The organism is Pseudomonas sp. Leaf59, assembly GCF_920984685.1.
GTDB lineage: Bacteria > Pseudomonadota > Gammaproteobacteria > Pseudomonadales > Pseudomonadaceae > Aquipseudomonas.
The window spans coordinates 55,845-113,148 of the sequence record NZ_CAKLBR010000015.1 but is presented as its reverse complement, the minus strand read 5'-3'; the positions used below and the strand labels follow the sequence as shown (position 1 = coordinate 113,148).

Sequence of the window (57,304 nt, the reverse complement as noted above, 5' to 3'; positions counted from 1 at the left end):
TTGTGGCAGATGTTTCGCTAAGCCGGCAGATCCGATGTGGGCGTGAGATATTTCAGCCAATCCCATTCCTGTGGCGAGCGGGCTTGCCCTAATGCCGTTCAGTTAAGGAAAATGTGTGGGCTTATTGTGGCGAGCGGGCTTGCCCCGCGTTGGGGTGCGATGCGCCCCCAATCGAGCAAAACGCGGTGTACCTGATACGGCTCAGCGCCTGGCTTTGGGGCTGCTGCGCAGCCCAACGCAGGACAAGCCTGCTCGCCACAGGGAGTCTGCGCTTAACTGAACGGCATTAGGGCAAGTCCGCTTGCTACAACGGACCGGCTCTACGCCTCACTTGGCGAACGCATACTCGCCACCTTGCTCCACTGCCTTGCGATACGCCGGCCGCGCCTGGAAGCGCTGCACCCACGCCGCCAGGTTGGGGTAAGCCTGCAACTTGCCCTGGGCCTTGGCGATTTCGCCGATAAAACTCATCTGGATATCCGCGCCGCTCAACTCATCCCCCAGCAGGTAGGGCGAGTTTGCCAAGGCGTTATCCAGATACCCCAGGTAATTGGCCACTTCCGACTCGATACGCGGATGCAGCGGCGCGCCCGCTTCACCCAGGCGGCCCACATACAAATTAAGCATCAGCGGCAACATGGCCGAACCTTCGGCAAAGTGCAGCCATTGCACGTACTGATCGTAGCTGGCACTGCCGGCGTCCGGTTGCAGGCGGCCGGCGCCGTGGCGGCGGATGAGGTAGTCGACAATGGCGCCGGACTCGATCACCACGTTGCCACCGTCCTCGATCACCGGCGACTTGCCCAGCGCATTGATTGCCTTGAGTTCCGGCGGCGCCAGGTTGGTTTTCGGGTCGCGCTGGTAACGCTTGATCTCGTACGGCAGGCCAAGCTCTTCCAGCAGCCACAGGATGCGCTGGGAACGTGAATTGTTGAGGTGATGGACGGTGATCATGGACGGCTCCAGAGTAGGGGGGTGTGCAGGAATGGACTGTCACAGGGCCGCAGAGTGCCCCGGGATCGCCCAGGGCGTTTACAACTGTTAACTTTTTTAAGCGGCCATTCGCTTTAGGCTATGCGCGTGCCCCCAATCTGTGAAGAACCCGCCACCATGAAACTGCACGCCGTTGTCGCCACCTTCCTTGCCTTCGCCGCCTTCCAGGCGTACGCCGCCGCGCCGATCACCCATGTCGCCATCTACCGGGGCCCGGCAGGGTGCGATGACTGCTCGGAAAATGTGAAAAGAGCCCTGCTGCGTCTCAACCCCGGCTACCAGGTCGACTTCGTCGGCGCGGACGAGGACATCGACATCACCGCGCAAACCCTCGCACGTTACGACCTCTACGTGCAGCCAGGCGGCGGCCAGGACATTCCCGGCGCGCTCGACAGCCTGGGCGACGAGCGCGCCGAGGCTATCCGCAACTATGTGGCCAAGGGCGGCCGCTACCTGGGCCTGTGCATGGGCGCCTATCTGGCGGACGACAACAACCTCGGCCTGATCCCCGACGCCATCGACACCGAAGCCGGTCGTCCGGGCTTTGAAGTCAGCGGCATCGACGACGCAGCGGTGCGCGTCACCTGGGCCGGCAAGCCGGACTACGTGTTCTATCAGGACGGGCCGTACTTCCCCACATCCACCGCAGCCACGCCTTACCAGACCCTCGCGACCTACCACAATGGCGACGTCGCGGCCGCGCGCTACACCTATAAAAAGGGCGTGGTGGTACTCAGTGGCCCGCACCCGGAAGCCGGGCGCGAGTGGTTCGAGAACGCCGATATCCCGCTGGACAAAATGCCCCGTGGCGACCTGTTCGGTGCGTTGATCCGCAGCGTTCAGGAGTAACGCCGCCAGCGTCACGGGCGGCCTGCGTTTTTGTGCATGTCGACATCAGGCACGATCGTGACGTACTCAGGCCTTTTCGCCTGGCTCTGCGCCCGTATGGTGGTGCGCAATTGGGTCGCAGAGCACAACAAAAACAATGATTAACCTCAACTCCAAGGATTCCAGCGGTCAGTTGGCGCAGGGCTTCAAGCCACGCCATGTGACCATGCTGTCGATTGCCGGCATCATCGGCGCCGGGCTGTTTGTCGGTTCCGGGCATGCCATCGCGGCCGCCGGGCCCGCGGTGTTGCTGGCGTACCTGGCCTCCGGGTTGCTGGTGGTGCTGGTGATGCGCATGCTCGGCGAAATGGCGGTGGCGCGGCCTGACACGGGCTCGTTCTCCACCTATGCCGACCAGGCTATAGGCCCCTGGGCCGGGTTCACCATCGGCTGGTTGTACTGGTGGTTCTGGGTGCTGGTGATCCCGATTGAAGCGCTGGCCGCCGGGCATGTGCTCAACCAGTGGTTCCCGCAGGTGGACGCCTGGCTGTTCGCGCTGCTGTCGATCATCCTGCTGGTGATCACCAACCTGTTCAGTGTGGCCAAGTACGGCGAGTTCGAATTCTGGTTCGCCATGGCCAAGGTGATCGCCATCGTCGGCTTTATCGGCCTGGGCTTCAGCGTGCTGATGGGCTGGATTCCGCACCGCGAAGCCAGCGGCCTGAGCCGCCTGATGCAGGAACACGGCGGTTTTGCGCCCAATGGCCTGTCGGCGGTGGTGGGTGCGTTTATCACCATCATGTTCAGCTTTATCGGTACGGAAGCGGTGACCATCGCCGCCGCCGAATCGAGCAATCCGGCGCAGAACATCGCCAAGGCCACGCGCTCGGTGATCTGGCGCATTGGCGTGTTCTATCTGCTGTCGATCTCCATCGTGATCTCGGTGGTGCCGTGGAACGATCCGCTGCTGGCCTCCGTGGGCTCTTATCAGCGTGCGCTGGAGTTGATGAATATCCCCAACGCCAAATTCATGGTCGACCTGGTGGTGCTGATCGCCGTGGCCAGTTGCATGAACTCCTCGATTTACATCTCTTCTCGCATGCTGTTCTCCCTGGGCAAACGCGGCGATGCGCCACGTGCGCTCAAAGCCACCTCGGCGGCGGGCGTGCCCCGGGCAGCGGTGATCGCGAGCACCATCATCGGCGCGGGCATCACGCTGCTGAGCTATTTCATGCCGGCCGGGCTGTTCCAGTTTCTGCTGGCAAGCTCCGGCGCCATCGCGCTGCTGGTGTACCTGGTGATCGCGGTTTCGCAATTGCGCATGCGCCGTTTGCTGCTGCGGCAGAACGTTGAGCTGACCTTTCGCATGTGGCTGTTTCCCTGGCTTACCTACCTGGTGATTGTGTTCATCTGCCTGGCGCTGGGGGTGATGATGGTGACGCCGGACCACCGCCTGGAAGTGTCGTCGACCATTGGCCTGGCGCTGGTGATTTCGTTTATCGGCCTGATCACCGCGCGCCAGCACGGGTCGGCGGTCACGCCGGTGGCGCTGGAGCAGTCCTGATCAGCCGCTGGGGAGTGACTGCCATGGCACCTGATGCGCCGGCCTGCCAGACCATCGGCTTTTTGCTGCTGGACCAGTTCACCCTGATTTCCCTGTCCTGCGCGGTCGAGCCGTTGCGCATGGCCAATCAACTGGCCGGCGAGGAGCTGTACCGCTGGCAGACCCTGAGCCTCAACGGCCAGCCGGTGTGGGCCAGCGATGGCGTGGCGGTCACGCCGGATGCGTCCACCCGCGACCCGCTCAGCCTCGACGCGGTGGTGGTGTGCGGCGGCATCGGCATTCAACAGGCCGTGACCGCCGAGCATATCGCCTGGCTGCGCAACCAGGCGCGTCTGCATTGCCGGCGATTGGGCGCGGTGTGCACCGGCAGTTGGGCGCTGGCCCTGGCGGGGCTGCTCGACGGCTTCCAGTGCAGCGTGCATTGGGAGCTGATGGCCTCGATGCAGGAAGCCTTTGCCCGCGTCACGGTGAGCACCAGCGTGTTCAGCCTTGATGGCAACCGTTTCACCAGCTCCGGCGGCACCGCGCCGCTGGACATGATGCTGCACCTGATCAGTCGCGATCATGGCCATGAACTCTCGGCGGCGATCTCGCAGATGTTCGTGTACGAGCGCATTCGTAATGAACGCGACCAGCAGCGCGTGCCCCTCAAACACCTGCTCGGTACGCAGCAGCCGAAGCTGCAGGAGGTGGTCGCGCTGATGGAAGCCAACCTGGAAGAACCCATCGAACTGGACGACCTGGCGGCCTACGTGCAGGTCTCGCGGCGCCAATTGGAGCGCATGTTTCAGCGTTATCTGTTTTGCACGCCGTCGCGATACTACCTCAAACTGCGCCTGACCCGCGCGCGGCAACTGCTGATGCAGACATCCCTGTCGATTGTCGAACTGGGGGTGATCTGCGGCTTCGTGTCGACGCCGCATTTTTCCAAGTGCTACCGCGATTTTTTCGGCGTTGCCCCCAGCGACGAACGCGCCGACATGCGCCTGCACCCGCCACTCGCCTCACCGCCGCCGCTGCATGCTCCCGCGCCGGCAACCCCCAGAAGCACCCTGGAACAGGCACGCGACGAACCGACCTTCGCCAGCGTGCGCATTCAACGGCGCTGATGATCACCACGCTGGAATCTGCGTGGCTAGCGAGCTGGTTGTGGCGAGCGGGCCTGCCCTGATGCCGTTCAGTTAAGCGCAGATTCCCTGTGGCGAGCAGGCTCGTCCTGCGTTGGGCTGCGCAGCAGCCCCAAAACCAGGCGCTGAGCCGTATCAGATACGCCGCGTTTTGCTTGATTGGGGGCGCTGCGCACCCCAACGCGGGGCAAGCCCTAATGCCGTTCAGTTAAGCGCAGATTCCCTGTGGCGAGCAGGCTTGTCCTGCGTTGGGCTGCGCAGCAGCCCCAAAACCAGACGCTGAGCCGTATCAGGTACACCGCGTTTTGCTTGATTGGGGGCGCTGCGCACCCCAACGCGGGGCAAGCCCGCTCGCCACAAGACCGACCCCAATCAAATGTGGGAGCTGTCGAGCCCCAGGGAGGCTGCGATGGGATCGCTGCGGTGAACCTGCCGGACCGAGTCGCCTGCATCGCAGCCTCGCTGAAGCTTGACCGCTCCCACCCGAGATCGGCTGCGTCCATGGGTTTATGGCAGGCGCATGCCCATCTCGAAAGCCCGCGTTTCAAAGCCGAACTCTGTGTATAGGCGGGCGGCGCGGGCGTTGAATGGCCACACCGTCAATCGCAGGTCCTGAGCATTCTGTTCGATAGCCCACTGTTTGACGCGCTGCATCAGGCTACGCCCAATCCCTCGGCCCCAGAACGACTCGGCCACACATACCGAACCGATCCGCACCACATTCATCGGTTGCATCAGCGGCCCGGCGCTTGCCGATACGCTCGCGGTGATGAACGCCACGGGTTTGTCACCGGCTTCGGCAATGAACACCACATGCCCCGGTTTTTCGAAAAGGCCCGACCAGTGCGGTAAATCGCGGGAAAAGTGCTGGGTGGGCGGTGCATAAATATCCGGCCGCGCGGTGTGGTGCACGTCGTTAAGCAACTGGCCCAGCTCGCACATGCTCATCGCGTCATCCACGCTTGCGCGTCGGCAAGTAATGGCTTCGTCCATGATGGGTAATACCTCGTTCAGTCTGAAGCAATCACCGTACACGCGTCCTGCTCTGCACCGCCAGATCCAGCGCTTTCTGCATGTCCAGCCGCGCCGAGTGCCCTACATCCTTGTCGGTGCGTTGGTAGTTGCGCTCCGACGGCAGGATGGGGGCGGTCAGGTCCTGGGCGTCGCTGCGTTCAAAGTCGTTTTTCTCGCCGATGGCCATTGAGCTGCGGCGCAGCAGCATGCGCAGTTGCTCGGGTTGCAGTTGCGGGTTGATCGACAGCATGGCCGCCAGCAGCCCTGCAACCATCGGCGTGGCATAGGAGGTGCCGCAGTGCACCGCGCCCTCCTGGCCAACATCGCGGGTGGAGGCGTGGGTGCAGGCGGCGGCGGTGATGTCTACGCGCATGTCCACATTCGAGGAGCTGCGCGTCACCGCATACGCCGGGTCTTCAACCGCCAGCCCGCTGCGCTCGCCACGCTGATGCCCGCCCACCACCAGCAATTGCTCGGTGATAAACGAGGAGGGCAGGCGATAGTCATCCGTGCCTGAGAACGCCGAGCCATTGCCGGCGGAGTTCACCACGATCACATCGGGATGCTCCTTGCGCAGCCAGAGGAAAAACTCCTCGAGCAATTCTTCATAGCCGCTCATGGCGATGCCCGAGCGCAGCAGGGAATCGACGTCGTCCCCGTTGACGTCCTTGGCGCCGACGCGATGGATGCCCCAGCTCCAGTTGAGCACGCGCACGCCGTCCTCCACCAGGTTGACCGATGCGGCGATATTGGCCGTGATGCCTGCATCGGAGTCACGGTCGACGATCACCTCGAAGCCGCCGCTGGCCTTGTCCAGCCCGCGCAGGAAACCACTGTTGCCGCCGTCATCCCAGCGCGCCGCGAGGATGCCCGCGACCGTGGTGCCATGGCCGTCCGGCGTGTTCGTATCGCGCGCATACACGCACGTGCGCCTGGCCGCGCAGGCGCCGAGATAATCGGCAAAGTCGGCGGTGTCGAAATCCACCCCGCGCTCGATCACCCCCACCCGCACCGGTTGCGGCAGGATCGGCGAATGCCGGCCCGGCAGGCGGCTCTGGTAATAAGTCACGGCATCGAGAAAGCGATTGGCCGCCCACTCGTCGGAGTCCGCCGAGGGTTTGTCGGGCTTCTCACGCGGCGCAGCGGCCTCGGTCTCTTCGGCGGCCGACTCCTCGACCACCACCGCATCGACGCTGGTCTCGCTGCCCAGACGCAACACCAGCGCGTCGCGCTGCACCAGGTCCCTGGCGGGCAGGCGCAGTTGAAACAGGTTCAGCGGCGCGATGCTGCCGACCACCGTCGCCCCATACTTACGGGCCAGCCGCTCGGCTTCCTGGCGGCCATCATGGTCTTCCTCGATCAGCACACTGACCAGGTCGACGTAGGTGGTCAGGCCGTCCATGTTCTTTGCCACTTCGCTGGGCTTTGCCGCCACCACATGGCTGTTGCGCAGGCTCAGCCAGGCAGCGTTGCTGACGCGGGCGCCGTCCTCAAGCCACAAGGGTCCGCTTTGGTAGTGGCTGCCGTCCAGATGCACACGAAGGGTGTTGCCGTCACGCTGCACCGCGCTCGCCGGCAGGGCGGTGGCGCCCAGTTTGAGTGTCGGCGTGGCGTCACCCAGGCCGCGTGCGGTCAGGCACCAGGCTTGCTGACGGTTTTCCAGCAGGTCGCCGCAACGCTGCAGGTTCTGCAGGCGCAACGGCTCCTGGGCGGCGGCCGTGCTGGCCGCCATTGAGAGGAGGGACGCGAGGGCTGCGGTTTTCAGAGGCATGAGCCAGGTTCTTTGCCGGAAAGGATATTTCTCCGACTGCAACGGGGCGGGCTTCGTTCAGCGTGCGCCGAGCTCAGCCCCGCAGCCTGTGGGTTACAACTGGAACTTGCTCACTTCATGCTGAAGGCTGGTGGCCAGGTTCTTCAGGCCGCCGCTGGTTTTGAGCAACTCCTGCACCGACACGTTGTTCATTTCTGCCATCTGCGCCGAGCGCTCAACGTTGCGCGCAACGTCCTGGCTGGCCATGGTCTGCTCACGCAAGGCGAAGGAGATCTGATCGACCACCTGCAGCACTTTCTCCGAGCTTTCGCGAATTTCGACGATGGCCGCACCGGCGGTACCCGCCGTTTCCACGCCCTGGCTCACTTCGAGCACACCGCCGCGCATGCTTTCGACGGTTTCGCGCACGCCGGCCTGGATTTTCTCGATCATGATCGCGATTTCCTTGGTCGACTTGCCGGTGTTCTGCGCCAGCAGGCGCACCTCATCGGCCACCACGGCAAACCCGCGCCCTTGCTCGCCGGCCCGGGCCGCTTCGATGGCGGCGTTGAGCGCCAGCAGGTTGGTCTGGTCGGCAATGCCCTGAATCACGCTGATGATCGAGGAAATCTGTTCGGAGTGCTGGCCCAACCCTGCCACCTGAGTGGAGGAGTGCTGCACGGTTTTGGCAATGCCGTTCATGCTCGCCAGCGTATTTTCGATGACCCGCGCGCCGTCCTTGGATTGCTCGCCCGAACGGCTGGCAAGCTGGTGCGCCTCGTCGGCGTTTTCCGAGACGTGATGGATGCTCACGGTCAGTTCTTCAATGGTGGCGGCCATCATCGAGGCCGAGGTCGACTGCTCCTGAATCGCACCGGACAGTTGCTCCGACGCGCCGGAAATCTGCTGCACCGACACCACCAACTGGTTGGCCGCTTCGCTGATCTGTTGAATCATTTCCCGCAGGCGTTTCTGCATGCGGTCGAAGGCTTTGGGCAACTCGTCATGGCTGCTGGTGTCGATCACCGTATCCAGCTTGCCGTTGGCAATTGCGGTAGCGGCATCAATCGCCAGTTGCAGGCGCCGAGTGGTGCTGCGGCCCAGGGAGGTGGCGAGGATCAACGACAACGCAGCCGACAAGATGCCGCCCACGATCAGGATCATCAGCGCCATGTGCTTGGCATCGATCATTTCCTGGCTTCTTTGCGCCAGCAGGGCGGTTTCGGTGGCGGTGATTTCAGCCAGGGTCGCACGCATGCTGTCCATCTTGGCCTTGTCTGCGCCGGCGGTGATGCGCGCGTCCAGTTCGTCATCGGGCAGTTTGCTTGCGGTGAGGCTTCTGCGCAGGGCGATGATCGGGTCGATGTCTTCGGCAAGCCAGCGCTTTTGCGTGTCGCCCAGACTGGCCAGGCGTTGCTGCTGCGCCGGGTTATCCGCCGTCAGGCGTTTGAGCAACTCCAGCTTCTCTAAAAAGCGTTTTTCACCGGCTACCAACGGTTCCAGAAAGTTGTCCTTGGACGCGATGACGAAACCGCGCATACCGGTTTCGATGTTGATCAACTGTTCCAGCGCCAATTGTGCGGCGCTTAATACTTCATAAGTGTGCACGTTACTATTTGTAGCATCTTCTACAGTTTCGAAGCCTCTATACGCGCTCCCCACCAATAAACCGATCAGTACAACGACTGCCGTAAAACTTGCATAAAGTTTTTGCGAAATGCTTAGTTTGCTGAACATGATGTTCGGTCCTGAAACGAGCCTATCCATGGCATATATAGTGGGATTGTTGTGTTTTTCGGGCAGGGATTAAGCGCTCCGTAATTAACTATCGGCCGTGCTGTTGTTAACTTTAGAGGCGGCCTGCAAAGGGGGGGATAGTTCGCTACTTTTTTGCTTTTTTTACGTCTTGTTCATTGATTCAACAAGCGCCTCTCGCCGCAGCGGGAGAGGCGCCTGAAATGGGCGATTTACCGAGCAATCATCCCGGCCGCCTGTTCGGTGGCTTCAGTGGTGCGCGTTGCCAGCTTGCGCACCTCGTCGGCCACCACTGCGAAACCACGCCCGGCCTCGCCGGCACGCGCCGCCTCAATCGCGGCATTCAGTGCCAGCAGGTTGGTCTGGCTGGCGATGCTCTGGATCGTCCCGACAATCTGCGACAACTGCGCAATGTTGGTTTCCAGCGTGCGCTGGTGCTCGCCCTCCGCCGCGCGCAACGCTTGCTGTTCATGCTGCAAGTGCACATCCACCAGCGCGCCCACCACCCGCAGTGGCGCACCCTGCGGATCGCGGCGCGTCTGGCCGCGCGCGCGGAACCAGCGGTATTCGCCAGTTTTCATCTTCAACCGGTATTCGATATCAAACGGCGTTTGCCCGGACTTGTCATTCAAGTGCGCGCCAAACGCATTCAGGCTGCGCTCCTTGTCATCCGGGTGCAGCCGGGAGGCCCAGCTGTCCAGCACATCGGGAAACTCCTGCACCGTTTCAAAACCCAGCAGGCGTCGAAACTGAGGCGACCACCAGAAGGGATTCTTCGGGTTCACCGGGTCGCCGGCAATCACTTCCATGTCCCACAAACCGTCGGAAAGCATCTCCCGGGCCAGCTCGAAGCGGGTGATGATCACGTCGTGTTCCTGATCGCGCTGCAGCTGATCATGAATATCGCGCAACGCACCGGCCACGCGGACCGGCGTGCCGCGCTCATCGCGCAGCGTTTCACCCTGGGCGTGAAACCAGCGGTAGGAGCCGTCCTTCATCGCCAACCGATTGTTCACGTTGTACGGCGTGTTTCCCGACTTGTCGTTCAGATGCCGCGCAAAGGCGTCGAGCGTCGCCTGCTTGTCCTGCGGATGCAGGCGATCGGCCCAACTGGCCAACACGTTTGGAAAATCACGCTCGTCAGAGAAGCCGAGCAGGCTGCGAAATTGCGGTGACCACCAGAAACGGTTCTTCGGATTAATCGGGTCGCCCGCCACCACCTCCATGTCCCAGAGGCCCTCGCTGGAGGCGCGGTTGACCAGGTCGAAGCGGATTTCGGAGGCCTGGGCGGAGGCGGCCGACTCGCGCAGCAATTCACGGGCAGATTCGAGTTCGTCTTCGAGCTGGGTGATGCGCGATTGCGCTTCACGGCTGGATGATTCAAGCACGGCCAGCGCATCAAGCACCGCTGGGGCGGTTGTGCGGCGATCGATATGAGGCTGCTGGCCGCTTTTGATCGCCGCTGTCAGTTGGTGCAGGGCGCGACGGTCACGGTGTAGAAAGGCAAAGATGGACATAGCGTAAAGGCTCAATAAGTGATGCGGGCCTCATCCATGGCACCTTGCCATCTATGTCGACAGGTTATTGAGAAACTGTACATTTATTTTGGTTTTGCATCGGTGTTTGACGCGTTGACTTGCTATTGGCGGGCACAGCCCCATAACTACCTGCATATCCATTCAGCGTGAGGGCAAACCATGACCAACCACACCGAAACCGCCATCCTCGCCGGCGGCTGCTTCTGGGGCATGCAGGACCTGCTGCGACGCTACCCCGGCGTGCTGCAAACACGCGTCGGTTACACCGGCGGCGACGTGCCCAATGCCACCTATCGCAACCATGGCGACCATGCGGAAGCGATCGAGATCGTGTTTGATCCGGCGGTGATCACGTATCGGCAGATTCTGGAATTCTTCTTCCAGATCCACGACCCCAGCACGCCCAACCGCCAGGGCAACGACCTGGGGCCAAGCTACCGTTCGGCGATTTACTACCTGAGCGAAGCCCAGCGTGAGGTGGCCGAAGACACCGTGGCTGATGTTGATGCATCGAAGCTATGGCCGGGGCCGGTGGTGACCCAGATTGAACCGGCGAGGGAATTTTGGGAGGCCGAGCCGGAGCATCAGGATTATCTGGAGCGGATTCCTGACGGGTACACGTGTCACTTTGTGCGGGCGGGCTGGAAGTTGCCGAAGCGCGCCTGACCCGATACCGATCAGCATTGTGGTGAGCGGGCTTGCCCTAATGCCGTTCAGTTAAGAGAACGCAATGCTCAAAGCGACGAGATCAACTGTGGGAGGCTCCGCCAAGTCTTCGACTTAGCGCTGTCGCGCAGCAAACTGGGGCTTCTGTGGCGAGCGGGCTTGCCCCGCGTTGGGGCGCGAAGCGCCCCCAATCAAAGAAAACGCGGTGTACCTGACACTACGCAGAACATGATTTTGGGGCTGCTGCGCAGCCCAACGCGGGGCAAGCCCGCTCGCCACAGGAATGTGGCTGCCTGAAACTTCAGGTTTAAAATCAATAAGTTATTTTGTGTTTGAGAAGAGCTGCGGTGCGACGATTCGACTTGCTCGCTCCAACAGGGGATCTGCGCTTAACTGAACGGCATAACCGCCATGTGCAATCGCAGGAGTTGGCGCACACCGAGCTGAAAGTGCTGAGCCGACAAGCCTTTAACCATTAACTTCCAGAGTGAAAGCTACGTTTCTGCCGGCTATTCCTATAGCTGCCAGCAAACCTTTCGTTTCACCCCACAGGTGGGGCAGGATTATGAGTTGATTCTCTTGGCAACGAAAAATGCAAGCGTGCACGATAAGTACTGGCGCAATACAATCACCGCCTGGACTTGCCCTCATAAGGAAATGAACCTTGCAACCCTTGATCCACTGCGCCGCATTACTGCGTGCCGAGCTGCACCGCCCTCCGGCGTTCAACCTGTTCACCCTGCTGCGCAGCAGCTCCGATGAAGTGCGCCTGCACTCTCGTTACCTGGCCTTTTTGCTCAATCCTCAAGGCGCCCACGGAGCCGGCACCAAGCTGCTGCAATTGTTGTTGGCCGCGTTGAACATCGAAGGTTTCGACTGCACCGAGGTGACGGTCGAGGTCGAGTACCGCAATGTCGACATCCTGATCCGCAACAGCAAGCGTCAGGCAGTCATCATCGAAAACAAGCTCTACGCCGCAGACCAAGACGCGCAGCTTCACCGCTACCTGCAAACCCTTCAAGGCGAAGGCTGCCGGACCTACCCTCCGCTCTACCTCACCCTGGATGGCCGCGACGCCGACCGGCGCAGCTGCCTGGGCATTGACTATCAGCGAATCAGCTACGCCAATGACATCCTGCCGTGGCTGGAGCAATGCCAGCAATGGGTTATCCGCGAAGCCGGCGTGCGCGAAAGCCTGCTGCAATACATCGACCTCGTCGCAACACTGACCTTCCAGAACCAGGGACACGCCTACATGGACGCGCTCAAACAGACACTGCGCCAAAACAACAACTTGCTGGTGGTACGCGACCTGCAAAAAGCGTTCGTCGAAACCCTGAAAGACCTGCAACTGGAATTCTGGCAAGCACTTGCCCAATGCATCAAAGAAAAATACCCCGAGTTGCCCAAACCCTCTGACGCGCCGACGGCGGAGGTGGTCGACCGCTACTACAGTGCCACTCGGGATAATCGCTGGTACGGTCTTTATTACGACTTGGGATTTGTGCCGGGCTCGGTGTATATCGAACTCGATCACCGGTTTTATTGCGGCTATTACTGCGATGCGCTATCCCACCCGACTGCGCATGCCTGGCTGACGACGTTGACGCAGAAAGTGGTGAATAACGGCGTCGGCAGCGGTGGTTTGCTTTGGCGGTATACCACTGAGCTTAATATGAAGAATCCGAGTGATGAGGATTTGATGGTATTGAATGAGCCGATGAAAAGGGCGCAGGCGGTGGAGCGGATGGCGGATGATGTGTATGGGTTGTGGGGGGAGGCGCGGGCGTTGTATGCAGTGGAGGGTTAAGCTGAATAATGTTTTCAACGGCGGCCAGAAGCGGACGTTTAGAACCGGGTAAATAAACGGCCTCTCCTGGATAGAAAAACTTGCCTCTTTAGCTCGCCTCAATACTCCGGTGGACGGCGATTAGGTCTGGCAAAAACGTCAGGCAATGCGCTGTGAAAAACTCTCGTGACTTATTGATCCGATACTTATCGAAAAGGCAATGCAAGGCCTGCTCAAGCTTTGAATAGTTTGTGGTTTCAAGCTGGCTTACGATTTTGAAGCGAAAGGGCACACCCGTTGTGTAAAGCTGGGTAATGCGCTTTTCGACCGGACCGGTGGTGATCCCAATCTTGACTATCTCGATTTGATCTGCGGTATAGAGCCCGGTGGAGAGCACGTACAGCGTGCCGATATCAGCCTCCAGCTTGGCGAGATCCTCACCCTCGATGAACTCATCATCCTTGATTTCGACTGATCCCGAATCCGGCAGAAGAGTCATCAGGTGAGGTCTTTGGCTTTTATCTGCAGTAATGTCTGAGGCGCCTCGGCAGGCCAGATATATTCGGGCCAGAACAGCGTGGTCAACGTCCTTGTAATTGCCGGCAGCAACGTTTTTCAAATGGCTTGGGGTGCCGACGTACAGGGGGTACTCAACCTTAACGATCTCTCGGATTTGCTGGGGTGTGAGGCCTTCAGGATGCTGGCGAAGAATCTCGCGTACTAAATCGGTGAAACTGAGTTCGGTCCGCATCTTCAATCCTAATAATGTTGCGTTCCGTTGATGTGCTAGTGGTGTTGAGGTAGGGAGCATAGCCTGTGAGACCGCAGAATGGCGTGTTCTGAACCGGAGTTGACGTAGGTCAAGGGCAGCAATCGGCCAAAAGCGGTCGCCCAACTGCTTCGCCCTCGCTTAAGGACCAGCCAAGTGATATACCGCGCTTGGGTCTAATGCATGACACAAACAGGCAGTCTCATGATGCGATTCTCAATTTATAGCGGATTGGTTTTGGTGGGCTACTCGGCGCTCGATTACGGAGATCCCCCGATGGGCGTTGCTTTTGGCCAATTCGAACCTGCCGATGGGTACGCAGCTATCCAGAACCAGTGCTCCACGAACCATCACGACCAGACCGTTCTGGAACTTTCTGTTCAGACCGAAGCGGGTCTGGTCATTCCATGTGCGGGTCTGGCCATCCTGGATTACTCCATAGAGTTCGCGCCACCGTGCATCGAAGTGAACATTTTCGGCATTCCACATCCGCTCTATGGCGAGCTGTTTCCTCAGCAAGTCGACCTGTATGAGCGTCAATTCAGCTAATCGGAATGTCCCGCCGATATCCGCTTCGGGTTGTGGACTCAACCGGCCATTAGCTGTCCTTCACGAAGGGCAGCTTTGGGTCGACTTCTGCCAATCAGGGCCACCCATTGTGCTGGTCAAACCCGATGCGAACGACCGGCCAAGTCGAATGCAAATGAGTGGGCAAGTGCAATGCAAATGGATGGTTAGGCGGAGTGAAATTACCCACCCTAGAGGCCAACAATTTGATGTAGGGCCAATTTGGAAAGGCAGCATCAGAGCACATATCTAACCCCCTCCAAAACTGGTGTAACCGGTGTTACGAGTGTAACGCCCTTCACCAAACGCCCGGTTTCATTGGCTTTCATGCCTGTTACACAGTTGAGCGACATAGCGTACCCCCGATGTAACGCTGCCCCTGCGTGTAACTCTAAAGTCAGCATCCGGGTGTTGTGGGCAGGCGCTTTGCGCTCGATCCTACCAAGCGAATTTCGCTGGCTCCACCTTTCTATGAGAGGAAATCCAGGCTGGGGACCCTGAGAGCTTTAGCTTCACACGGGGCATGAAACCCGCGGGACTGAGTTAGTGGGAGGTGCTGAAAGTTACTGAAATTTCAATCGTTGAAATTGAAATCTTTGATTTTATAATTTTTATTATTAGTTACATAGCTGTGACTTGTTTGCCGATATACGTGTTGCATGGCAAATAGGTGTTACATCAATGAATATTCTGGAGGAGCGGTTTGTGATGATTTAGAAGGGGGTCATCGACCTACGGGCTTTCGCTTATTAGGTCGCTACGGGACTCAAGTGGAAACGGAGTCAAGCTTAAGCAACACATAGTTATGGTGCTTAAAATGGGGCAGTAATGGGAGAGGTAACGCAGATTCAAGTCCGGTAACTTTGGGCAGTCTATGACCAAACGGGTTGCTAATGCGAGTGAACCCAGCTATCACTAACCAATTATCAGACGTTAAACGGAAACGTGCCTTGAGCCATACACCGCAAAATCCCTTCCCCAGTGACCGAATAGGTGGTGGTGGCGCTGCGACCAGCGCCGGGATACGTTTCGAACAACAACTCGGGGCGCTCTTCTCATCATGGATTCTCGCTGGCGACAGGCTAGACGACAGCTTTCGTCTTGGCGCCGCTATTCCTGAATGGGTCCGTTTTGAAACAGAGGCACCCGTCGACGATCTTCTGATCAAGACCAGTGTCGGCGGCTACATCGCAGTTCAGGCTAAGACAACTGCAAATCTTAGTGACGACCCTAGCTCCCCGTTAGGGAAGACAATCTCGCAGTTCGTTCGCCACTGGCTCGTCGCTCAGCAAGGTGATGGCACTATGGGGTGGAATCGCCCCCTCGATCCGGTCCGAGACCGATTGGTGCTAGCTGTAGGCCCTCAAGCCTCAGCCCAGATTAAGAACGATTTACCGGCCGCGCTACGCCTCATTTCACAGCCAGGTGGAGGCGCACTCAACCAGGCACAGCAACGCGCTTATCAAGTGTTCACAAGTTTGGTCGAGCGTGCTTGGTCGAGCGTTACCAAAAGTCCATTTGACGATGATCTGCTGCTGGAGCTAGCGAAACTTGTAGACATATTCACCTTTGACGGAGACCAAGGGTACGCGTTAGCGAGGGGCTCCCTTATCAAAGTCTTTGGGCCAGACGTAGATGCTGCGGCAGCTTTCGCTTCCTTGTCCGATTTAAGCGGTCAACTGATGACGAAGCGTGGCGGCGGTGACCTACCAGTCTGGCGACAACTTCTCGCCAGCCGTGGTATCGCGCTCAACGCACCTCCCGAGTATCTCAGTGATATCCAGGCGCTCAAGCGACACTCCAAGCAAATCGCAGAAGCGCTCGCCAGCTATGAAAAGATCGATGTAGGCAACGGCGAATCGTTGTCCGTACGTCGCGACTGCCAAACCGCGATTGAGACGGCAGTGCGAAGCGGTCCCTTGCTCATTATTGGTGAGCCCGGTGCTGGCAAGAGCGGGGTTCTGAATGCCCTGGCGAAGAAATTGGACGAGGATGGTTTAGATGTTCTTCAACTCGCCGTGGATCGTTACTCAATTGAGAGCCTCGAAGGCTTATCCCGTGAGGTCGGATTAAAGCATCCTATTCTTGACGTGCTTGAAGCCTGGGACGGACCGGGCGAAGCCTATTTGATAGTGGATGCACTGGACGCGACGCGCGGCGGTCATGGCGAAAAAATCTTTCGAACTCTTATCGAACGAGTCCTTGAACGGAAGGGGCGCTGGAACGTTGTGGCATCGATTCGTAATTTCGACCTGCGTATGGGGCAACAACTACGTGCTCTGTTTAGAGGGACGCCGCCGCAGACGTCGCTCGCAGATCCAGCTTTTTCAAACGTTTTACATATTCAGGTGCCCTCTTGGTCAGAAGCGGAGTTTGAGCAACTTCTCCAACAGTCACCTACCATGGCTACGTGTCTTGCAAACTCGCCGCCGCGTCTGCGTGACTTGGCTATGGTGCCCTTCAATACCAGACTTCTGAGCGAATTGATCTCGGGGAACGCGGTCAAGGAACTTTACGCAGTCGCTTCCCAAGCCGACTTATTAGGCCTTTATTGGGAGCACCGTGTGGAAGGCCACGGTTCACCAGCAACGAGTAGCCTCAGCCGCGTCGTTCAATCCATGATTAAAGCGAGGGCGCTTCGCGCATCAAAATCTGAGGTGGCGTTCGATGCTCCCGCAATGATCGACACCCTCTGTAGAGAAGGTGTACTTGTTGTCGTTGATAACGAACGGTGGGTACAGTTCCGACATCATCTCCTCTTCGATTATGCAGCCGCGCGGCTTTACCTAGACCCAGACGCCATAAGCAACAGAACTTATCGATTCGCTAAGATTGAGGCGCTGGGGATGATGCTATCACCAGCACTTGGATTCGTACTTCGCGAAATTTGGGAGTCTGATCCTGCCCACGTGCGGTTTTGGGGGACCCTAGGCAACCTCATCAATGAAAAAGATGGCGACCCAATCATCCGCAGCACTGCTGGCAGATTGGGTGCAGAGTTTCCAACTTCGGCGAATGACTGCCTTCAACTCGGGAATCTGGCTATCGCGGGTGACAAGGGGGCTCTAGAGACGCTCTCCCATGTGACAGGTGCTTTTGCTGTGCGGCTGGAAGATGAGAAGGCGATAGTTTTGGGGCCATGGGTTTGTCTCGCCGATCGATTGGCTACCTCTCCGAGCAACGTTAGTAATACCCTTCGCTTTCTGCTCCACAATCTTATTGGGAGAGCCGAAGATAACGCGTTCAAGCCGATGCTTGGCCAAGCCGCACGCGCACTACTGACTTACGGACTTAGCCAACCCGAACCGGGGTTCATTGTCAGGAGCGCCATTGATTTCGTCATCGCCACATACGGAAGTGACATCACTGCGTCTCGGGGCTTGATAGCCCGGTTGTTCGGCCGTGATCGGCTCGACCGTTTCGGGCATGCCGAGGTACCAGCGGTCTGTTACAAAATTGCAGCAATCGGAGAAGCCGATCCAGAGTTCGTCGCTTCAGTTATCTACCGGACGGTATTTGATTACGAAGTGACGGACAATCAGCAGACCAGGATCAACAATAGCCAAATCCTTAGCCTTACTTCTAATGCTCGGCAGGATTACGAAATGGCGCGATGGTCCCTAGGCGAGTACATGCCAAAATTTCTAAAACTGCATCCAAGAGCAGCGATCACTGCTGTCGTCTATGCGCTCGAAGGATACGTCGCACGTGAGCATTCAATTACCGACGAAGTCCTAAACATACAGTTTCAGGCTGGAGGGAGATTAATCCATCTGCGAGAAGACCACAGCTACGTGTGGGCGCATAACCCCGACGGCACTCACGAGCGTGATGCAGAGCGCCTAGTGGCCAAGTTGCGCGAGCACCTCAAAGTCGCAACTGAGGGTGAGGCTATGGCTTTGATCGACATCCTAATGGATGAGGCTTCTTTAGCGATCCTCTGGTCTCGAATGTTCCTCTGCGCCGTCGAGCGCTCCGACGGTCTAGTAGACCTGCTCTGGCCCATAGCAGTGACCGAGCCCTTTCTCGTTCTTCCCGACACCCGAAAGGACGCAATTGATCTCGTTGCGAAAGGCTATGTTCGACGTTCAAAGCAAGAGCGGCAGGCACTAGAAGAGGGTGTGCTTCACTTCGATTTTTCAAAGTTTACACATCACGTCGACGCTCGCCTTTCCTTCTTAGAGCGCCTTTTTGGTGCGCTAGGCAGAGACAACTTGGTCACTGAAGAAGCTCGCCGAATCTGTAACACGTCTGTCCAAGGTCCGACACCAACAAATGACAGGCTATTCACAGTTCGTACCGGCTGCAGCAATCCGGATGACTTTTTCTGGATGCGAGATCTAGACAAGGGTGCGCCTGAGAACTCGCGTGTCATAACCGCGATCAAAGCTACGGAGACACTGCTTGGACTTGAATCGAAGTCTGACAACGACTCAGTGGCTTCGCTTAAAGACTCGATTGCAGCACTCAACCGCATACAAAACCTACTAGACGATGCGGCACACGTTGGTCTTAAGCGGCATGCGGAGGGGATCATTGGTCAAGGCTGCGAAGCCATCGTATCGCGACAGTTGCTGGTATCGAAGGACGTGCCTCCTACGCCTGAAGAAGATGCAGAATTTATAGCATTGTTGGAAGTCGCTGCTAGATCCGAGAGTCCAGTGCTTGAAGCCCACACGGAGACCGAGTTCGAAAAGTCTGCTGCATGGGGGAGCCCAGCAGCACGGGTTGAAGCAGCGCAAGCTTATTGGGATCTCTTTGCTCAACGAGTAGATCTCTACCCCAAGCTGGGTGCGCAGGCGGAGGAACTGCTTTCTGATACTCACCCTGCCGTCCGGCTAAGTGCTTCGGTGCGCCTTGTCCGAATTTGGGACTTAGATCGTGACCGATTCTGGAGCCTTTTGAATGGACACTTTACGAACGAACCTAACTTAACTGTCATCGAGCATCTTCTCGGTGGGGTCGTCTCACGCTTGATACATTCAGATCAGCAGCGAACTCTAGAGCTCTTACTGATGCTGTCACAGCGTGAGACATCGGGGTCAGATCGACAACGGCGTCTGTATAAAGCTATCGCAGGGAACCTTACAATTCTTTGGGTTACCTACAGTTTGCCGGGGGCAAAGGCTGTTATCGATAAGTGGGTAGAAGAGCCGTGGAAGCACTCCGAAGCAATAATTCAGATCTTAGCCACACTACGAGACGCTATTGTTCTCGGGATCGCTGAAACCCCCGGCAAGTATGTCGGCATCCGCCAGCGCTCCCAAACGCTTGTCTCCGATATTGTAAATGCTGCAAATACCCTGCTTGCCAGGTATGTGATGGCTCAAGATTTGAACGTAATAGCAAGCGAAGAGGTTCGGGAATGCGCGCGGCTGATTGACACTGCAGGAATGCAGATGTTTTTTGCGACTGACGAAAGCAGAAATAGCTGGGCTGACAACGCATCAGGTTTCCGCTCAGGTCTGGGGGTATTCCTACAAGAAAACGTAGATATCCTAAAGCGGATCGGCGAGTATGCTCAACCGCACACCACATATTACCTGCTTCAGCTCGTTGAGCGCTTAGTCGATGTAGACGCGGGTATGGCCTTCGATTTAGCAATTAGCATTCTTCAATCTAGTACGCGACTAGGCTATCAAAACGACACTTTGGGTGTAGACCTGCTTGTCAAACTCATTGGGATCTTTCTTGCTGACCATAAGGAAATCTTTGAGGACGCGGCCAGGCGCGCACAGCTAATTGATTGCCTAGAAATATTTATGGATGCCGGGTGGCCGGCGGCGCGGCGCTTGCTTTATCGCTTGCCGGAATTTATCCAGTGAATCGGTCTGCGTTACAAAACCTATTTAAGCGGGGGCTCAGCGACCTCCTTACTGAATTAGAGCGGGAACTGGCAAGACCGCAGCGTGACCCTTACGCAGAGCTCGATCTGAGTCGTCGCCCCCACGAACACGATACGCGTCTGCTATTCGTGGATGAATTACTCACTCACCTTGGGTGGCGACTCGGCGCATTGGGCAATGTCCTTGAAGAGGCTCGCCTACAGGCGAACACTACGAGGTTCATGGACTATTTAGGTGTGTCCGACATTAATGGGACACCACTCCTGCTGATAGAAGCCAAAGCTTGGGACAAACCTGCGATCTCTGCTCGAGGGGACGGTCAACACGATAGTGAAGCCGCACTACTTGTTGCAGCGATCCAACATATAAGGGGCGGAAAGACCGAGGCTACTTCGCCGATCATTGGAGAATGGGACAAGTATCTGCGGCAAGTCAGCGGCTATGTCAAAACGCTCAAGGAGCGGTACAGTCACAACTTACCCAGAGCCGTCATCATCAGCGGGGAGTGGATGGCGGTGTTCAAGGCGCCAGTTGAAACTTTCCTGGGAGCTGCTCGGCCTGACGATATCGCGACCTATACACGCGCACAGCTTAAGGAGCATGCCGAGGATATCTTCAACCTTCTTCATCGTTCGATGTTGACCATAGACGCACCAGTGCCTTTGCGTCCGGCGCAGCTGAGGCGTTACTTAGAGCTGGGCGAAGTCTCTGGCGCCTTTCAGGGTATGCATGTCCACTATGAGCGAACTGGCAGCAAGCTATTCACACCTAGGCCGCGGATCCTGATCTACCCAGCACTATTCGTTACCCGCACAGATGGCGCTCTATTCACCGTGATCCACAATGAGACCCCGGTCGAACTCGACTATCGACGGAATGATGATGACATCGAAACGCTTGCGCCGCATCTGGATGAAGTGCACGCCCTTGGCGCCACGCTTGTCGCAGCATGCGCTAGGGAGCTTGGTGGAGAACTGACCCTCGCTGAGCTTTCAGCCTTTCCGGGATTTCGTAATGATCGTTTGTCGAAAGCACCGGTGGATGCACTACCAGAAGCGGACGAATGGCTCGTCGCAACTGGTAGTGCGACGCACTTTCTCCTTGCGGCCCCCCGCGTGCAAGAATGTAAATATCATACTTGGGCTGAATGCGGAGCTGATGCCACAATGAATTCCGCAATCAGCGCTCGTACGGTCAATCCTCCAGCGTTTTTTGTTGATACTCAGCGTCACCACTGTGCACACCAAATTATTCAAGACCGTCGAGAAGCGCGCTGCCTCATCCAAGCAATTGACAGCCGGACCTGCTGCCAAGCATGTGTATTTCTGGAGCGGTGCTGGACAGAGGATGAGCGGGCGGCTTTGCCTTGTGGTTTATAGCAATACCTCAGTGCCTCTAACAGTATTTAATCTCCACAATACTTCGAAATTAGCCTTTGTAAAGGGCAGCTTTTGGCCGATTGCTGCCTCTCACGAAGGGCTGTAATCGGCCGATTAGAGCCCCTTCCCGGCGCCCCCTCTCAGCCTTTGTAGCCCCTAGCTCTGCCTGAAAAGGAATCCGTCACGGCCATTCTCCAGATTCAACGCTATCCAGAATGACGTTCGCTTGGACGTGATACGCCCCATGACTCACCACCACCGCCACACTCAACCCCCCCACCGCGGGAACGACCCGCTACCCCCGCAAGTCTACCGACACCCAATCATCGGTAAGGTACAGCGCAATGGACAAGACAATCACCGTGGACCAACTGGCGACCACCGACCTCAGATCAATCAACGAAATATGGCTCGGCGGCACGCATACCGAGCTGTGCCTGTGGCGTGGCGAGGCGGTTTTCACCCACGAAATGCTCAGCGAGGGCACTCACGATCAGAATGTTCGACGCCTGTGCCTGCAGTTGGTCGACCCTGATGATCAGGCCGCAGTGGCCCACGTTGAGGTGATCGTGCGCGAGCGGCTGGAAAAAATGGGCAAGGAGGGCGAGTTTTACCCGGCCGAGGAGGCGGACACTCGTCAATAGTCGCTGTGGCGCTGCGGGCGATAGGGGGCGAAAGCAGCCCTCAACGGCGCAAACCGGTCTACCATGGCGGCCCGGCAGTGGTTCACTGCGCTTCCGTTCATTTTCTATAAAGGCATCGCGATGACCATCGACCAAATCTCCCTCCCCAAAGGCGTAGGCCCTCACGCGGCCAAGCTGCTCGACGCTATCACTGGCGCCTCCACCCACGAAGAACTCAACCGCGCAGGCGGCAAGGCTGAAGGGTTTGTTTTGGGGCTGGAGTCGACCAAAGCGATCAAAAGCCAGATCGCCGAGTCGTTGTATGTGGCGTATGACGACGCCGCCAGCAATCGGGCGGGTGAGTTGAAGGGATAGGCGTTTTCGCGGCACGGCCCGCGCGGCTTTAGATAGACTGGATGCCTCAATTTTTCAGGATGAAATGCTCATGTTCAAAGCTGCCCTTGCTTCGCTGTTGTTGACCTGCACGTTTTGCGCCCACGCCGGTACGACGGTCGATGTGTCGAAGATTTACGGCAAGATCCAGTTCGTGGACAGCTATCCCGACTACAAGGTGAAGGTGGTGAATCAATACCCCGACCTTAAGGTGAAGAAGGTGGTTTCCTGGCCGGACTCTGTCGGCAAATGGCAAACCGTCGACAGCTACCCCGACTACAAGATCCAGATTGTCGATTCCTATCCGGACTTCACTATTGAATATGTCGAGAGCTGGCCTGGGGTCAATTGATCGCGGCAAGCCGTTGCAGGTGGCCTGCGACGGCTTGTCGGGCGGGTTGCTGCTCAGCCAGGGCAGGGCGCTTCACGGTCGAGCAGCTTGGCGGTGAGGAGTACGCCCAGTTCGCTCAGTTGGTGGATCGCCAGGGCGATGTCGCGGTGTTTGCCGTTTAGGTCTTCGGACAGGTCGAGCAGCAGGGTGCTGACTGAGGTGAAGGTTTCGTAGCTGTTGGTGATGAGGGTTTCGGTGCTGGCGTTGGGGGCGACGGTGAAGAGGGTGCTTGAATCAGTAAGCATTGTTAAGTTCCTTGCTTGGGCTGCCACCTCGTCGCTACTAAACGAAAAGGCGGTGGCTGTACGCAGGTTAGTAGACCGGTGGAACCTAACAAAACCGGCGCGTCCGGAGACGCCCTGCGCACAGCCACCATTGAGCACAGACGGGAACGTCTGATGGATTGAGCTCGTGCACTTGTTAGGTTAAAACCGTGGGCTACTAAACCCGATCACCGAGAGATTCAGCGACCGAGCCACCTTAGAGACGGCCTACCCAGTGCACAAGCCGGCGGATTCTGACGCACGTGTAGGCAAGGGAGCAAGGCGTTGCGGGGGATTCGGATTTTGCCTTCAGGAGCGTTAACCGTGACGTTGAGCACTGACGCATTTATCACACTGGCCATGGCCAACCCGCTCAACGCTGAAATCACCGCGCGCCTGCCGGCGCTTGGGGTGGATCAATGCCTGCTGACGGCGGGGTGCCTGTTTCAGGCAGTGTGGAATCATCAGGCGAATCTGCCGGCGGATCATGGGGTGAAGGACTACGACGTTTTTTACTTCGATACGGACCTGTCCTACGAGGCTGAGGACGTGGTGATCCAGAAGGCGAACGCGCTGTTCGCGGACCTGGGGGTGAATGTCGAGGTGCGCAATCAGGCGCGGGTTCATCTCTGGTATGCCCAGCGGTTTGGCCGGCCGTATTTGCAACTGCACTCGGCGCGGCAGGGGGTTGATCGGTATCTGGTGGCCGGCACGTGCGTGGCGCTGGAGGTGGCGACGGGCGAGGTGTATGCGCGGTATGGGTTGGCGGATGTGGAGCAGGGGATTTTGCGGATCAACCCGCTGCATCCGGAGCAGGCGTTGTTTGAGGCTAAGGCGCAGAGTTATCAGGCGCGGTGGCCCTGGCTGAGGATTGTTTGATGCCGATCTCTATTATGTTGTGGCGAGCGGGCTTGCCCCGCGTTGGGGTGCGAAGCGCCCCCAATCGAGCAAAACGCGGTGTACCTGATACGGCTCAGCGCCTGGCTTTGGGGCTGCTGCGCAGCCCAACGCAGGACAAGCCTGCTCGCCACAGGGAATCGCCGCTTAACTGAACGGCATTAGGGCAAGCCCGCTCGCCACAACAAGCGTGCTCGCCTTTTCCGCCGTCTTTTCCATGGCCGTTTTTTGGGAGGTTTGCACACTGCTCTAATAGCCCGTTACACCCCGAAAATGGCTTCAATTTCGATATTCAGTTCCGGGGAAAACAACTTTGAAACTTCGACCAGAGAGCTGGCAGGGAAGTGCCCTTCATAATGCTGACCCAACACCTTACGCAGCTCCCCGGCTTGGCTGAAGTCGGTGATGAATATAGTCACTTTCAAGAGTGAAGACATACCGGAGCCCTCTTCGGCGGCAACCGCTTTAATTTGCTCAAAAATAGCATTGGCCTGTTTTTCAAGGCTCAGCCCTTGAGCATCAGTTCCAAACGCTGTGAAGCCTGACAGGTACAGGGTATTGCCATTTTTCACCGAATGCGAATAGGGGCCCACGACGGGAGGAAGTGCATCATAAATTTTACGTTCGATTTTATTGCTTGGCATAGTTGCGCGTCCGAATGTTTAGTGCGTGGTTGATCTTGAGGTGCCTAAAATCAAGTGATTACTCAGGATTTTTCCGAGTTGGCTATGCTCTCAAAAACCGGCAACAGACAGTAGTCACGTTTCTCTACGGTTAATGCCTGTTTCTCTATGTGTTGAATCTCGCAATATTTCAGGCTCGCGTACGTATGTCATAATCCCTTTGGCAGCGTGTAAAGATAGGTCGCGCCCCGATATTCTTGCGCAGGAGGTATTAGTAGGTGAAGAATTATCGTTATGCCGCTGAAGAGGGTCGCGTGGCGCTCAGGGAAATATTACTTGGCTTTCTTCCTGAGGCGGGCCGGTTCCCAACGCCTATAGAGGGGTTTGCGCTGCACCGCTATGACCATTCAGACACGGCAAAGCCCCATTTCTACAATCCGATACTGATCGTCGCTGTACAGGGGAAGAAATGGGTTCGTATTGGTATCAACGATATATCATTCGGAGAACACACGTGCTTTATCGCCGGCGTGAACATGCCAGTCACCAGTTGCCTCTTGGAAGCAACCCCGGAAATGCCTTACCTGTCGATGTCCTTGGACCTTGACAGGCATTTGATGGCCGCGTTGGCCGCTAAAACTCCACCGCCAATTGAATATAACACCGACACTGCAGTTGGCGCCGCAGTGCAAGAACTCACCCAGGAATTGCTCGATGCCTTTTTACGAATGATTGAATTACTCGACCAACCAGAGCAGGCGAAGACACTGGGCGCGTTGATATATCAAGAAATTCACTATCGATTGCTCGCAACGCCCTTTGGGCACCAGCTTCGCCTATTGAATTCAGTGGGTTCTCAAAGTCATAAAATTAATCAAGCTATCCTGTGGTTGCGGGAGAATTACCGGGAAGCGTTGCAGGTAGATAAATTGGCTGCAACACTGAATATGGCGTCTTCAACCTTGTATAAACACTTTAAAGAAGTCACAACGCTCAGTCCCCTTCAATATCAGAAACGTTTGCGTCTAGATGAGGCGCAGCGCTTGATGCTGGTTGAAAATTGCGATGTCATTCAAGCGGCCTTAATGGTGGGGTACGAAAGTGCCAATCAATTCAGTCGAGAATATAAACGGCTGTTTGGTGAACCGCCTAGAAAGAATGTCGTAACAATAAGGACGGGTAGGCAGTCGTCACTCGAAACGGGAGTGGGGCGATCCTCGCGCTCATAAATCAACCGCTCCCGCGACAGCCAGTGCCTCGTGAGCCTATCTAGGCTTCCCCTAACGAAGCCCACTGACGCACTTGGTGCAGGAACTGCTGTTGCAAGGCGACGAAGTGATCTTCGAAAAAAGCCGACCCAATGCATTCGCTTCTACTGACTTGGCCGATCGGTTAAAGGCTTGTGGATCACTGGGCGTAGTTATTGCCGGAATGAAGACCCAGTACTGTGTCGACAGCACCTGTCGCGCCGCACGAGATCTTGGATTCGATACAGTGCTGATCGCCGATGGTCACACCTGCACTGACACCTCTTTACTGACGGCCGAAAATATTATCGCTCATCACAATGCAACCTTGGCAGGACCGTTCTGCCGTGTCATTCACGCTGAGGACTGGTGTTTCTAATCGGCATAGATAGATCGGCTCGAGATTGGGTCGATCTTTCAACAGTGGGTCAATCGAGTCCTTCGCGACAGACTGTAATCGGCCAATCAGCGATGGCATGGACTCAAGTTTCCGATTGGTCTCAAATCTACCTGACGTTGGCCGGCGCTGGATTTCTTTTTAAGCTTGCTGAAACGTTTCACCCGGTTTATAAAAATGGCACAACTCCAAGAAAGGCCGCAACCATGACCCCGCTCAAACTTTTTGTTGCCATCAGCACGCTGTCCGCTGCCTCCCACGCTATGGCCTGGGATTACGTTCTGCTCGACACCGACAAAGCCGCCCAGAGCTGGCAGATCACCAGTCAGCAACTCGGACTAAAAACCGACAAACCCTTCAGCGTTACCCTGCGCACCTTGCACGGCGGTCGGCAGGAGGGCGTCAGCATTGTCGACATCGATAACGGCACGATGAAACTCTCGGTAGTGCCGACTCGCGGAATGAACGTCTTGCAGGCCTCGGTTGGCAATGTACGCATGGGCTGGGATTCGCCGGTCAAGGAAGTGGTCAATCCGGCCTTCATCGAACTCAATGGCCGCGGTGGTCTGGGCTGGCTGGAAGGTTTCAATGAGCTGGTCACCCGCTGCGGATACGAATGGGTCGGCCATCCCGGCGTCGACAACGGCGAACTGCTGACCCTGCACGGTCGGGCCGCCAACATTCCTGCGAATAAAGTCACGCTGCATATCGATGAAAAACCACCGTACGCCATCACCCTGCGCGGTGAACTGAAAGAACAGGCGTTCAAGAAGGTCGACTTCTCGGTCGCGACCGAACTGGTCACCGAACCCGGCAGCGTCGCGTTTGCCCTCAACGACACCCTGACCAACAACGGCGACTATCCGAAGGAATACCAGGCGCTGTATCACAGCAACTTCAGCACCCCGTTCCTGGAGCAGGGCGCTCGTTTCGCCGCGCCGGTGAAACAGGTGTCGCCTTTCAACGACAAGGCCAAGGGCGAGCTGCCCGACTGGCAAACCTACCGCGCACCGACCAGGGACTACGACGAAACGGTTTACAACGTGGTGCCGTATGCCGACGCCAAGGGCGATACGTTGACCGTGTTGCATAACAAGGCTGGCAGCCTGGGCGTTTCGGTCGGCTTCAATACTCAGACACTGCCCGTGTTTTCCCTGTGGAAAAACACCGATACCCAAGGCCAGGGCTATGTCACGGGGCTGGAGCCGGGGACGAGTTTTTCCTACAACCGCCGTTATCAGCGGCCACTGAACCTGGTACCGACAATTGGGCCCAAGGAACACAGGCAGTTCCGCATCAGCTACAGCTTGCTGGCGGACAAGGCGGCGGTGGATAAGGCCTTGAAGCAGGTGAGCGAGATTCAGGATGGGCGGGAGACTGAGGTGCGGCAGACGCCGTTGGTTGATCTGACCAAGGAGTGACACCAGATGGAGCATTTTCGGCCGTAAATAGTCGCGTCTGATCACGTCGGCGTGTTCAAGATCCGCCAGTGAGCGCGCGACCTTGAGCCGTCGATGGGCTGCTCGCAAAGATTCGGTCACTGTCCGCTCATGGTCGTTTTCAGCCGATCACCTCAGGCAGAAAACGGCCAGAAGCTGGCTTCATCGGCGTGACTATCAAGCGTGGCGCTCATAGGTAAGGTAGTCGTGTGCCCCTGTCCCGGTACACAGAAAACCCGCTTTTTGGTACATCAATTTTGCAGGGTTATCAGGCCGTACACTTAAACGCAATTGACTGAATCCCTGCGCTGCCGCGTCCAGCGCATACGCCTCCAGAAGTGCCATTCCTACGCCGCTACGCCTATGGTCTGCCACTACGTGGATAGTGCTAAGTTCTGCGTGGTCTTGATCAGGCGTCCAAAGCGAGTATCCCGCGAAGTGGTCACCCATGAGCGCGATTGTAAACCGTTCGAAATTTTCAACCCAGCGCGTCAGGTGTCGCTCCAGTTGCAAGCGCCACGTAATTTCATGCTCAGGTTCCCAACACCGAATATAGCTTTCCTCGCCTCGGTAGATAGCCGGGATATCAGTCACACTTGCTTGCCTTAGTCGTATTGCCATTCCATTAGTCCGTGATTGAACGAAACTGCATGATATGGCGCGCTTGGTCTTTCGCAAACTCGCGAACCACGCCGCTAAGCGACTGCTGGATATCACAGGTGGACTAGTAGATCGTTCAAGCGCGATTGGACGTTGGGTAACAACGACGTCGCAGAGGTTTGGAGGGCTGGCAAGGCAGCCATCATTAAAGGGATTCAAGCTTACGAATCGGCCAGGAATCTTCGGCCGTCAGTTATGAGCTATCCACCACACCTGAAGCCGTCAGTCATTGTCATTGCAGCCAGTGTCGCAAAGCTCATGGCGCCGCATTTGCTTCGTACGGCAGCGTTCCGCGTAGCGCGCTGCGAATATAAGGTAGGCTCAAGCGAGCACCTTCTTTATGGTGATTTGTTTTCGCGCTTCATTCCCGCACGACGGGTAGGAATGATCCTTGCCATCGGCGATGAACTTTTAACCCCGTATTGCCCGTCCAAGGTGGGAACCCTTCCAGATCAAGGATCGTCCATGACCTTTTTTATCTTCCTGCTCGCCTGCGCCGCTGCGGCCAGTACCGGTGTGATTTTCAAGCCGGGTGCCTGGTACGAATCCCTTGTCAAACCCAGCTTTACCCCCCCCAATTGGCTGTTCCCGGTCGCCTGGACGATTATCTATCTATTGCTCGCCTGGGCCGGTTATCGCCTCAGCCTGATCCCGGGCAGTGAGCTGGTACTGGCGCTGTGGGCGGCGCAGATTGCGTTGAATACGCTGTGGACGCCGGTGTTTTTCGGCGCCCATCGGTTGTTTGCGGGCATGGTGATTATTGTGTTGCTGTGGCTCACCGTGGCGGCGATGGTGGTGTTCGCGGTACGCCTGGACTTGATCACTGGCTTGATGCTGTTCCCTTACCTGGCGTGGCTGTGTGTGGCGGCGGCGTTGAATTTTTCGATTTTGCGGAATAACCGTTAATGGCCCATAAACACTGGCCCGCCTCCGAGGCCGAACTCGCCCAGATGCGCCGCTTCAACCAAAAGCTCGCGTGGATGCCGCGCTTCAAGATCCGCAACCGCGTCACCCCGCGTCTGATTCAGGCGCTGTTGCGCGTCAGTCAGAAGATCAAGCGCGCAACGCCGGCTGAGAGCAGGGTTGTGAATGGCGTGCCGGTGCGCATTTTGCGGCCATCCGGCACGCCCAAGGGAGTGGTGCTGGATATCCACGGTGGCGGCTGGGTGATCGGCAATGCGCAGATGGACGACGCGCTGAACCTGGGCATGGTGCGGGCGTGCGATGTGACGGTGGTGTCGGTGGATTATCGGCTGGCGGTCGACACGCCGGTTGAGGGGCTGATGGACGACTGCCTCGCCGCCGCGCGGTGGCTGCTGACGGCTGATGAGTTTGCAGGCTTGCCAGTGTTTGTCGTCGGTGAGTCGGCCGGTGGGCATTTGGCGGCCGCGACCTTGCTGACGCTCAAGCAATGGCCGGATCTGCTCAAGCGTGTGAGCGGGGCGGTGTTGTATTACGGGGTTTACGATTTGACCGGCACGCCGAGCGTGCGCACCGCCGGGCCGGACACCTTGCTGCTGGACGGCCCGGGAATGGTCGACGCGCTGCGCCTGCTGACGCCGGGGTTGAATGATGAAGAACGCCGACAGGCGCCATTGTCGCCGCTGTATGGTGACCTTGACGGGATGCCGCCGGTGTTGATGTTCGTCGGGGAACTGGATCCGCTGAAGGATGACACGCTGCAGATGGCTGAACGTTGGCCGGGTGCCGAGACCCATCTTCTGCCGGAATCTGCCCATGGGTTTATCCATTTTCCGGTGGCGATGGCGGAGGGTGTGTTGGTTTATAGCCGGCGGTGGATTACCACCTGCATTCACGACGAGCGTGGTTGAAAGGAGCGCCCAAGAATCAAAAGCCAGAGCAAAGCAAATAGATCAAAACCAGTGTGATATCTATCAGATAAATGGAGATCAAACGGTGGGAGGGGGCTTGCTCCCGATGGCAGTGGGTCAGCTGCAAATAAACTGACTGACATTCAGCCATCGGGAGCAAGCCCCCTCCCACATTCATACCGCCCTCCACCCGCCAAAGGACACTGCGATGCGCGAATACACCGTCACCTACCTCCTCAACAACCAGTCCCGCACCCACACCTTCGAACTCAACCAACCCGAACTCCCCGATCACGACGCTGCCCTGCACCTGCTGGCCCTGCACCTGGGCGACGCCGAGAACAGCCTGATCCTGCCGCCCGCCGATGCCACGCCTGAACAGATCCTCGCGCAAGCCGCCATCGTCGGCATCACCCGGATCCAGGTGGCATGAGTCCGCGCATCCAAGCCGGAGATTGATTTCTGGCTGCGCCAGGGCTTTGAATTCGTTGATATCGAAGACGATCCGCTGTGGCAAACCACGCACATGCAGCGGCCAATAAATGCTTGACTCACCCATGGGAGGATTTCTGTCGGCGGCGGTCAGACTGACTACTACGCGCCCTTAAATCTGCTGGTGGTTCAATCCCGTGATTACGCATTCCTTCTTGTCGGGGGGCGGCGAGCTGGCCTCCCTGATCCAGTCCAGGGATTGGTCGGCAACGCCGTTGGGTCCGATCGAGCACTGGCCGCAGAGCCTGCGCACCACCGTCAGCCTGTGCCTGGCGTCGAACTTCCCGATCAATATCATCTGGGGGCCGGAGAACACGCAGATCTACAACGACGGCTACAAGGTGTTGTGTGGCGAGTCGCACCCGCGCGCGCTGGGCGAGGGTTACCACGTGACCTGGGCCAGCGCCTGGCCGGCCATCGGCGAGCCGTTCACGCGGGCGCTGGCAGGGGAAACCAGTTTTCTCGAAAACCAGCGCATGTTCCTCACGCGCAACGGTTACCTGGAAGAGACCTTCTTCACCTTTTCCACCTCGCCCATCCGCGATGAAACCGGCGGTATCGGCGGGCTGTTTCACCCGGTGACCGAAACCACCGTGACCATCCTGGCCGAGCGCCGCACCCGTGCGCTGCGTGACCTGACTGGCCGGCTGGCGGTTGCCGAGGATTTGCCTCAGCTGATCGCGCTGACGGTCGAGACACTGGCGACGTTCAACTTCGATATTCCCTTCCTGCTGTTTTACGCGCGGGAAGCCGACGGCTACCGCCTGGTGCAGCACGTCGGCATTGGCGCAGATACCGCCGCATCCCCGGCCTGGATCAGCCTGGATGACACCGCGCCATGGCCGCTGGGCGCGGCGTGCGCGCAAAAGCGTACGCTGCAGGTGGACGCCATCGAGGCATTGTTCGCCGGCATTGACTGCGGGCCGTACCCGGAATCGCCGCTCACGGCTTTCGTGTTGCCGCTGGTGGTGCCCGACGATACGCAGACGCCGCTGTTCCTGGTGGCCGGCGCCTCGCCGCGCCTGCCGATGAATGATATTTACCGCGGCTTTTTCGAGCTGTTGGGCGCCGCGCTCTCGGCGGCGCTGGCCACCGTGCGGGCGCGGGCCTACGAACGTCAGCGCGCCGATGCCCTGGCTGCCATCGACCAGGCCAAGACCACCTTCTTTACCAATATCAGCCATGAATTCCGCACGCCGCTGACCCTGATGCTCGGGCCGCTGGAGCAATCGCTGGCCCTGGGCGACGCGCTGCCTGCCGATGAGCGCGAGCGCGTGACCCTGGCCTATCGCAACGGCCAGCGCCTGCTCAAACTGGTCAATTCGCTGCTGGAGTTTTCGCGCATCGAGGCCGGTCGCGCCCAGGCATCCTACGAGCCGGTGGATCTGCCCGAATTGACCGCCGACCTCGCCTCCAATTTTCGCTCGGCCTGCGAGCGTGCGGGTCTGGCGCTGATCATTGACACCACGCCATTGCCAGACACGGCCTACGTCGACCGGGACATGTGGGAAAAGGTGGTGCTGAACCTGATTTCCAACGCCTTCAAGTTCACCCTGGCCGGGCAGATTCGGGTCAGCGTCGAACCCGGCGCCGATGGCGCGAGTGCCCAGGTCTGTGTCACTGACACCGGCACCGGCATTGCGGCCGATGAACTGCCGCGCCTGTTCGAGCGTTTCCACCGGATCGACAACCCCGCCGGCCGCTCGTTCGAAGGTTCGGGTATTGGCCTGGCGCTGGTGGATGAGCTGGTGCGCCTGCAGGGCGGCAGGCTTTCGGTGAACAGTGAAGTCGGAGTGGGCAGCACCTTCACCATCACCTTGCCGCTGGGCCGCCGCCATGTGCCAAAACCGCTGCATAGCCCGGCGCTGCTGCACGGTTCTACTACCAACGTCAGCGCCTTTGTCGAGGAAGCTATGGGCTGGTTGCCCGACGCGCCGGCGCCGCAGGTGCAGGATGAGCCTGACGCCGAACCGTTTGAAGAATGCGTGCTGCTGGCCGATGACAACGCCGACATGCGCGCCTATGTCGCCCGCCTGCTGCAAGCCGAAGGCCTGCGCGTGGAGACGGCGACCGATGGCCAGGCGGCGCTGGAGGTTGCGCGCGAGCGCTTGCCGCAGTTGATTCTTACCGACGTGATGATGCCGGTGCTCGATGGCTTTGGCCTGTTGCGCGCGGTGCGTGAGGACGCGCGCCTGCAGGCGACCCCGGTGATTCTGCTGTCGGCCCGCGCCGGCGAAGAGGCGCGCGCCGAAGGCCTGGCGGCGGGCGCCGATGACTACCTGATCAAACCGTTTTCAGCGCGCGACCTGATCGCGCGCGTCACCTCGCAGTTGGCCCGTGCGCGCAATCGGCGCGAGGCCGCGTTGCGCGAAAGTGAAGCGCGGCTGCGCCTGGCCATCGACGCCGGGCAGATCGGTGAATGGGAGCTGGACATTGGCGCCGACAGCTCGGTGCGCGCTGCCCGGCATGACCAGATTTTCGGCCACAGCGCGCGGGTCGAGCACTGGGGCATCGACACCTTCATGTCTCACGTGTTGCCCGAGGACCGGCCCGATGTGGAGGCGTCGTTCAAGCGGGCGGCCGAGCAGGGCACCGGCTGGGATTTCCAGTGCCGTATCCGCCGCGCCGAGGACCAGCAGGTGCGCTGGATCCTCGCGCGCAGCACGCCGCAGCTCGATGCTCAGGGCCGCACCCTGAAACTGTTCGGCCTGGTGCAGGACATCACCGATCAAAAACGCGTCGAGCTGGGCATGCAGGCGCTCAACGAAACCCTGGAGCAGCGCATCACCGAGGCCATGGAAGAACGCAGCAAGGCTGAAGAACAACTGCGCCAGGCGCAGAAGCTCGAGGCGCTGGGCCAGCTCACCGGCGGCGTGGCCCACGACTTCAACAACCTGTTGACGGTGATTCGCTCGTCCCTTGACCTGCTGGAACGCCCGGAATTGCCCGAGGTGCGGCGCAGCCGTTACCTGGCGGCCATCTCCGACACGGTCAATCGCGCGGCGCGTCTTACCGGGCAACTGCTCGCCTTCGCACGCCGACAGGCGTTGAAGCCGCAGACCTTCGACGTCAGCCAGAGCGTGACCTCGCTGGTGGAAATGATGGAATCTTTGTGCGGCGCCCATATCCAGATCAGCACCGACCTGGCGCCCCAGGACTGTTGTGTGTACGCCGACTCCAGCCAGTTCGACTCGGCGCTGGTGAATGTGGCGGTCAACGCGCGGGATGCGATGAAGGGCGTTGGCCGTTTGACCATCGCCGTGGCGGCAGTCGACACCCTCCCTGCGCTGCGCGGCCAGCCGCAGGTGCAAGGCGACTTTGTTGCAATCGCCATGCGCGACACCGGCAGCGGCATTCGGCCGGAGCATCTGGAGCGGATTTTCGAGCCGTTCTTCACCACCAAGAATGTGGGGCAGGGCACCGGGCTTGGCCTCAGCCAGGTGTTCGGCTTTGCCAAGCAATCGGGCGGCGAAGTGCGGGTGAGTACTGAACTCGGCCAGGGCTCGACCTTTACCCTGTACCTGCCCCGTGTCACCGCGCAACCACTGGAGCCCGATGTGCCGCTGGAGCCGGCGCTCCTCACCGACGGGCAGGGCGGCCGCGTGCTGGTGGTGGAAGACAATATCGAAGTCGGCACCTTCGCCACCCAGGCGCTGGAGGAGCTGGGCTATCAGGCGACCTGGGCGGTGAATGCCGAGCAGGCACTCAAGTGTCTGACCGACGCCGCCGAGGATTTCGACGTGGTGTTTTCGGACGTGATGATGCCGGGCATGAATGGCTTGGAACTGGCCAAGGAGATCCAGCAGTTGTGGCCGGCGTTGCCGATTGTGCTTACCAGTGGCTACAGCCATGTGCTGGCGCAGCAAGGCACCCACGGCTTCGACTTGCTGCACAAGCCGTATTCCATTCACCAATTGCTGCAGATTTTGCGCAAGGCCTGTGTCAAGCAGGTTTCAGCTTGAGCGCAGGCGCAGGATCTGCGCGCCGTCGAACGGGTCGGTCAGGTAATGGCCCTGCACGCCGAAGGTGTCCTGCAACCGCTGTGGCGTGAGCACCTGCAGCGGTTTGCCCAGCGCTACCAGCCGTCCGCGATCCAGCACGGCGAGGCGGTCGCAGGTCAGCGCCTGGTTGAGGTCGTGCAAGGCAATCAGGGTGGTCACCGGTAACGCTTGCACGCCTTTGAGGATCGTCAGTTGGTGCTGGATGTCGAGGTGATTGGTCGGCTCATCCAGCAGCAGAATCTGTGGCCGTTGCGCCAGCGCACGGGCGATGTGCACGCGCTGGCGCTCGCCGCCGGAGAGGCTGCGCCAGGCACGCTGGCTGAGGTGGGTGGCGTCCACGTCGTGCAGGGCCTGGTGCACGATGGCCTCGTCCTCGTGGGACCAGGGGCTCAGCGCCGACAGCCAGGGCGTGCGGCCCAGGGCCACGGCGTCGAACACGCCGATGGCGTCGTCGGTGTCGGCCTGTTGTTCCACCACCGCCAGTTGTTGCGCAATGACGCGGCGCGACAAGCCGCCCAGACGCTTGCCGCCCAGGCGCACGTCGCCGCTGGCGGGCGTGCGCAGGCCGGCCAGCAGCTTGAGCAGGGTGGATTTGCCGGAGCCGTTCGGCCCGACGATGCCCAGGGTTTCCCCCGCCTGCACCTCCAGGTGAATATCGTGCAGCAACTGCGCATCGCGCACCCTGAAGCCCAGGCCGCTGCAACTCAATACGCTCATCGCGCGTTTCTCCGGCCGATCAGGATCAACGCGAACACCGGTGCGCCGACCAGTGCGGTGACTACTCCGACCGGAATCACCTGGCCCTTGATCAGGCTGCGCGAGAGCACGTCCGCCGCGATCAGAAACAGCGCGCCGCCCAGAGCGCTGGCCGGCAGCAGCCGCGAATGCGCGGTGCCGAGCAGCAGGCGCACGGCGTGGGGAATCACCAGGCCGACAAAGCCGATGGCGCCGACAATCGATACCATCACCGCCGTCACCAGCGCGGCGCAGCCCACCAGCACGCATTGCACGCGGCGCACCGGAATGCCGAGGGAGGCCGCCGAGTCGCTGCCGAAGGTAAACGCATCCAGCGCGCGGCGGTGCCACAGGCACACGATCAGGCCGGCGACCGCCACCGGCACGGCCAGCCACACTGATGGCCAGCGCACGCCACTGAGGTTGCCGAGTAGCCAGAACATGATGCCGCGCGCCTGTTCGGAGCTGGCCGATTTAGTGATCAGGAACGCGGTGAGCGCATTGAACAGCTGGGAACCGGCGATGCCCGCGAGGATGATCTGCCCAGTGCCGCGCGCCGAGCCACTGGCCCGTGCGAGCAGGGTCACCAGCGCGAAGGCGGCCATGGCGCCGACGAATGCCCCCGCCGACAGTGAAATCAGCCCGCCGCCCACGCCGATCAGGGCGACCAGCACCGCGCCGGTGGAGGCGCCGGCGCTGATGCCCAGCAGGTACGGGTCGGCCAACGGGTTGCGCAGCAACGACTGCAGGATCACCCCGCAGGTCGCCAGCCCGGCCCCGCAGGCGGCGGCCACCAGCGCGCGGGTGAGGCGGTAGTTCCACACCACGCCCTCGTCGATGGGGTCGAGCACGTAGCCGGCCGCCCACAGTTTATTGGCCAGCACCTTGAGCACCACCTGCGGTGCGATGGCGGTTTCGCCGATGGCCACCCCGGCGAGCAGGGCGATCAGCAGCAACGTGAGGGCGAGCAGGGTGCGCATCATTGGGGCAGGTCGTAGCCGTCGATGGCGCCGGCCAGTTGTTCCAGGCCGTCGAACATGCGAATGCTGGCCTGCAGCGCCAGGGCGTCGAGGACGATGATGCGGTTGTGTTTGACGGCGTCCATGTTGCGGGTCACCGGGTCGCTGCGCAGGAAGGCAAGTTTCTGTTGATGGTCGTCGGCGGGGTAGCGGCGCCGGTCCATGCGTGCGATCACCAGAAAGGTCGGGTTGGCCTTGGCGATGGTTTCCCAGCCGACGGCGGGCCACTCTTCATCGGACTGCACCACGTTGGACAGGCCCAGGGTGTGCAGCATGAATTCGGGGATGCCCTTGTGGCCGGCCACGTAGGGATCGCTGGCCATCTCGGCGCTGGAGAACCACACCAGCGCGCTGGCCTGCTTCAAGCCTTTGCCTTGCGCGGTGGCGACGGATTTGGCCAGGCGTGCCTTGAGTTCGTCGTTGAGCTGTTGACCGCGCGCCTGCACGTCGAAGATCTCGGCCAACTGACTGATGCTCTTGTAGATCGTGTCGATGCGAAACGGCTCCAGCCGCGTGCCGTCGGCGCCCACCAGGTTGTCCTTGCCTTCGCAGTCCGACGGCAGCAGGTAGGTGGGGATGTTCAGTTCATGAAACTGCTCGCGGGTGCCTACCACGCCTTGTGCGCCGACCACCCATTCCAGCTCGGCGGCCACCAGCTGCGGGCGCTTGGCGATGACGGATTCGAAGCTCGGCTCGTTGTTGGCCAGGCGCTCGATGCCATCGTTGAGGGTTTTGTACTGCGCCAGCACGTTGTTGAACCACAGCGAGGTGCCGACCACTTTGTCACCGACGCCCAGGGCATAAAGCATTTCGGTGGCGGCCTGGCCGATGGTCACGCTGCGTGCGGGGGCCTGGGCGAAGCTGATGTGGCTGCCGCAGTTTTCCAGGGTCAGCGGGTAGTGGGTCGGCGCGGCGTGGGCCTCTGCAACGGACAGCCCGAGGCCGATCATCAAGGCGGTAACGCGTGGCAGCATGGGGGCAATCTCCGTTTGAACCGTTGGCGAAACCCCAATGAGTCCCGTCCGGGAAACGGCGCGGTATGGTAGTGCATGGCGGGGTGGGCGGGAAGATGCGGGGCTGCTCTCAACAGCAGACAGCTTCCATTGTGGCGAGCAGGCTTGCCCTGTGGCGAGCAGGCTTGTCCTGCGTTGGGGTGCGCAGCAGCCCCCCTGTAACTAAGAATGCGGTGTGTCAGAAACTTCGCGGAGTCAGGTTTTAGGGCTGCTGCGCAGCCCAACGCAGGACAAGCCTGCTCGCCACGGAGAGTCTGCGCTTAACTGAACGGCATTAGGGCTTGCCCTATGGCGAGCGGGCTTGCCCCGCGTTGGGGTGCGAAGCAGCCCCTGTAATTAAGAATGCGGTGTGTCAGAAACTTCGCGGAGTCAGGTTTTGGGGCTGCTGCGCAGCCCAACGCAGGACAAGCCTGCTCGCCACGGGGCAAGCCTGCTGGCCACAGGGCAGGTGCGCTATCGGCGGTGCATCACAAACGAATATCTTCCGGGCCGCGAATCAGCGCTTCAATGCGCGTGCCTGTGGCGCGCTCTTCGTTGCTGAAGCCGTCGTAATCGGCCAGGTTGCCGAAGCGAACGCCGGTCAGCTGTTCTATCTGAAGCACGCTGCGCTGGTAGGTCCGCAACTGGCCGAACACCAGGTCGAGCTGGCCCAGTTCGCGGCTCTGGTCGATCATGTACGCGCTGGCTGAGGGCTTGCCATCGTCGCTGAGGTAGGCGACGACTTTCCAGAAGGCCTTGGGAATCCGGATGCCCCGGTAAAGGCGGTCGTCTTCGCCGAACACCGGGCCGGTAAACACCGTGGCGCGGGCTTTCCAGCGCTGGGTGTTGTCGAGGATATAGTCTTCGAGTTCCAGCCAGGTCTTCTGGTTGAAGCCGCTCATCTGCGGCGAGCAGTTGGTGAAATGGAAGGTGTCGACGTTGGCGGTGGCGGCCTCGGCGCCCCAGTTGGGATCCTGGCGTCGCACCAGGTGGCCACGGTCCAGGCCATTGCCGGCGTAGAGCTCCTCACCGACCTGGGCGTCGACGGGCAAGCGGCCGTCGTAGGCCCAGGTGTCGTTGCTGCGCACGATGTCCACGTGTTGCGCGCCGTCGATATTGACGCCGACGTAGAAGGCCAGGCGCCTGGAGCGCGACATCGTGATGGAAAAATGCGTGTAGTCCAGGCGCTTTGGCTGCAGATCATCGGCCAGGGCCTGGTCAACCGTGGGCCAGGGCACTTCGAAGCCGCCAAGAAAGTCCTCGGCATAGCCGGTGCGGTTTTCCAGGTCCTTGGCGGCAGTGATGCGCGGTGTTGCCGCCCGCGCCTGCAGCAGGGAAGGGCTGGCCGTGACCAGCGGGCGCAGATCGCCAAGGCGGGGACGGTGTGACAGGTCGATTTTGCGGGTGCGGGGTGGCATGGACTGCTCCTTGCGGGCCTGGAATAAACACTACTGCAACACAGGTTCATGACAATTTAGGCCAGTTTCCGTCGGCGGGACTATCCTGAAACGGTTATTCGGAGTTCATCACACGTCAAAAGGGAGCCAGCTTATGTGTATTCGCCATCCCCGCAACCCGATCTTCTGCCTGATCCCGCCGTACATGCTCGATCAGATCGCGCGCCACGGCGATAAAGCCCAACGCGAAATCGCACTGCGCACGCGCGCCAAGGACAGCACGTTCCGCTCGCTGCGCATGCTTGCCGTGCCCGCCAAGGGCACCGCGCACATGGCCCTGGCCATGGCCGCAGAAAAACGCCGTTCCATCTACAGCGCCGATGGCACCGACACCCTGCCGGGCAAGCTGATCCGCAGTGAAGGGCAGCCCGCCAGCGGCGATGCGGCAGTGGACGAGGCCTACGACGGCCTGGGCGCGACCTTCGATTTTTTCGACGAGGTGTTCGACCGCAACTCCATCGACGATTCCGGCATGGCGCTGGACGCCACGGTTCACTTTGGCCAGGCCTATAACAATGCATTCTGGAACTCGACCCAGATGGTGTTCGGCGATGGCGATCAGCAGTTGTTCAACCGCTTCACCATTGCGCTCGACGTGATCGGCCATGAGTTGGCCCACGGCGTCACCGAGGACGAAGCCAAGCTGATGTACTTCAACCAGTCCGGTGCGTTGAACGAGTCGCTGTCGGACGTGTTCGGCTCGCTGATCAAGCAGTACGCGTTGAAGCAGAAGGCCGAGGACGCCGACTGGTTGATCGGCAAGGGGCTGTTCACCAAAAAGATCAAGGGCACGGCGCTGCGCTCGATGAAAGCGCCGGGCACCGCGTTTGATGACGCCCTGTTGGGCAAGGACCCGCAGCCCGGGCATATGGATGACTTTGTGCATACCTATGATGACAACGGCGGCGTGCACATCAATTCCGGTATTCCCAACCATGCGTTCTATCAGGTCGCGACGAAGATCGGCGGGTTTGCCTGGGAGCGTGCCGGTCGCATCTGGTACGACGCCTTGCGCGACGCACGGCTGCGGCCGAACTCGGGGTTTCTGCGTTTTGCGCGCATCACCTATGATGTGGCCGGTCGCCTGTACGGCGCCAACAAGGACGAGCAGAAGGCCGTCAAGGCAGGCTGGAAAGCGGTGGGTATCAACGTCTGACAAACCGCCTGGGCGGTGAGGAACAGCCATGCGAATTTCGATCAAGGAAAACGGCGGCCCGGCATTTTTTCCGGGCCTGGCCAAACCTCGCAGCGTCGAGCTGGATGCGCTGCCCGAGCCGGATCAGCAGGAGCTGCGCCAACTGATCCAGGCGTCGGACTTCTTCAAGTTGCCGCAAAGCAATGCGCCGGAGCCCGGCAACCCGGGCCAGGTGCATTACACCCTGACCGTCACGGAGGGCGAGCGCGAGCACACGGTGTGCGTGCTCGCGCCGGTCAAGTCCCAGGCGCTGGATGGGCTGGTGCAGTGTGTGAGGCGCCACAGCCGATCTTGAGGTGATGTGCGGTTACTTGCGGTCCAGCCACACGGTCTTTGCGTTGCAGAACTCGCGCACGCCAAAGTGCGACAGCTCGCGGCCGAACCCGCTTTTCTTCACCCCGCCAAACGCCACGCGGGGGTCGGAGACGCTGAACGCGTTGACGAACACGCCGCCGGTTTCCAGCTCGTCGGTGATCGCCTGTGCCTTGGCCGCGTCGCGGGTGAAGATGCTGGCTGTGAGGCCGAACTCGCTGTCGTTGGCCAGCGCCACGGCATGCTCGGCGTCGCGGGCGGTGATGATCGAGGCCACCGGGCCGAACAGTTCCTGTTTGAATGAGGTCATCTGGTCGGTGACGTCGGCCAGGACGGTCGGCGCGTAGTAGTTGCCGGCGCCGTCGATTTTATGGCCGCCCAGCAGCAGGGTTGCACCTTGCGCGAGCGTGGCCTGGACCTGGCCGTGCAGCTCGTCGCGCAGGTCGAAGCGTGCCATGGGGCCGATGTAGGTGGCGGCGGATGTCGGGTCGCCCATCACCAGGGCACGGCTGGCGTCGAGGAATTTTTCGGTGAAGGCCTGAACCACGCCCTCTTCGATGATCAGGCGCTTGGCGGCGGCGCAAACCTGGCCGCTGTTCTGGAAGCGGCCGATGAGGGCGGCTTGCACGGCGGCGTCGAGGTCGGCGTCGTTGAGCACGATGAAAGGGTCGGAGCCGCCCAGTTCCAGCACGCATTTTTTCAGCGCAGCACCGGCCTGGGAGCCGATGGCCATGCCGGCGCGCACGCTGCCGGTGAGGGTGACAGCAGCGATGCGCGGGTCGGCAATGGCCTTGGACACGCCGTCCTGGGTCACGTTAATCACTTCGAACAAGCCTTCGGCGAAGCCGGCTGTGCGCATCGCCTGCTGGATCAGGTAGGCGCTGCCCATCACGTTCGGTGCGTGTTTGAGCACGTAGGTATTGCCGGCCAGCAGGCTCGGCACGGCGCCGCGCAGCACTTGCCACACCGGGAAGTTCCACGGCATCACCGCAAGGATAGGGCCCAGCGGGCGGTACTCAATGCGCGCGCTGCCGTTGTCGACCAAGGTCGGTTCTGCGGCGAGCATGGCCGGGCCGTGGGCGGCGTACCACTCGGTCATCAGCGCACATTTTTCGATTTCGGCGCGGGCCTGGGCGATGGGTTTGCCCATTTCCCGGGTGATCATCTGCGCCATGGTTTGGGCTTGCTCACGCAGGGCGCGGGCCAGGGCCAGCAGCAATTCGGCGCGCTGGCTCACAGGCTGGCGGCGCCAGGTGCGGAAGGCGGCAGTAGCACGGTCGAGCGCGGCATCCAGTTGCGCCTGGGTTTCGTACGGGTAGCTGCCGATGGTTTCGCCATTGGCGGGATTGATCGACAGGGCGTGAGTGTTGGAGGAAATCGCGTTCATGGCACCGTCCGGCTGAATGAGTGAATGACGCCAGCCTACGGGGCTGTATGTTTTCTTGAAAGTGAATAATATTAAGCAATACGTTCACGATTGGAGAATGGTGTGGATCTGGTGCAGCTGGAAATTTTCAAGGCCGTGGCCGAGCAGGGCAGTATCAGCGCGGCCGCGCAGTTGATTCATCGCGTGCCGTCGAACCTGACCACCCGCATCAAGCAACTGGAGCAGGACTTGGGCGTGGCGTTGTTTATCCGCGAGAAGAGCCGCCTGCGCCTGTCGCCGGCCGGCTGGAATTTCCTTGGCTACGCGCGGCGCATCCTCGATCTGGTGCAGGAGGCCCGGGCGACGGTGGCGGGGGAGGAGCCCCAGGGTGCGTTTGCGCTGGGCTCGCTGGAAAGCACGGCGGCGGTGCGTATCCCGGCGTTGCTTGCGGCCTATAACCAAAAGTACGTCAAGGTCGAGCTGGACCTGAGCACCGGGCCGTCGGGCACGATGATCGAAGGGGTGCTGTCCGGCCGGCTGGCGGCGGCGTTCGTCGATGGGCCGGTGCTGCACGCGACCCTTGAAGGCGTGGCGGTGTTCGAAGAGGAAATGGTGGTGATCGCGCCGCTGCACCATGCGCCGATCAGCCGGGGGCGGGACGTGAATGGCGAGAATATCTATACGTTTCGTTCGAACTGTTCCTACCGGCACCACTTTGAGCGCTGGTTCTCACACGATGGCGCGGTGCCGGGCAAGATCTTCGAGATGGAGTCGTACCACGGCATGCTGGCCTGCGTCAGCGCCGGTGCGGGCCTGGCGCTGATGCCGCGCAGCATGCTGGAAAGCATGCCGGGGTTTGCGGCGGTGAGCGTATGGCCACTGGCAGACGGGTTTCGCATGCTCAACACCTGGCTGATCTGGCGACGCGGCACCGTGTCCCAGAGCCTGAACAGCTTCGTGCGGTTACTGGAGGAACGCGCAATCTGAGCTATTTCAGGCAATCCCATCCCTGTGGCGAGCAGGCTTGTCCTGCGTTGGGCTGCGCAGCAGCCCCAAAACCATGCTCTGCGCAGTGTCAGGTAGACCGAGTTTTGCTTGATTGGGGGCGCTTCGCACCCCCCCAACGCGGGGCTTGCCCTAATGCCGTTCAGTTAAGCGCAGATTCCCTGTGGCGAGCAGGCTTGTCCTGCGTTGGGCTGCGCAGCAGCCCCAAAACCATACTCTGCGCAGTATCAGGTACACCGCGTTTTGCTCGATTGGGGGCGCTTCGCACCCCAACGCGGGGCAAGCCCGCTCGCCACGACAAGCCCGCTCGCCACAGAGGGGCCAGTTCGCCTGGGCTGGTGATCAGCCGCCGAATTGAAAGGTGCCCATGGCCAGTTTGGCCATGATCGCCGTTGCGCCCAGTTGCACCAGCCACAGCGCCAGGCCACCGAGGAACACGCCGAGCGCCACTTGCAGCACCAGGCTCTTCTGGCGCTTGGCGTGCGGCGCGCGCGGGGTGAAGTCGTGCAGTTCGTCGCGGTCGGCGCGCAGGTCAAGGTCCAGGTCGTCGTTTCTCATAGGGCTCTCACAGCAAAAGGGCAGTCGGGGTTCAGTCTAGGGGCTGCACACGAAAAAGGGGAAACCATCGGTTTCCCCTTTTTCATCACGACCGCCGGCTTACAGCACCTGGACGATCGCTTTTGTGACGGCGCCAATGTTCGATTGGTTCAACGCCGCTACGCAGATGCGCCCGGTGTCCAGCGCGTAGATGCCAAACTCGCTGCGCAGGCGCGTGACTTGCGCCACGCTCAGGCCGGAGTAGGAGAACATCCCGCGCTGACGGCCGACGAAGCTGAAGTCGTGGCCCGGTGCAGCTTTGGCCAGTTCGGCGACCATCTGCTCGCGCATGCCACGGATGCGCAGGCGCATTTCAGCCAGTTCGGCTTCCCACTGGGCGCGCAGCTCAGGGTTGTTCAGCACGGCTGCGACGATGGCGGCGCCGTGGGTCGGCGGGTTGGAGTAGTTGGTGCGGATCACGCGCTTGACCTGGGACAGGATGCGCGCGCTTTCTTCCGCGGATTCGCTGACGATCGACAGCGCGCCCACCCGTTCGCCGTACAGGGAGAACGACTTGGAGAACGAGCTGGACACAAAGAAGGTCAGCCCCGATTCGGCGAACAGGCGCACCGCAGCCGCGTCTTCGTGGATGCCGTCGCCGAAACCCTGGTACGCCATGTCGAGGAACGGCACGAGGTTTTTAGCCTTGACCACGTCCAGCACGTCCTGCCAGTCGGCCGGGCTGAGGTCGACGCCGGTCGGGTTGTGGCAGCAGGCGTGCAGCACCACGATGGATTGTGGCGGCAGGGCGTTGAGGTCTTCGAGCAGGCCGGCGCGGTTGACGTCGTGGGTGGCTGCGTCGTAGTAGCGATAGTTGTGGACCGGGAAACCGGCGGTTTCGAACAGCGCGCGGTGGTTTTCCCAGCTCGGGTCGCTGATGGCAACGACGGCGTCTGGCAGCAACTGCTTGAGGAAGTCAGCGCCGATTTTCAGCGCGCCGGTACCGCCGACGGCCTGCACTGTGACCACGCGGCCGGCGCTCAGCAGGGGCGACGCGTCACCGAACAACAGGGTTTGCACGGCCTTGTCATAGGCAGCGATCCCGTCAATCGGCAAGTAGCCACGGGCCGCGTGTTGCGCCACGCGTATTGCTTCCGCTTCGGCAACGGCACGCAAGAGTGGAATCTTCCCCTCCTCGTTGCAGTAAACGCCCACGCCAAGGTTGACCTTGGTGGTTCGTGTGTCGGCGTTGAATGCTTCGTTGAGGCCCAGGATTGGATCGCGTGGTGCCATTTCGACAGCGGAGAACAGGCTCATTTTGCGGCAGCTCTATGGGGGGAAGGGAGGGACGTGTCGCGCTCCGGCCGGAGGCACTAGAGCGGTGCACAAACGGGGAGCTAGTATAGAGGCCCGCACGGCCGAGGGCGACCGTTGAAACGGCTTTTCGGCCAAGTTTTTCGGTTGAGGCGCCGACCGTTAGTCTTATTGGCATTCAACAGGCCGGGGCTGTACAGGGGCCATACTGGCGCTATGTAGGACAAGTGCCTTGAAACCCGTCGCCTTCGCCACCACTTCTACAGTTATCATGATTTTTTCCTGCAGCCGGCGAAGCGTATTCGCCGGTTGCTGAGCTATTCGTCCTTGGCGGCCACAGGCCCGGGGTGACTGAAAGAGGTACGTTATGTCTGATTTCCAGCTCGTCACCCGCTTTGAACCGGCCGGCGACCAGCCTGAAGCCATTCGCCAGATGGTCGAAGGCATCGAGGCCGGCCTGGCGCACCAGACGCTGCTCGGGGTGACCGGTTCGGGCAAGACCTTCAGCATTGCCAACGTGATCGCGCAGATCAACCGCCCGACCCTGGTGCTGGCGCCGAACAAGACCCTGGCCGCGCAGCTGTACGGTGAGTTCAAGGCGTTCTTCCCGAACAACGCGGTGGAGTATTTCGTCTCCTACTACGACTACTACCAGCCCGAGGCTTATGTGCCGTCGTCCGACACCTTCATCGAGAAGGATGCGTCGATCAACGACCATATCGAGCAGATGCGCCTGTCGGCGACCAAGGCGTTGCTGGAGCGCAAGGACGCGATCATCGTCACCACCGTGTCGTGCATCTACGGCCTGGGCAGCCCGGAAACCTATCTGAAGATGGTGCTGCACGTCGACCGTGGCGACAAACTCGACCAGCGCGAATTGCTGCGTCGCCTGGCAAGCCTGCAGTACACCCGCAACGACATGGATTTTGCCCGCGCCACCTTCCGCGTGCGTGGCGATGTGATCGACATCTACCCGGCCGAATCGGACCTGGAAGCCATCCGCATCGAGCTGTTCGACGATGAAGTCGAAAGCCTGTCGGCCTTTGACCCGCTGACCGGCGAGGTGATCCGCAAGCTGCCGCGCTTCACCTTTTACCCCAAGAGCCACTATGTAACGCCCCGGGAAACCCTGATGGGCGCCATCGAAGGCATCAAGGTCGAGCTGGCCGAGCGCCTGGAATACCTGCGTGCCAACAACAAGCTGGTGGAAGCCCAGCGCCTGGAGCAGCGCACCCGCTTCGACCTGGAGATGATCCTGGAGCTGGGCTACTGCAACGGCATCGAAAACTACTCACGCTACCTGTCGGGCCGTGACTCCGGCGCGCCGCCGCCGACGCTGTACGACTACCTGCCGCCGGACGCTTTGCTGGTGATCGACGAGTCCCACGTCAGCGTGCCGCAGGTGGGCGCGATGTATAAGGGCGACCGCTCGCGCAAGGAAACCCTGGTGGAGTACGGTTTCCGCCTGCCGTCGGCGCTGGACAACCGGCCGATGCGGTTTGACGAGTGGGAGGCGATCAGCCCGCAGACCATTTTTGTGTCGGCCACGCCGGGCAATTATGAGGCCGAGCATGCGGGCCGGGTGATCGAGCAGGTGGTGCGACCGACCGGCCTGGTCGACCCGCAGATCGAAATCCGCCCGGCGCTGACCCAGGTCGATGACCTGCTGTCGGAGATCAACAAGCGCGTGGCGCTGGAAGAGCGGGTGCTGGTGACCACGCTGACCAAGCGCATGTCCGAGGACCTCACCGACTACCTGGCCGACCACGGCGTGCGCGTGCGATACCTGCACTCGGACATCGACACGGTGGAGCGCGTGGAGATCATCCGCGACCTGCGCCTGGGTACCTTTGATGTGCTGGTGGGCATCAACCTGCTGCGCGAAGGCCTGGACATGCCGGAAGTGTCGCTGGTGGCGATTCTGGATGCGGACAAGGAGGGCTTCCTGCGCTCCGAACGTTCGCTGATCCAGACCATCGGCCGCGCGGCGCGTAACCTCAATGGCCGGGCGATCCTGTATGCGGACCGCATCACCGGTTCCATGGAGCGCGCGATTGGCGAGACCGAGCGGCGCCGTGAAAAGCAGATTGCCTTCAACCTCGAGCACGGCATTACCCCCAAAGGCGTGTTCAAGGACGTCGCCGACATCATGGAAGGCGCCACCGTGCCGGGCTCGCGCAGCAAGAAGCGCAAGGGCATGGCCAAGGCCGCCGAGGAAAGCGCCAAGTACGAGAACGAATTGCGCTCGCCGAGTGAGATCACCAAGCGGATTCGCCAGTTGGAAGAGAAGATGTACCAGTTGGCGCGCGATCTTGAGTTCGAAGCGGCGGCGCAGACGCGCGATGAGATTGGCAAGTTGCGCGAGCGGTTGTTGGCTGTTTGATTTGTAGTGGTTGTGCCGGCCTCATCGGGGGCTTGCCCTGATGCCGTTCAGTTAAGCGCAGATTCCCTGTGGCGAGCAGGCTTGTCCTGCGTTGAGCTGCGCAGCAGCCCCAAAGCCAGGCGCTGAGCCGTGTCAGGTACACCGCGTTTTGCTCGATTGGGGGCGCTTCGCACCCCAACGCGGGGCAAGCCCGCTCGCCACAATAAGCCCACACATTTTCCTTAACTGACTGGCATTAGGGCAAGCCCCCTCCCACCTTGATGTGTGGACACGGTCAAATGTGGGAGGGGGCTTGCCCCCGATAGCCGCGCCTCGGTTTTCCAGATATCACCCAGGCTGTTACCATTCGCCCCTTGTTTCAATTTTCAGTTATATCGCCCATTCGAGACCTGCCATGACCACCGTCCGCACGCGCATCGCGCCATCGCCTACCGGCGATCCCCACGTCGGCACTGCTTACATCGCCTTGTTCAATTACTGCTTTGCCAAGCAGCACGGCGGTGAATTCATCCTGCGGATCGAAGACACCGACCAACTGCGCTCCACCCGCGAGTCGGAACAGCAGATTTTCGATGCCCTGCGCTGGCTCGGTATCACCTGGGCCGAAGGTCCGGACGTTGGGGGCCCGCACGGCCCGTATCGCCAGAGCGAGCGTAGCGATATTTACCAGCAATACACTCAGCAGCTGGTCGACATGGGCCATGCGTTCCCATGCTTCTGCACCGCTGAAGAGTTGGACCAGATGCGCGCCGAGCAACAGGCCCGTGGCGAAACCCCGCGCTACGACGGCCGCGCGCTGTTGCTTTCGAAAGAAGAAGTGGCCCGCCGCCTGGCCGCCGGTGAGCCGCACGTGATCCGCATGAAGGTGCCGAGCGAAGGCGTGTGCGTGGTGCCGGACATGCTGCGCGGTGACGTCGAGATCCCGTGGGACCGCATGGACATGCAGGTGCTGATGAAGACCGACGGTCTGCCGACGTACTTCCTCGCCAACGTGGTCGATGACCACCTGATGGGCATCACCCACGTGCTGCGCGGCGAAGAATGGCTGCCGTCGGCGCCGAAACTGATCCTGCTTTATGAATACTTCGGCTGGGAGCAGCCGCAGTTGTGCTACATGCCGCTGCTGCGTAACCCGGACAAGAGCAAGCTGTCCAAGCGCAAGAACCCGACCTCGGTGACGTTCTACGAGCGCATGGGCTTCATGCCTGAAGCGATGCTCAACTACCTGGGCCGCATGGGCTGGTCGATGCCGGACGAGCGCGAGAAGTTCTCGCTGCAGGAAATGGTCGACAACTTCGACTTGTCCCGCGTATCGCTGGGCGGGCCGATCTTCGATATCGAAAAACTGTCCTGGCTCAACGGCCAGTGGCTGCGTGACTTGCCGGTGGAAGCATTCGCCAGCCGCGTGCAGCAGTGGGCGTTGAACCCTGAGTACCTGATGAAGATCGCGCCGCTGGTGCAGGGCAGGGTGGAGACCTTCAGCCAGGTCGCTCCGTTGGCCAGCTTCTTCTTTGCCGGTGGCGTGAACCCGGACGCGAAGCTGTTCGAGTCCAAGAAGCTGTCGGGCGACCAGGTGCGCCAGTTGATGCAGCTGATTCTGTGGAAGCTCGAAAGCCTGCGCCAGTGGGAGAAGGACGCGATCACTGCGACGATTCAGGCGGTGGTCGAGTCCCTGGAATTGAAGCTGCGCGATGCCATGCCGCTGATGTTCGCTGCGATCACCGGGCAGGCCAGCTCGGTGTCGGTGCTCGATGCGATGGAAATTCTCGGACCGGATCTCACCCGCTTCCGCCTGCGCCAAGCGCTTGATTTGCTGGGTGGTGTTTCCAAGAAAGAAAACAAGGAATGGGAAAAGCTGCTGGGCGCTATCGGCTAAGTCCTCTGTGGCAGTGACGAAACCCCGGCTTTCCGGGGTTTCGTTGGTAAGTGATTGTTATCCCGGCAAAAAACTTTGGAAATTGTTGAAAATAAATTTGACACACTTCCAAACCGCCATTAAGATTCGCCCCGTCCTCACCGATGAGGGGCTATAGCTCAGCTGGGAGAGCGCTTGCATGGCATGCAAGAGGTCAACGGTTCGATCCCGTTTAGCTCCACCAATTTACAGGTTCAAGGTCTGGCCACACCGGCCTTGAGTCGATCAGCTCTCAGCGCTGATCAGTTGTACAGAAGGTTTTGTCCCCTTCGTCTAGTGGCCTAGGACACCGCCCTTTCACGGCGGTAACAGGGGTTCGAGTCCCCTAGGGGACGCCAGTTTCAACAAGCAGTTCGCAAGATCTGCTGCGCCGCCAGGCGATAAATCGGGGCTATAGCTCAGCTGGGAGAGCGCTTGCATGGCATGCAAGAGGTCAACGGTTCGATCCCGTTTAGCTCCACCAATCTACAGGTTCAAGGTCTGGCCACACCGGCCTTGAATCGATCAGCACTCAGCGCTGGTCTGTTGTACAGAAGGTTTGTGTCCCCTTCGTCTAGTGGCCTAGGACACCGCCCTTTCACGGCGGTAACAGGGGTTCGAGTCCCCTAGGGGACGCCACGATTACCCGTTCTGCGGGATTTTTAAGGGTCATTCAATTATTGAATGGCCCTTTTGTTTGTCTGGCGTTTGGCCAATCGCTGCTGATCCCTTCTCCCATTCCAACCTGCCGTCGCATCGCTCGCCTGCCAAGTATTATCATGATAATAATATCCGGCCCATGAACGACGGAGCCCTTTGATGAGCGATAAAAAAGCGCAAACCCGCGAACGCATTCTGCAGGCCGCCAGCGCCGCGCTGATCCAGCGCGGCCCGGCCGAGCCGAGTGTGGGCGAAGTCATGGCGGCGGCGGGGCTGACCGTCGGTGGTTTCTACGCGCACTTCGAAAGCAAGGACGCGTTGATGCTGGAGGCCTTTACCGCGTTGCTGGCCAGGCGTCGCGCGGCGATTCAGGACATCGATGCCCAACTCAGTGGCGAAGAGCGTCGCGGCCTGGCGGCGGCCTTCTACCTGTCGCGCAAGCATCGCGACTCCACCACGCAAGCCTGCCCGCTACCGGCCACCGTGGGCGAGATGGGCCGCCTGCCGGATGAATTCCGTCAGGCGCTCAATGAGCACACGGAGCTGATGGCCGCTCAACTGGCCGCCAGCCCCGAAGACACCGACAAGGCCCTGGCGGGCATGGCCTTGATGATCGGTGGCTTGTCACTTGCGCGCGCCCTTGGACCTGGCGAATTGTCGGATCGCGTGTTGCGCGCAGCGAAGTCGGCGGTGCGTTGATACACTGCCGCGCCGACATCAAACGACAGGAGCAAGGCATGGGCTGGGATCTGGCAACGCCGTTCATCATCGATCTGCAGGTCGGTCCCGAGGACATCGACGGCCTGGGGCACGCCAATAACGCGGTGTACGTATCCTGGCTGGAACGCTGCGCCTGGCGGCACTCACAGCGTCTGGGGCTGGACCTCACCGAGTATCGCCGCCTGGACCGTGCCATGGCCGTGGTGCGCCATGAGATCGACTACCTGGCGGCCGGCTACGAAGGCGATGAGCTGCAACTGGCCACCTGGATCGTCGACTGGGACCAGCGCCTGAAGATGACTCGCCGCTTTCAACTGATGCGCCCGCGTGACGGTGTCACCCTGTTGCGCGCGCAAACCACCTTCGTGTGTATCGAGCTGTCCAGCGGCAAGCCCAAGCGCATGCCCAGTGAGTTTCTCGACGGTTACGGCCCTGCGCTGACCGGGGGTTAACGTTTCCCGCAGGAAACCCAGTAAACTGCGCCACGATTTTTGTTGAGTGTTTTCCATGCAAATTGCCCTGGCGCCCATGGAGGGGTTGGTCGACAACATCCTGCGTGACGTGCTGACCCGCGTCGGCGGGATCGACTGGTGCGTGACCGAGTTCATCCGCGTCAACGACCGCCTGCTCACCCCGGCCTATTTCCACAAGCTCGCCCCTGAACTGCTGCAAGGTGCCCGGACCGCTGCGGGTGTGCCGCTACGTGTGCAGTTGCTCGGTTCGGACCCGGTGTGCCTCGCGGAAAACGCCGTCTTGGCCTGTGAGCTGGGCTCGCAGGTGATCGACTTGAACTTCGGCTGCCCGGCCAAGACGGTCAACAAGTCACGCGGTGGTGCGGTGCTGCTCAAGGAGCCGGAGCTGCTCAACCGGATTGTCGAGCACGTGCGTCGCGCCGTCCCGGCGCATATCCCGGTGACCGCCAAGATGCGCCTGGGCTTCGACAGCCCGGATGGCGCGCTGGTGTGTGCCACCGCGCTGGCCGAGGGCGGCGCGGCGCATATCGTGGTGCATGCGCGCACCAAGACCGACGGCTACAAGCCGCCGGCCCATTGGGAGTGGATCCCGCGAGTGCAGGACGTGGTCAAGGTGCCGGTGTTTGCCAATGGCGATATCTGGAGCGTTGAAGACTGGAAGCGTTGCCGCGAAATCAGTGGCGCCGAACACATCATGCTGGGCCGTGGTCTGGTCGCACGGCCCGACCTGGCGCGGCAGATTGCGGCCGCACGTGCCGGTGAGGACGTGGTGGAGATGACATGGGCGCAGATGCAGCCGATGCTCCATGACTTCTGGAGGCAGTCGGTGGCGCAGTTGACGGAAAAGCAGGCACCCGGTCGCTTGAAGCAGTGGCTGGCGATGCTGACGCGCAACTATCCGCAGGCGGTGGAGTTGTTCCACGCCTTGCGCCGCGAGACCGCATTGGACAAGGTCGCGGAGTTGATCGGTGTGCAACCTGCACTGAACGATTAAGTTCATATTCATAACGTTTTTAAACACTAAATCAGGGGGGCCATGGGCGCTCCTTTTTTTTGATCGTCTAAACGTAGTGTTCGGCAGTTGATTGATGTTGGCGCGGCGGCGGGAATCGCGCGCGCGTATTAACATGGGCGTCAGTCGAGGGAGGGGCTTAATGATTTCATGAGTTTAAAGTGTGGTCTGCTTATTACTTTATATATCTGTGCAAGCGCCGTTTGCACCGGCCAACACTCTGATTTTCCTGGGACAAAACGGGGTAAATTCTGATTTTCGATTTTGTTTTCCTTATGTGATCGCGGATTTCTGGAACTCAATATCGCCGCGCCCCACGAAAGTAGGGACTGCGAAGTGATGATGTTTACTTGCAGCCCAATCTATCGTTGCCGGTGTTAAATGATGACTGCGCCGGCGGCGTCACCCCAGGAATGAGATGAATCAGATGTCTACTATATCGATGAATAATGTTGCGGGTTTCAAGTCGGATGTTAATGCAAAAGGCGACACGGCTGCGCAGATAACGCAAGCGATGGAAAAGCCGGTCAATAACCTCGGGTTTGTTCCAAAAAAGGTCGGTGAGCCCGATGGCGCTGCCTTGATCACCGAAACCAGGGCCGCGAACCCGTTACGCGCTGAGACGAAAACCCTTCCAGCGACGCCTAGTGCGTTCAAAACGTAGGCCGAGATGAAGGCGGACGCAGAAGGAAAGGTCGATACCGCGCTGGACGCAGGGGCGCAAACGACGACCGCAGCAGAGACGGTGCATGAGCATGAGCACACAACGGCCGCGCACAAGGACGCTAAGCGGGAGACCACCGTAGGGGCTGACAGCGAGATCAAGGTCCGCCCAGGTATCAGGTCGCCTGCTCCAGCCGCTGGACATCCGATCTTTGGACGTTTTGGCTGAGACCGTCGGCGGGCTATGTCGATACAGCCTCGCAGACATCTTCACTAGCTAATGGCTGACCAAGACTCCCCGACTGCCCATGCAGTCGGGGAGACGCGTTCAAGGGGGGGGGTCATGTTTTCAATCTTCAATACATGCGCAGCAGGTTTCAGGGATGAGTATTACCGGGCGGTTACGGGCGTGTGCAGCGCTGTCCGCCACACGCCTTCGCACGTCCAGCAGCGTTACGTTTATCCCGAGCCTTCATGGGTGTTCGTACAACGCAACCGCGAGTGTTGCCGGCTTGCCGGTAACGGCATGCACCTGGTGAGCCTCTTAAGGACGGTGATGAACCAATGGCGGGGTGTTAGCGCAAGCGTGGAAAGCCCCTCGCACGTGTCCACAAAAGCCGTTGGCGAACAGCCCGCTGATATCTGGCGCGGTTTTCGCCAGAGCAATCAGGGCAACTGCGTCACGGTGGCAGCGATCAAGGTGGCCATGGCCCGGTTCGGTCAGAGCCCCGTAAGTATTTTCGAAAGGGTTCAGAGAGCGCCGCGCGGCTATGACGTGACGCTGCGGGACGGCCATACGCTCAGTGTGTCCAATCAGGAGTTGTCACAAGCCGCTCGCGAAGCACGTTTCAAAGGCGCGGATGCCGGAATGCTCAAGGATGCCAACTTTCTGTTTGCCGTCAGCGCCAAGCGCGCGCAGGAGCAAAACAACGACGGCACGGCGGGCGCCAGCTTCAGCGCGGCCATCAACAGCCTCAACGATGGCGAAGACGAGCAGGAAACCGGCGAGGCGCTCAAACGCCTGGGTTTGAGCCGTTATGTGAGAAAAGCCTCAGTCGCGGCCTTGGCCTGCGGCCAGTTGGGCATGATCAACACCGACGCCCATTCGGTTGCGGTGATTGGCGGACATGAAGAACTGTGGGGCCGCAGGGGCGGCGGGCCGAGGGAGGGCGAAGCGGTCGCCCTGGTGTGAGCGCCGCGCGCTACATCAGCAGCGTCCTGAACCGCTCGATGGGCAGCGGCCGGCTGTGCAGGTAACCCTGATACAGGTGACAGCCCAGGCCTTGCAGGAACGCCAGCTGTTCCAGGGTTTCCACGCCCTCGGCGATCACCTCCAGGTTCAGGCTGCGCGCCATCGCCACGATCGCGCGGATGATCTCGGCGTCGTTGGGGTCGTGGGTTGCATCGCGCACGAACGACTGGTCGATTTTCAGCGCATCCACCGGCAGGCGCTTGAGGTAGGTCAATGACGAATAGCCGGTGCCGAAGTCATCCATGGCAAAGCTCACGCCGAGCTTTTTCAGGCGGCGCATCTTCAGCACCGTGTCGTCCAGGCTCTGGATCACGATGCCTTCGGTGATTTCCAGTTTCAGCAGGCTGAACGGCAATGCATGTTGTTTGAGGCTGTGCTCCACCCGTTCCACAAAGTCGTTCTGGCGAAACTGCCGTGGGCTGATGTTCACGCACAGGCTGAAATTCAGCGGGTCCACCAGGCCGTCGGCGATCAATTGCGCAAAACCTGCGCAGGCCTCATCGAGAATCCAGGTGCCCACCTCGAGGATCAGGCCGCTGTCTTCCAGTACCTTGATAAATTCGGCCGGCGACTGCGCGCCCAGTTGCGGATGCTGCCAGCGCACCAGGGCCTCGGCCCCGACGATGTGGCTGCCGCGCGCATCCACCTGGGGCTGGTAATGCACGCTGAACTCGCCGCGCGAGAGCGCCAGGCGCAGGTCGGTTTCCATGCGCAGGCGTTCGCTGGCGGCTTTCTGCATGCTGTCGTGAAACATCTGCGTGGTGTTGCGCCCCGAGTCCTTGGCGCGGTACAGCGCAATGTCGGCGCGCTTGAGCAGGTCGGTCGGGGTCGAGCCATGGTCGGGAATCAACGCCACGCCAATGCTCGGTGTGACCTGCAGGCGGTGGCCGTCCAGGAACATCGGCTCCGAGAGCAAGTGGCGCAACGTCTCGGCGAGGTCCTGCACCTGCCGGCTGACCTCTGTGCGTGAACCTTGCAGGCCACTGAGCAGCACCACGAACTCATCGCCACCCAGGCGCGCGACGGTGTCCTCCATGCGCACGCTGGCTTCCAGGCGCGCGGTGATCATTTTCAGCACGGTGTCGCCCACCGGGTGCCCGAGGGAATCATTGATGTGCTTGAAATGGTCGAGGTCGAGAAACAGCAGGGCGCCACGCAGGTCATGGCGCTTGAGCAGGGCAATCTGCTGGCTCAGACGGTCCATCAGCAGCGCGCGGTTGGGCAGGTTGGTGAGTGGGTCGTGGTAGGCCAGGTGGCGGATCTGCGCCTGGGCGTTTTTCAGCAGGCTCACGTCCCGCGCGGTCAACAGCAGGCACGGGGTTTCATTGAGGGTAATCGGTTCTACCGAGACCTCCACCGACAGCACGTCGCCACGCCGGTTGTGCCAGAGCATTTCCAGGTGATGAATGCGGCCCTTGATCGCGAGTTCGGCCAATAACGCCGAGCGCTGGTTTTCATCGGCCCAGATGCCGATCTGGTACAGCGTGAGGCCGATGGCCTCCTCGGCGCGATAGCCGGTCAGGCGGCAAAAGCCGTCATTGACCTCGACATACCGGCCCGTGTCGCGTTCGGTGATGGAAATCGCGTTGGGACTGGCATGAAATACGCTGGCGAATTTTTCTTCGGAGGCAATGAGCCGTTGTTCGCGCTCGACCTGGTCGGTGATGTCCAGCAGGGTGCCGGCCATGCGCAGCGGGGCGCCGTGTTCGTCGCGATACAGCCGGGCGCGGCTTTCCAGGTAGCGCGCGCTGCCGTCTTCCAGAGGCACGCGGTAAATCAGCTGGTAATTGCCGGCCGGGCCCTTGCGCAGAGTGCGGTAGGCGCTACGCATGTTGTCGCGATCGGAATCGGGCATGCCTTCGAAAAATGCCTCGAAAGGCTCATGGAAGGGTTCGGGCGGCAAGCCATGCAGTTGAGCGGCGCGGGCCGAGCCGTAGAGCATGCCGGTGGGAATGTGCCAGTCCCAGGTGCCCAGTTGCGCCGACTCCAGCGCCAGGTCGAGGCGCTCCTGGCTGTCCTTGAGCGCCTGCTCGGCAGTGTTGTGCTCGGGGTCGACAGGGGTGTGCATTATCAAAGGGCCTTGGCTCGATGGGCAGACAGCGCGGTTTTGTTCAAGGCCCACGGCCGCACGGTGTTATGCCGGTATCCCTGGCAGATCGACCTGTGCATCCAGCAGGCTCATGAAAGCTCGTGCAGCGTTCGACAGCGTCCTTTCGGTGTGCACGATATAGCCTAGCTGGCGACTGAGCTGTATGCCCGGCAAAGCGATGCTTGTTACCTGATCATCGAGCATGGTGCGCGGCAGCACGCTCCAGGCCAGGCCGATGGAGACCATCATCTTGATGGTTTCCAGGTAATTGGTGCTCATCGCGATGTTGGGCGTGAGGCCCTGGGCGCCGAACAGCTTGCTGACAATATGATGGGTAAAGGTATTGCCGCCGGGAAAAACCGCCGGATGCCGTGCGATATCGGCCAGGCTCACGCGGGCGTTGCCGGTCAGGCTGTGTTCCGGCGCCACCACAAAGTCCAGCGGGTCATCCCACACCGGCGTGGCGCGCACCAGGTGATGGGGCGCGGGCGCCAGGGTGATCACGGCCACTTCGGCGCGGCCGTGGAGGATTTCTTCGTAGGCCACTTCCGAATCGAGGAACTGAATATCCAGCGCGACGTGGGGGTATTCCCGGGTAAAGGCGCGCAGGATCGGTGGCAGGCGATGCAGGCCGATGTGGTGACTGGTGGCCAGGGTGAGGCGCCCGCTGACTTCGCCGGTGAGGTTGGTGAGCGCGCGGCGGGTGTCATCCAGCACATTGAGGATCTGATAGGCGCGCGGCAGCAAGGCCCGGCCCGCCTCGGTGAGGCCTACCTCGCGGCCCAGGCGGTCGAACAGCCGTACGTTCAATTGCTGTTCCAGGCCGGCAATGCGTTTGCTGATGGCCGGTTGGGTTAGGTGCAGGCGTTCGCCGGCACCGGAAAAGCTGCCGCTCTCGGCGATGGCAATAAAGGCATTGAGGTTGGCCAGGTCCATGGTGGTATTCCAGTTGGTAATCCAAAGCATAAAAATTATGAATTTGAGTTATTTAATGTAGCGCCATACCATCAGCCTCACAAGCCAAAGGGTTATTGAAAAGCCCGGCATAGAGATGCACCGCTGATGAGGACCGACTGATGGCCGGCAAAACGCTGTACGACAAGCTTTGGGATTCCCATGAAGTGAAACGTCGCGATGATGGATCGTCGCTGATCTACATCGACCGTCACATCATCCATGAAGTGACCTCGCCCCAAGCGTTCGAAGGCCTGCGACTGGCCGGGCGCAAGCCCTGGCGCGTCGACTCGATCATCGCCACTCCCGACCACAACGTGCCGACCACCCCGGAACGCAAGGGTGGCATCGACGCAATTGCCGACACCGTGTCGCGCCTGCAGGTGCAGACCCTCGACGACTATTGCGACGAATATGGCATCACCGAAT

General features: G+C 60.1%; 47 protein-coding genes, 4 tRNA genes and 5 pseudogenes (2 of these 56 only partly in view). 36 read left to right on the top strand and 20 right to left on the bottom strand.

Features of this window, described 5'->3' with window-relative positions:
• Positions 1-21: the 3' end of an OPT family oligopeptide transporter gene (locus LUB09_RS16785; RefSeq protein ID WP_231423095.1), read on the top strand. It extends 1,716 nt beyond the left edge of the window; the window shows 21 of its 1,737 coding nt (coding positions 1,717-1,737); its start codon lies beyond the left edge, outside the window; its stop codon occupies positions 19-21.
• A 306-nt stretch (positions 22-327) separates the two neighbouring features.
• Here LUB09_RS16785 and LUB09_RS16780 read toward each other — a convergent pair whose 3' ends face one another.
• A complete protein-coding gene (locus tag LUB09_RS16780) occupies positions 328-954 on the bottom strand; it encodes a glutathione S-transferase family protein (RefSeq protein ID WP_209983262.1) in 627 nt (208 codons plus the stop codon).
• A 156-nt stretch (positions 955-1,110) separates the two neighbouring features.
• On the opposite strand from LUB09_RS16780, the gene LUB09_RS16775 reads away from it, so the two are divergent.
• The 3 genes from LUB09_RS16775 (at position 1,111) to LUB09_RS16765 (ending at position 4,494) form a co-directional block, all read left to right on the top strand.
• The gene (locus LUB09_RS16775) at positions 1,111-1,842 is read left to right on the top strand and encodes a BPL-N domain-containing protein (RefSeq protein ID WP_209983260.1); all 732 of its coding nucleotides are present in this window, start codon (positions 1,111-1,113) and stop codon (positions 1,840-1,842) included.
• 136 nt (positions 1,843-1,978) lie between these two features.
• Positions 1,979-3,385: an amino acid permease gene (locus LUB09_RS16770; protein WP_231423094.1), complete on the top strand. Its 1,407-nt coding sequence runs from the start codon at positions 1,979-1,981 to the stop codon at positions 3,383-3,385.
• A 23-nt stretch (positions 3,386-3,408) separates the two neighbouring features.
• Positions 3,409-4,494, top strand: coding sequence for a GlxA family transcriptional regulator (locus LUB09_RS16765; protein WP_231423093.1), 1,086 nt, complete (start codon positions 3,409-3,411; stop codon positions 4,492-4,494).
• Positions 4,495-5,019: 525 nt separating this feature from the next.
• Here LUB09_RS16765 and LUB09_RS16760 read toward each other — a convergent pair.
• The 5 genes and pseudogenes from LUB09_RS16760 to LUB09_RS24090 all read right to left on the bottom strand — a co-directional run.
• The gene (locus LUB09_RS16760) at positions 5,020-5,505 is read right to left on the bottom strand and encodes a GNAT family N-acetyltransferase (RefSeq protein WP_231423091.1); all 486 of its coding nucleotides are present in this window, start codon (positions 5,503-5,505) and stop codon (positions 5,020-5,022) included.
• Positions 5,506-5,536: 31 nt separating this feature from the next.
• On the bottom strand, positions 5,537-7,297 hold the full coding sequence (locus LUB09_RS16755; RefSeq protein ID WP_231423089.1) for a S8/S53 family peptidase: 1,761 nt from the start codon (positions 7,295-7,297) through the stop codon (positions 5,537-5,539).
• A 93-nt stretch (positions 7,298-7,390) separates the two neighbouring features.
• On the bottom strand, positions 7,391-9,013 hold the full coding sequence (locus LUB09_RS16750) for a methyl-accepting chemotaxis protein (RefSeq protein WP_231423088.1): 1,623 nt from the start codon (positions 9,011-9,013) through the stop codon (positions 7,391-7,393).
• A gap of 239 nt (positions 9,014-9,252) precedes the next feature.
• A pseudogene (locus LUB09_RS24095) lies at positions 9,253-9,459 on the bottom strand (methyl-accepting chemotaxis protein); the annotation flags it as partial.
• A gap of 78 nt (positions 9,460-9,537) precedes the next feature.
• Positions 9,538-10,257 (bottom strand): annotated as a pseudogene (locus tag LUB09_RS24090) (PAS domain-containing protein); the annotation flags it as partial.
• Positions 10,258-10,728: 471 nt separating this feature from the next.
• Here LUB09_RS24090 and msrA point away from each other — a divergent pair.
• Both msrA and LUB09_RS16730 read left to right on the top strand, forming a co-directional pair.
• Entirely contained in the window at positions 10,729-11,235 is a 507-nt protein-coding gene (gene msrA, locus LUB09_RS16735) for a peptide-methionine (S)-S-oxide reductase MsrA (protein WP_209983249.1), read from the top strand.
• Between the two features lie 664 nt (positions 11,236-11,899).
• Positions 11,900-13,045: a PDDEXK-like family protein gene (locus tag LUB09_RS16730; protein ID WP_231423087.1), complete on the top strand. Its 1,146-nt coding sequence runs from the start codon at positions 11,900-11,902 to the stop codon at positions 13,043-13,045.
• A gap of 88 nt (positions 13,046-13,133) precedes the next feature.
• Here the strand turns inward: LUB09_RS16730 and LUB09_RS16725 are convergent, their stop codons facing one another.
• On the bottom strand, positions 13,134-13,775 hold the full coding sequence (locus LUB09_RS16725) for a GIY-YIG nuclease family protein (protein WP_231423086.1): 642 nt from the start codon (positions 13,773-13,775) through the stop codon (positions 13,134-13,136).
• A gap of 222 nt (positions 13,776-13,997) precedes the next feature.
• Here LUB09_RS16725 and LUB09_RS16720 point away from each other — a divergent pair, with 222 nt between their 5' ends.
• From LUB09_RS16720 to LUB09_RS16695, 6 genes are all read left to right on the top strand, one after another.
• Positions 13,998-14,342, top strand: coding sequence for a hypothetical protein (locus tag LUB09_RS16720; protein WP_231423084.1), 345 nt, complete (start codon positions 13,998-14,000; stop codon positions 14,340-14,342).
• 968 nt (positions 14,343-15,310) lie between these two features.
• Entirely contained in the window at positions 15,311-20,185 is a 4,875-nt protein-coding gene (locus LUB09_RS16715; RefSeq protein ID WP_231423083.1) for a hypothetical protein, read from the top strand.
• 242 nt (positions 20,186-20,427) lie between these two features.
• Positions 20,428-21,585: a hypothetical protein gene (locus LUB09_RS16710; RefSeq protein ID WP_231423082.1), complete on the top strand. Its 1,158-nt coding sequence runs from the start codon at positions 20,428-20,430 to the stop codon at positions 21,583-21,585.
• A 344-nt stretch (positions 21,586-21,929) separates the two neighbouring features.
• Positions 21,930-22,229 carry a hypothetical protein gene (locus tag LUB09_RS16705; RefSeq protein WP_003234402.1) on the top strand — a complete coding sequence of 100 codons (300 nt, stop codon included), beginning with the start codon at positions 21,930-21,932 and terminating at the stop codon, positions 22,227-22,229.
• Positions 22,230-22,349: 120 nt separating this feature from the next.
• Positions 22,350-22,583, top strand: a complete 234-nt coding sequence (locus tag LUB09_RS16700) for a hypothetical protein (RefSeq protein WP_057008200.1) — start codon at positions 22,350-22,352, stop codon at positions 22,581-22,583.
• A gap of 70 nt (positions 22,584-22,653) precedes the next feature.
• Positions 22,654-22,953 carry a hypothetical protein gene (locus LUB09_RS16695; RefSeq protein ID WP_209983238.1) on the top strand — a complete coding sequence of 100 codons (300 nt, stop codon included), beginning with the start codon at positions 22,654-22,656 and terminating at the stop codon, positions 22,951-22,953.
• Positions 22,954-23,006: 53 nt separating this feature from the next.
• Here LUB09_RS16695 and LUB09_RS16690 read toward each other — a convergent pair whose 3' ends face one another.
• A complete protein-coding gene (locus LUB09_RS16690) occupies positions 23,007-23,237 on the bottom strand; it encodes a DUF6124 family protein (protein WP_231423081.1) in 231 nt (76 codons plus the stop codon).
• 378 nt (positions 23,238-23,615) lie between these two features.
• Between LUB09_RS16690 and LUB09_RS16685 the strand changes: the two genes are divergently transcribed.
• Positions 23,616-24,134, top strand: coding sequence for a nucleotidyltransferase family protein (locus LUB09_RS16685; protein ID WP_442964104.1), 519 nt, complete (start codon positions 23,616-23,618; stop codon positions 24,132-24,134).
• 278 nt (positions 24,135-24,412) lie between these two features.
• On the opposite strand, the gene LUB09_RS16680 is transcribed toward LUB09_RS16685, so the two are convergent.
• Positions 24,413-24,796: a RidA family protein gene (locus LUB09_RS16680; protein ID WP_231423079.1), complete on the bottom strand. Its 384-nt coding sequence runs from the start codon at positions 24,794-24,796 to the stop codon at positions 24,413-24,415.
• A gap of 257 nt (positions 24,797-25,053) precedes the next feature.
• On the opposite strand from LUB09_RS16680, the gene LUB09_RS16675 reads away from it, so the two are divergent.
• The 3 genes and pseudogenes from LUB09_RS16675 to LUB09_RS16665 all read left to right on the top strand — a co-directional run bounded on the left by LUB09_RS16675 (position 25,054) and on the right by LUB09_RS16665 (position 27,840).
• Positions 25,054-26,004, top strand: coding sequence for an AraC family transcriptional regulator (locus LUB09_RS16675; protein WP_209983232.1), 951 nt, complete (start codon positions 25,054-25,056; stop codon positions 26,002-26,004).
• Positions 26,005-26,062: 58 nt separating this feature from the next.
• A pseudogene (locus LUB09_RS16670) lies at positions 26,063-26,401 on the top strand (isochorismatase family protein); the annotation flags it as partial.
• A 224-nt stretch (positions 26,402-26,625) separates the two neighbouring features.
• A complete protein-coding gene (locus tag LUB09_RS16665; RefSeq protein WP_231423078.1) occupies positions 26,626-27,840 on the top strand; it encodes an aldose 1-epimerase family protein in 1,215 nt (404 codons plus the stop codon).
• Positions 27,841-27,864: 24 nt separating this feature from the next.
• Here the strand turns inward: LUB09_RS16665 and LUB09_RS24085 are convergent.
• Positions 27,865-27,951 (bottom strand): annotated as a pseudogene (locus tag LUB09_RS24085) (hypothetical protein); the annotation flags it as partial.
• An 84-nt stretch (positions 27,952-28,035) separates the two neighbouring features.
• Complete coding sequence (locus LUB09_RS16660; protein ID WP_209983227.1) at positions 28,036-28,479, bottom strand: GNAT family N-acetyltransferase; 444 nt, start codon at positions 28,477-28,479, stop codon at positions 28,036-28,038.
• A gap of 206 nt (positions 28,480-28,685) precedes the next feature.
• Between LUB09_RS16660 and LUB09_RS16655 the strand changes: the two are divergent.
• The 5 genes and pseudogenes from LUB09_RS16655 to LUB09_RS16635 form a co-directional block, all read left to right on the top strand.
• A pseudogene (locus LUB09_RS16655) lies at positions 28,686-28,829 on the top strand (GFA family protein); the annotation flags it as partial.
• 154 nt (positions 28,830-28,983) lie between these two features.
• Entirely contained in the window at positions 28,984-29,424 is a 441-nt protein-coding gene (gene tspO, locus LUB09_RS16650; protein WP_003234380.1) for a tryptophan-rich sensory protein TspO, read from the top strand.
• Entirely contained in the window at positions 29,424-30,350 is a 927-nt protein-coding gene (locus tag LUB09_RS16645) for an alpha/beta hydrolase (protein WP_231423077.1), read from the top strand. The genes tspO and LUB09_RS16645 overlap by 1 nt, the downstream gene beginning before the upstream one ends.
• Positions 30,351-30,558: 208 nt before the next feature.
• The gene (locus tag LUB09_RS16640; RefSeq protein ID WP_231423076.1) at positions 30,559-30,783 is read left to right on the top strand and encodes a hypothetical protein; all 225 of its coding nucleotides are present in this window, start codon (positions 30,559-30,561) and stop codon (positions 30,781-30,783) included.
• Positions 30,784-30,979: 196 nt separating this feature from the next.
• The gene (locus tag LUB09_RS16635; RefSeq protein WP_231423075.1) at positions 30,980-34,804 is read left to right on the top strand and encodes a response regulator; all 3,825 of its coding nucleotides are present in this window, start codon (positions 30,980-30,982) and stop codon (positions 34,802-34,804) included.
• Here LUB09_RS16635 and LUB09_RS16630 read toward each other — a convergent pair.
• From LUB09_RS16630 to LUB09_RS16615, 4 genes are all read right to left on the bottom strand, one after another.
• On the bottom strand, positions 34,796-35,560 hold the full coding sequence (locus LUB09_RS16630; RefSeq protein ID WP_231423074.1) for an ABC transporter ATP-binding protein: 765 nt from the start codon (positions 35,558-35,560) through the stop codon (positions 34,796-34,798). The genes LUB09_RS16635 and LUB09_RS16630 overlap by 9 nt on opposite strands.
• Positions 35,557-36,561: a FecCD family ABC transporter permease gene (locus tag LUB09_RS16625; RefSeq protein ID WP_057008049.1), complete on the bottom strand. Its 1,005-nt coding sequence runs from the start codon at positions 36,559-36,561 to the stop codon at positions 35,557-35,559. Before LUB09_RS16625 ends, LUB09_RS16630 begins: the two co-directional genes overlap by 4 nt.
• On the bottom strand, positions 36,558-37,571 hold the full coding sequence (locus tag LUB09_RS16620) for an ABC transporter substrate-binding protein (protein ID WP_231423073.1): 1,014 nt from the start codon (positions 37,569-37,571) through the stop codon (positions 36,558-36,560). The genes LUB09_RS16625 and LUB09_RS16620 overlap by 4 nt, the downstream gene beginning before the upstream one ends.
• Before the next feature lie 506 nt (positions 37,572-38,077).
• Complete coding sequence (locus LUB09_RS16615; RefSeq protein ID WP_231423072.1) at positions 38,078-39,007, bottom strand: DNA/RNA non-specific endonuclease; 930 nt, start codon at positions 39,005-39,007, stop codon at positions 38,078-38,080.
• Between the two features lie 133 nt (positions 39,008-39,140).
• Between LUB09_RS16615 and LUB09_RS16610 the strand changes: the two genes are divergently transcribed.
• Both LUB09_RS16610 and LUB09_RS16605 read left to right on the top strand, forming a co-directional pair.
• A complete protein-coding gene (locus LUB09_RS16610) occupies positions 39,141-40,202 on the top strand; it encodes a M4 family metallopeptidase (protein WP_209983210.1) in 1,062 nt (353 codons plus the stop codon).
• A 28-nt stretch (positions 40,203-40,230) separates the two neighbouring features.
• Positions 40,231-40,536, top strand: coding sequence for a protealysin inhibitor emfourin (locus LUB09_RS16605; RefSeq protein WP_231423071.1), 306 nt, complete (start codon positions 40,231-40,233; stop codon positions 40,534-40,536).
• A 12-nt stretch (positions 40,537-40,548) separates the two neighbouring features.
• On the opposite strand, the gene LUB09_RS16600 is transcribed toward LUB09_RS16605, so the two are convergent.
• On the bottom strand, positions 40,549-41,940 hold the full coding sequence (locus tag LUB09_RS16600; protein ID WP_231423070.1) for an aldehyde dehydrogenase family protein: 1,392 nt from the start codon (positions 41,938-41,940) through the stop codon (positions 40,549-40,551).
• A 102-nt stretch (positions 41,941-42,042) separates the two neighbouring features.
• Here LUB09_RS16600 and ptrR point away from each other — a divergent pair, with 102 nt between their 5' ends.
• The gene (gene ptrR, locus LUB09_RS16595; RefSeq protein ID WP_231423069.1) at positions 42,043-42,906 is read left to right on the top strand and encodes a putrescine utilization regulator PtrR; all 864 of its coding nucleotides are present in this window, start codon (positions 42,043-42,045) and stop codon (positions 42,904-42,906) included.
• Between the two features lie 360 nt (positions 42,907-43,266).
• Here ptrR and LUB09_RS16590 read toward each other — a convergent pair whose 3' ends face one another.
• Positions 43,267-43,482, bottom strand: coding sequence for a hypothetical protein (locus LUB09_RS16590; protein ID WP_015372505.1), 216 nt, complete (start codon positions 43,480-43,482; stop codon positions 43,267-43,269).
• A 99-nt stretch (positions 43,483-43,581) separates the two neighbouring features.
• Positions 43,582-44,778 carry an amino acid aminotransferase gene (locus LUB09_RS16585; RefSeq protein WP_209983201.1) on the bottom strand — a complete coding sequence of 399 codons (1,197 nt, stop codon included), beginning with the start codon at positions 44,776-44,778 and terminating at the stop codon, positions 43,582-43,584.
• Positions 44,779-45,142: 364 nt separating this feature from the next.
• Between LUB09_RS16585 and uvrB the strand changes: the two genes are divergently transcribed.
• From uvrB to LUB09_RS16530, 11 genes are all read left to right on the top strand, one after another.
• Positions 45,143-47,158, top strand: a complete 2,016-nt coding sequence (gene uvrB, locus LUB09_RS16580; RefSeq protein ID WP_003234351.1) for an excinuclease ABC subunit UvrB — start codon at positions 45,143-45,145, stop codon at positions 47,156-47,158.
• A gap of 394 nt (positions 47,159-47,552) precedes the next feature.
• The gene (gene gltX / locus LUB09_RS16575; RefSeq protein ID WP_231423068.1) at positions 47,553-49,034 is read left to right on the top strand and encodes a glutamate--tRNA ligase; all 1,482 of its coding nucleotides are present in this window, start codon (positions 47,553-47,555) and stop codon (positions 49,032-49,034) included.
• A 147-nt stretch (positions 49,035-49,181) separates the two neighbouring features.
• Positions 49,182-49,257 (top strand) — tRNA-Ala (locus tag LUB09_RS16570).
• A 78-nt stretch (positions 49,258-49,335) separates the two neighbouring features.
• Positions 49,336-49,411: transfer RNA gene (locus tag LUB09_RS16565), tRNA-Glu, on the top strand.
• Positions 49,412-49,460: 49 nt separating this feature from the next.
• Positions 49,461-49,536: transfer RNA gene (locus LUB09_RS16560), tRNA-Ala, on the top strand.
• A 79-nt stretch (positions 49,537-49,615) separates the two neighbouring features.
• A tRNA-Glu gene (locus tag LUB09_RS16555) sits at positions 49,616-49,691 on the top strand.
• A 180-nt stretch (positions 49,692-49,871) separates the two neighbouring features.
• On the top strand, positions 49,872-50,411 hold the full coding sequence (locus LUB09_RS16550; protein WP_209983197.1) for a TetR/AcrR family transcriptional regulator: 540 nt from the start codon (positions 49,872-49,874) through the stop codon (positions 50,409-50,411).
• 38 nt (positions 50,412-50,449) lie between these two features.
• Entirely contained in the window at positions 50,450-50,884 is a 435-nt protein-coding gene (locus LUB09_RS16545) for an acyl-CoA thioesterase (RefSeq protein WP_231423067.1), read from the top strand.
• Between the two features lie 55 nt (positions 50,885-50,939).
• A complete protein-coding gene (locus LUB09_RS16540; protein ID WP_209983192.1) occupies positions 50,940-51,899 on the top strand; it encodes a tRNA dihydrouridine synthase in 960 nt (319 codons plus the stop codon).
• A 436-nt stretch (positions 51,900-52,335) separates the two neighbouring features.
• Positions 52,336-52,581 (top strand): hypothetical protein, encoded by a 246-nt coding sequence (locus LUB09_RS16535; RefSeq protein WP_231423066.1) that lies wholly within the window; start codon positions 52,336-52,338, stop codon positions 52,579-52,581.
• Between the two features lie 603 nt (positions 52,582-53,184).
• Positions 53,185-53,772, top strand: a complete 588-nt coding sequence (locus LUB09_RS16530; RefSeq protein ID WP_231423065.1) for a hypothetical protein — start codon at positions 53,185-53,187, stop codon at positions 53,770-53,772.
• Between the two features lie 10 nt (positions 53,773-53,782).
• Here LUB09_RS16530 and LUB09_RS16525 read toward each other — a convergent pair whose 3' ends face one another.
• Together LUB09_RS16525 and LUB09_RS16520 are read right to left on the bottom strand one after the other, a co-directional pair.
• A complete protein-coding gene (locus LUB09_RS16525) occupies positions 53,783-55,900 on the bottom strand; it encodes a putative bifunctional diguanylate cyclase/phosphodiesterase (RefSeq protein ID WP_231423064.1) in 2,118 nt (705 codons plus the stop codon).
• 66 nt (positions 55,901-55,966) lie between these two features.
• Positions 55,967-56,857 carry a LysR family transcriptional regulator gene (locus LUB09_RS16520; RefSeq protein ID WP_209983185.1) on the bottom strand — a complete coding sequence of 297 codons (891 nt, stop codon included), beginning with the start codon at positions 56,855-56,857 and terminating at the stop codon, positions 55,967-55,969.
• A 140-nt stretch (positions 56,858-56,997) separates the two neighbouring features.
• On the opposite strand from LUB09_RS16520, the gene leuC reads away from it, so the two are divergent.
• A protein-coding gene (gene leuC, locus LUB09_RS16515; RefSeq protein ID WP_209983183.1) for a 3-isopropylmalate dehydratase large subunit crosses the window boundary here: on the top strand, positions 56,998-57,304 show its 5' portion. Its footprint extends 1,112 nt past the window's final position; the window shows 307 of its 1,419 coding nt (coding positions 1-307); its start codon is at positions 56,998-57,000; its stop codon lies beyond the right edge, outside the window.

Excerpts from the sequence above, each read along its gene's own strand:
- LUB09_RS16780 (WP_209983262.1), bottom strand. The coding sequence starts at position 954 with ATGATCACCGTCCATCACCTCAACAATTCACGTTCCCAGCGCATCCTG.
- LUB09_RS16775 (WP_209983260.1), top strand. The coding sequence starts at position 1,111 with ATGAAACTGCACGCCGTTGTCGCCACCTTCCTTGCCTTCGCCGCCTTC.
- LUB09_RS16770 (WP_231423094.1), top strand. The coding sequence starts at position 1,979 with ATGATTAACCTCAACTCCAAGGATTCCAGCGGTCAGTTGGCGCAGGGC.
- LUB09_RS16765 (WP_231423093.1), top strand. The coding sequence starts at position 3,409 with ATGGCACCTGATGCGCCGGCCTGCCAGACCATCGGCTTTTTGCTGCTG.
- LUB09_RS16760 (WP_231423091.1), bottom strand. The coding sequence starts at position 5,505 with ATGGACGAAGCCATTACTTGCCGACGCGCAAGCGTGGATGACGCGATG.
- LUB09_RS16755 (WP_231423089.1), bottom strand. The coding sequence starts at position 7,297 with ATGCCTCTGAAAACCGCAGCCCTCGCGTCCCTCCTCTCAATGGCGGCC.
- LUB09_RS16750 (WP_231423088.1), bottom strand. The coding sequence starts at position 9,013 with ATGTTCAGCAAACTAAGCATTTCGCAAAAACTTTATGCAAGTTTTACG.
- msrA (WP_209983249.1), top strand. The coding sequence starts at position 10,729 with ATGACCAACCACACCGAAACCGCCATCCTCGCCGGCGGCTGCTTCTGG.
- LUB09_RS16725 (WP_231423086.1), bottom strand. The coding sequence starts at position 13,775 with ATGCGGACCGAACTCAGTTTCACCGATTTAGTACGCGAGATTCTTCGC.
- LUB09_RS16720 (WP_231423084.1), top strand. The coding sequence starts at position 13,998 with ATGATGCGATTCTCAATTTATAGCGGATTGGTTTTGGTGGGCTACTCG.
- LUB09_RS16710 (WP_231423082.1), top strand. The coding sequence starts at position 20,428 with ATGGACTATTTAGGTGTGTCCGACATTAATGGGACACCACTCCTGCTG.
- LUB09_RS16705 (WP_003234402.1), top strand. The coding sequence starts at position 21,930 with ATGGACAAGACAATCACCGTGGACCAACTGGCGACCACCGACCTCAGA.
- LUB09_RS16700 (WP_057008200.1), top strand. The coding sequence starts at position 22,350 with ATGACCATCGACCAAATCTCCCTCCCCAAAGGCGTAGGCCCTCACGCG.
- LUB09_RS16695 (WP_209983238.1), top strand. The coding sequence starts at position 22,654 with ATGTTCAAAGCTGCCCTTGCTTCGCTGTTGTTGACCTGCACGTTTTGC.
- LUB09_RS16690 (WP_231423081.1), bottom strand. The coding sequence starts at position 23,237 with ATGCTTACTGATTCAAGCACCCTCTTCACCGTCGCCCCCAACGCCAGC.
- LUB09_RS16685 (WP_442964104.1), top strand. The coding sequence starts at position 23,616 with ATGGCCAACCCGCTCAACGCTGAAATCACCGCGCGCCTGCCGGCGCTT.
- LUB09_RS16680 (WP_231423079.1), bottom strand. The coding sequence starts at position 24,796 with ATGCCAAGCAATAAAATCGAACGTAAAATTTATGATGCACTTCCTCCC.
- LUB09_RS16665 (WP_231423078.1), top strand. The coding sequence starts at position 26,626 with ATGACCCCGCTCAAACTTTTTGTTGCCATCAGCACGCTGTCCGCTGCC.
- LUB09_RS16660 (WP_209983227.1), bottom strand. The coding sequence starts at position 28,479 with ATGGCAATACGACTAAGGCAAGCAAGTGTGACTGATATCCCGGCTATC.
- tspO (WP_003234380.1), top strand. The coding sequence starts at position 28,984 with ATGACCTTTTTTATCTTCCTGCTCGCCTGCGCCGCTGCGGCCAGTACC.
- LUB09_RS16645 (WP_231423077.1), top strand. The coding sequence starts at position 29,424 with ATGGCCCATAAACACTGGCCCGCCTCCGAGGCCGAACTCGCCCAGATG.
- LUB09_RS16640 (WP_231423076.1), top strand. The coding sequence starts at position 30,559 with ATGCGCGAATACACCGTCACCTACCTCCTCAACAACCAGTCCCGCACC.
- LUB09_RS16630 (WP_231423074.1), bottom strand. The coding sequence starts at position 35,560 with ATGAGCGTATTGAGTTGCAGCGGCCTGGGCTTCAGGGTGCGCGATGCG.
- LUB09_RS16625 (WP_057008049.1), bottom strand. The coding sequence starts at position 36,561 with ATGATGCGCACCCTGCTCGCCCTCACGTTGCTGCTGATCGCCCTGCTC.
- LUB09_RS16620 (WP_231423073.1), bottom strand. The coding sequence starts at position 37,571 with ATGCTGCCACGCGTTACCGCCTTGATGATCGGCCTCGGGCTGTCCGTT.
- LUB09_RS16615 (WP_231423072.1), bottom strand. The coding sequence starts at position 39,007 with ATGCCACCCCGCACCCGCAAAATCGACCTGTCACACCGTCCCCGCCTT.
- LUB09_RS16610 (WP_209983210.1), top strand. The coding sequence starts at position 39,141 with ATGTGTATTCGCCATCCCCGCAACCCGATCTTCTGCCTGATCCCGCCG.
- LUB09_RS16605 (WP_231423071.1), top strand. The coding sequence starts at position 40,231 with ATGCGAATTTCGATCAAGGAAAACGGCGGCCCGGCATTTTTTCCGGGC.
- LUB09_RS16600 (WP_231423070.1), bottom strand. The coding sequence starts at position 41,940 with ATGAACGCGATTTCCTCCAACACTCACGCCCTGTCGATCAATCCCGCC.
- LUB09_RS16590 (WP_015372505.1), bottom strand. The coding sequence starts at position 43,482 with ATGAGAAACGACGACCTGGACCTTGACCTGCGCGCCGACCGCGACGAA.
- LUB09_RS16585 (WP_209983201.1), bottom strand. The coding sequence starts at position 44,778 with ATGAGCCTGTTCTCCGCTGTCGAAATGGCACCACGCGATCCAATCCTG.
- uvrB (WP_003234351.1), top strand. The coding sequence starts at position 45,143 with ATGTCTGATTTCCAGCTCGTCACCCGCTTTGAACCGGCCGGCGACCAG.
- gltX (WP_231423068.1), top strand. The coding sequence starts at position 47,553 with ATGACCACCGTCCGCACGCGCATCGCGCCATCGCCTACCGGCGATCCC.
- LUB09_RS16550 (WP_209983197.1), top strand. The coding sequence starts at position 49,872 with ATGAGCGATAAAAAAGCGCAAACCCGCGAACGCATTCTGCAGGCCGCC.
- LUB09_RS16545 (WP_231423067.1), top strand. The coding sequence starts at position 50,450 with ATGGGCTGGGATCTGGCAACGCCGTTCATCATCGATCTGCAGGTCGGT.
- LUB09_RS16540 (WP_209983192.1), top strand. The coding sequence starts at position 50,940 with ATGCAAATTGCCCTGGCGCCCATGGAGGGGTTGGTCGACAACATCCTG.
- LUB09_RS16535 (WP_231423066.1), top strand. The coding sequence starts at position 52,336 with ATGAATCAGATGTCTACTATATCGATGAATAATGTTGCGGGTTTCAAG.
- LUB09_RS16525 (WP_231423064.1), bottom strand. The coding sequence starts at position 55,900 with ATGCACACCCCTGTCGACCCCGAGCACAACACTGCCGAGCAGGCGCTC.
- LUB09_RS16520 (WP_209983185.1), bottom strand. The coding sequence starts at position 56,857 with ATGGACCTGGCCAACCTCAATGCCTTTATTGCCATCGCCGAGAGCGGC.